51 protein-coding genes and 4 pseudogenes (2 of these 55 running past the window's edge) are annotated in these 57,306 nt (G+C 60.2%); 24 read left to right on the top strand and 31 right to left on the bottom strand.

Translation table 11 applies throughout. From position 1 onward, the window contains the following. The 6 genes and pseudogenes from GFM02_RS27150 to GFM02_RS27170 form a co-directional block, all read left to right on the top strand. A protein-coding gene (locus GFM02_RS27150) for a hypothetical protein (protein WP_168267899.1) crosses the window boundary here: on the top strand, window positions 1–164 show its end. It extends 319 nt beyond the left edge of the window; only the last 164 of its 483 coding nucleotides appear in the window; its start codon lies beyond the left edge, outside the window; its stop codon occupies window positions 162–164. A 206-nt stretch (window positions 165–370) separates the two neighbouring features. Beyond that, window positions 371–595 (top strand): annotated as a pseudogene (locus GFM02_RS35620) (thiamine pyrophosphate-binding protein); the annotation flags it as partial. 42 nt (window positions 596–637) lie between these two features. Then, window positions 638–1,915 (top strand): thiamine pyrophosphate-binding protein, encoded by a 1,278-nt coding sequence (locus tag GFM02_RS27155; RefSeq protein WP_348643997.1) that lies wholly within the window; start codon window positions 638–640, stop codon window positions 1,913–1,915. Beyond that, window positions 1,887–3,044, top strand: a complete 1,158-nt coding sequence (locus tag GFM02_RS27160; RefSeq protein WP_020052533.1) for an OpgC family protein — start codon at window positions 1,887–1,889, stop codon at window positions 3,042–3,044. Before GFM02_RS27155 ends, GFM02_RS27160 begins: the two co-directional genes overlap by 29 nt. Before the next feature lie 9 nt (window positions 3,045–3,053). After that, entirely contained in the window at window positions 3,054–4,265 is a 1,212-nt protein-coding gene (locus GFM02_RS27165; protein WP_168323345.1) for a CaiB/BaiF CoA transferase family protein, read from the top strand. Window positions 4,266–4,544: 279 nt separating this feature from the next. Continuing rightward, the gene (locus GFM02_RS27170) at window positions 4,545–5,186 is read left to right on the top strand and encodes a LysE family translocator (RefSeq protein WP_020052535.1); all 642 of its coding nucleotides are present in this window, start codon (window positions 4,545–4,547) and stop codon (window positions 5,184–5,186) included. 270 nt (window positions 5,187–5,456) lie between these two features. Here GFM02_RS27170 and GFM02_RS27175 read toward each other — a convergent pair whose 3' ends face one another. From GFM02_RS27175 to GFM02_RS27205, 7 genes are all read right to left on the bottom strand, one after another. After that, window positions 5,457–6,887 (bottom strand): pyridoxal phosphate-dependent decarboxylase family protein, encoded by a 1,431-nt coding sequence (locus GFM02_RS27175; protein WP_168323346.1) that lies wholly within the window; start codon window positions 6,885–6,887, stop codon window positions 5,457–5,459. 725 nt (window positions 6,888–7,612) lie between these two features. Next, on the bottom strand, window positions 7,613–8,071 hold the full coding sequence (locus GFM02_RS27180; RefSeq protein WP_168323347.1) for a YHS domain-containing (seleno)protein: 459 nt from the start codon (window positions 8,069–8,071) through the stop codon (window positions 7,613–7,615). Window positions 8,072–8,302: 231 nt separating this feature from the next. Further along, window positions 8,303–9,175: a class I SAM-dependent methyltransferase gene (locus tag GFM02_RS27185; protein WP_246792407.1), complete on the bottom strand. Its 873-nt coding sequence runs from the start codon at window positions 9,173–9,175 to the stop codon at window positions 8,303–8,305. Window positions 9,176–9,442: 267 nt separating this feature from the next. Next, complete coding sequence (locus GFM02_RS27190; RefSeq protein WP_168267888.1) at window positions 9,443–9,898, bottom strand: DoxX family protein; 456 nt, start codon at window positions 9,896–9,898, stop codon at window positions 9,443–9,445. 65 nt (window positions 9,899–9,963) lie between these two features. Next, a complete protein-coding gene (locus GFM02_RS27195; protein WP_168323348.1) occupies window positions 9,964–10,506 on the bottom strand; it encodes a hypothetical protein in 543 nt (180 codons plus the stop codon). Between the two features lie 132 nt (window positions 10,507–10,638). Then, on the bottom strand, window positions 10,639–11,448 hold the full coding sequence (locus GFM02_RS27200) for an alpha/beta hydrolase family esterase (protein WP_168323349.1): 810 nt from the start codon (window positions 11,446–11,448) through the stop codon (window positions 10,639–10,641). Between the two features lie 1,080 nt (window positions 11,449–12,528). Then, window positions 12,529–13,263, bottom strand: coding sequence for an SDR family NAD(P)-dependent oxidoreductase (locus GFM02_RS27205; RefSeq protein ID WP_168306327.1), 735 nt, complete (start codon window positions 13,261–13,263; stop codon window positions 12,529–12,531). Window positions 13,264–13,404: 141 nt separating this feature from the next. Between GFM02_RS27205 and GFM02_RS27210 the strand changes: the two genes are divergently transcribed. Further along, window positions 13,405–13,983: a TetR/AcrR family transcriptional regulator gene (locus GFM02_RS27210; protein WP_168306328.1), complete on the top strand. Its 579-nt coding sequence runs from the start codon at window positions 13,405–13,407 to the stop codon at window positions 13,981–13,983. Between the two features lie 186 nt (window positions 13,984–14,169). On the opposite strand, the gene GFM02_RS27215 is transcribed toward GFM02_RS27210, so the two are convergent. The 3 genes from GFM02_RS27215 to GFM02_RS27225 all read right to left on the bottom strand — a co-directional run bounded on the left by GFM02_RS27215 (window position 14,170) and on the right by GFM02_RS27225 (window position 16,819). Beyond that, on the bottom strand, window positions 14,170–14,850 hold the full coding sequence (locus GFM02_RS27215) for an NAD(P)H-dependent oxidoreductase (RefSeq protein WP_168323350.1): 681 nt from the start codon (window positions 14,848–14,850) through the stop codon (window positions 14,170–14,172). Between the two features lie 3 nt (window positions 14,851–14,853). Then, entirely contained in the window at window positions 14,854–15,825 is a 972-nt protein-coding gene (locus GFM02_RS27220; RefSeq protein ID WP_168323351.1) for an alpha/beta fold hydrolase, read from the bottom strand. Between the two features lie 205 nt (window positions 15,826–16,030). Continuing rightward, window positions 16,031–16,819: an enoyl-CoA hydratase/isomerase family protein gene (locus tag GFM02_RS27225; protein WP_168323352.1), complete on the bottom strand. Its 789-nt coding sequence runs from the start codon at window positions 16,817–16,819 to the stop codon at window positions 16,031–16,033. Between the two features lie 136 nt (window positions 16,820–16,955). Between GFM02_RS27225 and GFM02_RS27230 the strand changes: the two genes are divergently transcribed. Both GFM02_RS27230 and GFM02_RS27235 read left to right on the top strand, forming a co-directional pair. After that, complete coding sequence (locus GFM02_RS27230; RefSeq protein WP_168306332.1) at window positions 16,956–18,188, top strand: TetR/AcrR family transcriptional regulator; 1,233 nt, start codon at window positions 16,956–16,958, stop codon at window positions 18,186–18,188. 216 nt (window positions 18,189–18,404) lie between these two features. Continuing rightward, window positions 18,405–18,682: pseudogene (locus GFM02_RS27235) on the top strand (helix-turn-helix transcriptional regulator). 61 nt (window positions 18,683–18,743) lie between these two features. Here GFM02_RS27235 and guaA read toward each other — a convergent pair. Beyond that, window positions 18,744–20,306, bottom strand: a complete 1,563-nt coding sequence (guaA, locus tag GFM02_RS27240; protein WP_020052549.1) for a glutamine-hydrolyzing GMP synthase — start codon at window positions 20,304–20,306, stop codon at window positions 18,744–18,746. A gap of 284 nt (window positions 20,307–20,590) precedes the next feature. On the opposite strand from guaA, the gene GFM02_RS27245 reads away from it, so the two are divergent. From GFM02_RS27245 to GFM02_RS27255, 3 genes are all read left to right on the top strand, one after another. Then, a complete protein-coding gene (locus tag GFM02_RS27245) occupies window positions 20,591–21,673 on the top strand; it encodes a substrate-binding domain-containing protein (protein ID WP_026265552.1) in 1,083 nt (360 codons plus the stop codon). 116 nt (window positions 21,674–21,789) lie between these two features. Further along, window positions 21,790–24,045, top strand: a complete 2,256-nt coding sequence (locus GFM02_RS27250) for an ABC transporter permease (protein ID WP_168267866.1) — start codon at window positions 21,790–21,792, stop codon at window positions 24,043–24,045. After that, window positions 24,038–24,820 (top strand): ATP-binding cassette domain-containing protein, encoded by a 783-nt coding sequence (locus GFM02_RS27255; RefSeq protein WP_168267864.1) that lies wholly within the window; start codon window positions 24,038–24,040, stop codon window positions 24,818–24,820. Before GFM02_RS27250 ends, GFM02_RS27255 begins: the two co-directional genes overlap by 8 nt. A 334-nt stretch (window positions 24,821–25,154) precedes the next feature. Here the strand turns inward: GFM02_RS27255 and GFM02_RS27260 are convergent, their stop codons facing one another. Beyond that, a complete protein-coding gene (locus tag GFM02_RS27260; protein ID WP_064248221.1) occupies window positions 25,155–25,793 on the bottom strand; it encodes a 5'-methylthioadenosine/S-adenosylhomocysteine nucleosidase in 639 nt (212 codons plus the stop codon). Next, window positions 25,790–26,239, bottom strand: coding sequence for a PaaI family thioesterase (locus tag GFM02_RS27265; protein WP_003544704.1), 450 nt, complete (start codon window positions 26,237–26,239; stop codon window positions 25,790–25,792). The genes GFM02_RS27260 and GFM02_RS27265 overlap by 4 nt, the downstream gene beginning before the upstream one ends. Before the next feature lie 269 nt (window positions 26,240–26,508). On the opposite strand from GFM02_RS27265, the gene GFM02_RS27270 reads away from it, so the two are divergent. Next, window positions 26,509–27,585 carry a DUF2252 family protein gene (locus GFM02_RS27270; protein ID WP_168267862.1) on the top strand — a complete coding sequence of 359 codons (1,077 nt, stop codon included), beginning with the start codon at window positions 26,509–26,511 and terminating at the stop codon, window positions 27,583–27,585. A gap of 56 nt (window positions 27,586–27,641) precedes the next feature. Here GFM02_RS27270 and GFM02_RS27275 read toward each other — a convergent pair whose 3' ends face one another. From GFM02_RS27275 to GFM02_RS27300, 6 genes are all read right to left on the bottom strand, one after another. Beyond that, on the bottom strand, window positions 27,642–28,721 hold the full coding sequence (locus GFM02_RS27275; RefSeq protein ID WP_168267860.1) for a DUF1513 domain-containing protein: 1,080 nt from the start codon (window positions 28,719–28,721) through the stop codon (window positions 27,642–27,644). A 4-nt stretch (window positions 28,722–28,725) separates the two neighbouring features. Next, complete coding sequence (locus GFM02_RS27280) at window positions 28,726–29,826, bottom strand: imelysin family protein (protein WP_168267858.1); 1,101 nt, start codon at window positions 29,824–29,826, stop codon at window positions 28,726–28,728. Further along, window positions 29,826–31,364 carry a di-heme oxidoredictase family protein gene (locus tag GFM02_RS27285; protein ID WP_168323353.1) on the bottom strand — a complete coding sequence of 513 codons (1,539 nt, stop codon included), beginning with the start codon at window positions 31,362–31,364 and terminating at the stop codon, window positions 29,826–29,828. The genes GFM02_RS27280 and GFM02_RS27285 overlap by 1 nt, the downstream gene beginning before the upstream one ends. 47 nt (window positions 31,365–31,411) lie before the next feature. Further along, entirely contained in the window at window positions 31,412–32,689 is a 1,278-nt protein-coding gene (locus tag GFM02_RS27290) for an imelysin family protein (RefSeq protein ID WP_168323354.1), read from the bottom strand. A 181-nt stretch (window positions 32,690–32,870) separates the two neighbouring features. Continuing rightward, entirely contained in the window at window positions 32,871–34,160 is a 1,290-nt protein-coding gene (locus tag GFM02_RS27295; protein ID WP_168323355.1) for an RsmB/NOP family class I SAM-dependent RNA methyltransferase, read from the bottom strand. 142 nt (window positions 34,161–34,302) lie between these two features. After that, entirely contained in the window at window positions 34,303–34,665 is a 363-nt protein-coding gene (locus GFM02_RS27300; protein ID WP_011650128.1) for a septal ring lytic transglycosylase RlpA family protein, read from the bottom strand. Here GFM02_RS27300 and GFM02_RS27305 point away from each other — a divergent pair. Further along, complete coding sequence (locus GFM02_RS27305; RefSeq protein ID WP_168323303.1) at window positions 34,607–34,813, top strand: hypothetical protein; 207 nt, start codon at window positions 34,607–34,609, stop codon at window positions 34,811–34,813. The two genes, GFM02_RS27300 and GFM02_RS27305, sit on opposite strands and share 59 nt — an antisense overlap. Before the next feature lie 261 nt (window positions 34,814–35,074). Here the strand turns inward: GFM02_RS27305 and GFM02_RS27310 are convergent, their stop codons facing one another. Genes GFM02_RS27310 through GFM02_RS27320 form a run of 3 tightly spaced genes read right to left on the bottom strand, consistent with a single transcriptional unit; the run spans window position 35,075 to window position 37,806 of the window. After that, a complete protein-coding gene (locus tag GFM02_RS27310) occupies window positions 35,075–35,944 on the bottom strand; it encodes an SDR family oxidoreductase (RefSeq protein ID WP_168323356.1) in 870 nt (289 codons plus the stop codon). After that, entirely contained in the window at window positions 35,944–37,101 is a 1,158-nt protein-coding gene (gene queG / locus GFM02_RS27315) for a tRNA epoxyqueuosine(34) reductase QueG (protein WP_168323357.1), read from the bottom strand. Before queG ends, GFM02_RS27310 begins: the two co-directional genes overlap by 1 nt. Before the next feature lie 12 nt (window positions 37,102–37,113). Continuing rightward, window positions 37,114–37,806 (bottom strand): glutathione S-transferase family protein, encoded by a 693-nt coding sequence (locus GFM02_RS27320; protein ID WP_020052564.1) that lies wholly within the window; start codon window positions 37,804–37,806, stop codon window positions 37,114–37,116. 230 nt (window positions 37,807–38,036) lie between these two features. Between GFM02_RS27320 and GFM02_RS27325 the strand changes: the two genes are divergently transcribed. Continuing rightward, on the top strand, window positions 38,037–38,834 hold the full coding sequence (locus GFM02_RS27325) for an undecaprenyl-diphosphate phosphatase (RefSeq protein ID WP_020052565.1): 798 nt from the start codon (window positions 38,037–38,039) through the stop codon (window positions 38,832–38,834). 697 nt (window positions 38,835–39,531) lie between these two features. Here the strand turns inward: GFM02_RS27325 and GFM02_RS27330 are convergent. The 7 genes from GFM02_RS27330 to dnaN all read right to left on the bottom strand — a co-directional run bounded on the left by GFM02_RS27330 (window position 39,532) and on the right by dnaN (window position 45,016). Beyond that, a complete protein-coding gene (locus GFM02_RS27330; RefSeq protein WP_168323358.1) occupies window positions 39,532–40,512 on the bottom strand; it encodes a complex I NDUFA9 subunit family protein in 981 nt (326 codons plus the stop codon). Window positions 40,513–40,624: 112 nt separating this feature from the next. Then, window positions 40,625–40,912 (bottom strand): DUF1330 domain-containing protein, encoded by a 288-nt coding sequence (locus tag GFM02_RS27335; RefSeq protein WP_168323359.1) that lies wholly within the window; start codon window positions 40,910–40,912, stop codon window positions 40,625–40,627. A 27-nt stretch (window positions 40,913–40,939) separates the two neighbouring features. Beyond that, on the bottom strand, window positions 40,940–41,647 hold the full coding sequence (pyrF, locus tag GFM02_RS27340) for an orotidine-5'-phosphate decarboxylase (RefSeq protein WP_168323360.1): 708 nt from the start codon (window positions 41,645–41,647) through the stop codon (window positions 40,940–40,942). A 6-nt stretch (window positions 41,648–41,653) separates the two neighbouring features. Then, entirely contained in the window at window positions 41,654–42,235 is a 582-nt protein-coding gene (locus GFM02_RS27345) for a histidine phosphatase family protein (protein WP_131639942.1), read from the bottom strand. 1 nt (window position 42,236) lies between these two features. After that, window positions 42,237–42,836: a phospholipid N-methyltransferase PmtA gene (gene pmtA / locus GFM02_RS27350; protein ID WP_168323361.1), complete on the bottom strand. Its 600-nt coding sequence runs from the start codon at window positions 42,834–42,836 to the stop codon at window positions 42,237–42,239. A 95-nt stretch (window positions 42,837–42,931) separates the two neighbouring features. Further along, the gene (locus GFM02_RS27355) at window positions 42,932–43,843 is read right to left on the bottom strand and encodes a DUF72 domain-containing protein (protein ID WP_168323362.1); all 912 of its coding nucleotides are present in this window, start codon (window positions 43,841–43,843) and stop codon (window positions 42,932–42,934) included. Between the two features lie 54 nt (window positions 43,844–43,897). After that, the gene (gene dnaN / locus GFM02_RS27360; RefSeq protein ID WP_020052572.1) at window positions 43,898–45,016 is read right to left on the bottom strand and encodes a DNA polymerase III subunit beta; all 1,119 of its coding nucleotides are present in this window, start codon (window positions 45,014–45,016) and stop codon (window positions 43,898–43,900) included. 259 nt (window positions 45,017–45,275) lie between these two features. Between dnaN and rsmI the strand changes: the two genes are divergently transcribed. From rsmI to GFM02_RS27385, 5 genes are all read left to right on the top strand, one after another. Next, window positions 45,276–46,193 (top strand): 16S rRNA (cytidine(1402)-2'-O)-methyltransferase, encoded by a 918-nt coding sequence (rsmI, locus tag GFM02_RS27365; RefSeq protein WP_168323363.1) that lies wholly within the window; start codon window positions 45,276–45,278, stop codon window positions 46,191–46,193. Next, window positions 46,183–46,551 (top strand): YraN family protein, encoded by a 369-nt coding sequence (locus GFM02_RS27370; RefSeq protein ID WP_163882326.1) that lies wholly within the window; start codon window positions 46,183–46,185, stop codon window positions 46,549–46,551. The genes rsmI and GFM02_RS27370 overlap by 11 nt, the downstream gene beginning before the upstream one ends. 114 nt (window positions 46,552–46,665) lie before the next feature. Beyond that, entirely contained in the window at window positions 46,666–47,169 is a 504-nt protein-coding gene (locus GFM02_RS27375; RefSeq protein WP_168323364.1) for a cupin domain-containing protein, read from the top strand. An 86-nt stretch (window positions 47,170–47,255) separates the two neighbouring features. After that, window positions 47,256–48,203, top strand: a complete 948-nt coding sequence (gshB, locus tag GFM02_RS27380) for a glutathione synthase (RefSeq protein WP_168323365.1) — start codon at window positions 47,256–47,258, stop codon at window positions 48,201–48,203. 175 nt (window positions 48,204–48,378) lie between these two features. Continuing rightward, complete coding sequence (locus GFM02_RS27385; protein WP_020052577.1) at window positions 48,379–49,911, top strand: YifB family Mg chelatase-like AAA ATPase; 1,533 nt, start codon at window positions 48,379–48,381, stop codon at window positions 49,909–49,911. Window positions 49,912–50,141: 230 nt separating this feature from the next. Here the strand turns inward: GFM02_RS27385 and GFM02_RS27390 are convergent, their stop codons facing one another. After that, a complete protein-coding gene (locus tag GFM02_RS27390; RefSeq protein WP_168267827.1) occupies window positions 50,142–52,538 on the bottom strand; it encodes a patatin-like phospholipase family protein in 2,397 nt (798 codons plus the stop codon). 174 nt (window positions 52,539–52,712) lie between these two features. Then, window positions 52,713–54,659, bottom strand: coding sequence for a glucosaminidase domain-containing protein (locus GFM02_RS27395; protein ID WP_168267826.1), 1,947 nt, complete (start codon window positions 54,657–54,659; stop codon window positions 52,713–52,715). Between the two features lie 415 nt (window positions 54,660–55,074). Between GFM02_RS27395 and GFM02_RS35245 the strand changes: the two are divergent. The 4 genes and pseudogenes from GFM02_RS35245 to GFM02_RS27415 all read left to right on the top strand — a co-directional run. Next, window positions 55,075–55,197 (top strand): annotated as a pseudogene (locus GFM02_RS35245) (magnesium chelatase domain-containing protein); the annotation flags it as partial. A gap of 168 nt (window positions 55,198–55,365) precedes the next feature. Continuing rightward, window positions 55,366–56,232 carry a hypothetical protein gene (locus GFM02_RS27405; RefSeq protein WP_168267824.1) on the top strand — a complete coding sequence of 289 codons (867 nt, stop codon included), beginning with the start codon at window positions 55,366–55,368 and terminating at the stop codon, window positions 56,230–56,232. 55 nt (window positions 56,233–56,287) lie between these two features. After that, window positions 56,288–56,560, top strand: a pseudogene (locus GFM02_RS27410) (hypothetical protein); the annotation flags it as partial. 14 nt (window positions 56,561–56,574) lie between these two features. Beyond that, a protein-coding gene (locus GFM02_RS27415; RefSeq protein WP_168267822.1) for a DUF4037 domain-containing protein crosses the window boundary here: on the top strand, window positions 56,575–57,306 show its 5' portion. 339 nt of this gene lie beyond the right edge of the window; the window shows 732 of its 1,071 coding nt (coding positions 1–732); its start codon is at window positions 56,575–56,577; the stop codon falls past the right edge of the window.

Below are 57,306 nucleotides of genomic sequence, written 5' to 3' on the forward strand. Positions count from 1 at the left end.
GCTTCGGCATCGGTCTTTGGATCTTCGCCCTTTACGTCATGGCACACCTGTTTGGCGGCCAACCGGCATTTCTCGGTTTTGTCACTCTCACCTGGGCATCTCTGATCGGCCACATGCTGTTTGGTACGGTTGTCGCGTTCGTCGTCCGCCGCCTGGAACGCTAGACCCGTTGTGGGACTAGGCCTGCCCGGTCCGTGAGCCACCGGGCAGGTTTTCTAACTGTGCAAGGTTTTTCCAGTGAACGCTGAGCACAGCCCACTTCACCAGATTCGAGAGATTGATCGTGACCACCGAAAGCTTCGTAACGCCGAGAGTTGCCGACATCGTCGCCAGGACGCTTCATGCCCATGGCGTCCGTCATGCTTTCGGCATGCCGGGCGGAGAAGTGGTCACGCTGATAGACGGCCTGGAGGCCTCAGGCATCGCCTTTCACCTTGCACGCCACGAAACCGCGGCAGCGATCATGGCGGCAGGCGCGAGCGCGATGACGCAAAACCCGGAACTTCTCGTGACGACCGTGGGCCCGGGCCTTGCCAATGCGGTCAACGGCATCGCCGATGCTGCCCAGGAGCGCGTCCCCTTGATCGTCATATCCGGCATTGTCGACCGTCCGACCCGCGCGCGTTACACCCATCAGGTGATCGACCATGCGCAGTTGCTGCGACCGCTGGTCAAGGCTTCTTTCGAAATCGAGCCTGAGAGCGCTGCCTCCGCGGTCGCTCGTGCACTCGCGCTTGCCATGACGGAGCCGATGGGTCCCGTCCATCTCGACCTGTCTCCGGCGACGGCTGCCGCGGTCTCGCCAACCTTGAATGTCATTTCGCCTCCGAAGCTTCTGAAACCCTCGGTAACAATGACGGATCCGGCCGTTCATACACTTGCCGAGAGGATTGGCCGGGCGCAACGACCGCTTTTTATCGCTGGTCTTGACGCCGTGCGAGATCATGCCGGTCCGGCACTTCAGCACCTGGTCGAAAAAATTGGCGCACCGGTTATCACAACCTATAAGGCCAAGGGCATCATCCCCGAGAACCACCCTCTGTCGCTTGGCGCCGCCGGATTGTCGCCGCTGGCGGATCAAATTCTTCTGAACCTGGTCCGGGATTCTGATCTGGTCCTGTCAATTGGGTATGACCCAATCGAAATGCGGCTCGGCTGGCTGGATTTCGTCGGAGATCCAGCAAAGCTAGTGGAGATTTTCGATACTGCCCCGGACCACGGCATGCATCATGCCGGAACCAGAATCCAGGCTGCACCTTGCTCGTTTCTACAGGCGCTGGCCGATATTCACGCGGGGCCTAAGACCTGGACGGCTGGCCAACCCGCCGCCGTGAAAAACGAACTTGCCCGTTTATTCGCAAGCAATGGCAGTTGGGGACCGCACGCAATAATCGAGGCCCTCAATGCCGTCGCCGGTCAGGAAGCAATCGTCACCGTCGACAGCGGAGCGCATCGCATTCTCCTGTCGCAGAAATGGGTTGCGCCACGGGCCATGTCATTGCTGCAATCGGCGGGCTTTTGCACCATGAACGCCGCCTTGCCGCTTGCGATCGGCGCCAAGGTCGCCGATCCATCACGTCCGGTTTTCGCCGTGATGGGCGACGGCGGTCTTGAGATGGGAATCGGCGAACTGGCTACGCTACGCGATCTTAATCTGCCTATCACCATCGTGCTTTTTCAGGATCGCAGCCTGGCGTTGATTGCTCTGAAGCAGGCATCCGCCGGTCTGAAACCGGCCGGCGTCACGCTCGGCGAAACTGACTTTGCCGCCGTCGCGCGAGGTTTCGGCGGTTATGGTTTCAATGTGGAGAATTGTGATGACTTCCGTAACGAGCTTGAGGCAGCCCGCGAGCGCGAAGGCTTCACCCTCATCGCCTGCAAATTCGATGCAAGCGCCTACGACGGCGCCTTCTGAGGCCAACCAAGCGACAGGTTCAGCCCCTCAGAAGGTCAAGCGCCCCCGTGATCCGCGGCTCGACTTTTTCCGTGGTGTCGGCATGCTGATTATTCTTTTGGCCCATATCCCAAACAACGGATGGGCGCTGTGGATTCCGGCGCGCTTCGGTTTTTCCGACGCCACGGAAATGTTCGTCTTCCAGTCGGGAATGGCCTCGGCCATCGCCTTCGGCTCGACCTTCGACCGCAGCGGCGCACTTGTCCTCATCGCCCGCGTTGCACAGCGGATCTGGCAGATCTTCTGGGCCCATATTGCTGTCTTTATCGTCGTCGCCGCCATCATGGTTGTTGCCGGAACCCGTTATGACGGCGTCACCTATGTCGACAGCCTGAACCTCGTGCCCTTCATGGAGGACCCCGGCAACCTCCTCGTCGGTTTGCTGACGCTGACTTACGTGCCGAATTATTTCGATATCCTGCCGATGTACATCGTCATCCTGGCGCTGATGCCGATGATGGTCTTCGCGTCGAAAATTCAGCGATTCCTGCCGTTTGCGCTCATGACAGCGTTGTGGCTGGCGACGCAGTTCGGCTTCACGGGGCTGCCCGCCGAGCCCTGGTCGGATCGTCCGTGGTTCTTTAACCCCTTAGGATGGCAGTTGCTGTTTTTCACTGGTTTCTTCCTGATGCGCGGCAGCCTTCCAGCTCCCGGCTTCGATCGCAGGTTGATGGCGCTCGCGATTGCCGTCGTGATCCTGACTGTGCCTTTTGCCTGGGTACGGTTCCACGATGCGCATCCAGCCTTCCAAATGGCCGCTACCACGCTTTTCCCCCTCACCGACAAGACCGATTTCGGCCTGCTGCGCTTCGTTCATTTCATGGCGCTCTGCTACATCGCCGTACATCTCGTCGGTAAGAAAGGCTCCCGGCTGCGCGGCCCTGCCGTGCGCGTTCTGACGGTGGTTGGCCAGCAATCGCTCGCCGTCTTCATCACCGGTATCGTGATTGCCCAGCCGATCGGTATCGCGCTCGATCATGCCGGTCGCACCACTTCTGCAGAGGCAATTGGAAACCTGATTGGCTTCGGCGTGCTTGTAGGAACCGCCTATCTCGTACGCTGGTTCAAGAGTTCCCCCTGGAAATCGTGAGAATCCCGAATGTCCGACCATCAAAAACCCGCCAGTCTCGAAGGTCTGCGTATTCTCGACCTGTCGCGGATTCTCGCTGGACCAACCTGCACGCAGCTGCTCGCCGATCTCGGTGCCGATGTCATCAAGGTCGAGCGGCCTGATATTGGCGACGACACCCGCAGTTGGGGGCCGCCCTTCGTGCCGGATGCCGACGGTGGCGACAGTGATCTCAGCGCGTATTTCCTGTCGGCCAACCGCAACAAGCGATCGATAGCCATCGATCTCGCCAGCGATGAAGGGGTTGCGCTTGTCGAGCGACTGGCGGCTGTCTCGGACGTGGTGATCGAAAACTACAAGCCGGGCGATCTTGACCGCCGCGGACTCGGCTATGAGGATATTCGCAAGATCAAGCCGGATATCGTCTGGTGTGCGATATCCGGTTTCGGCCAGATCGGACCCTATGCCGAGAGAACCGGCTATGATTTTCTCGTCCAGGCGATGGGCGGCATCATGAGCATCACTGGCGAAAGCGATACGGCCGGTGGCCGGCCCCTCAAGGTCGGCCTTGGCATCGCCGACGTGATGTGCGGCATGTATGCGACCGTCGGCATCCTCGCCGCTCTCCGCCATCGCGACCGCACGGGCGAAGGCCAGTATATCGATCTGGCGCTTTATGACAGCCAAGTTGCCTGGCTTATCAATGCCGCGACGAACCATCTGGTTTCGGGAAAGGTGCCAGGGCGGATCGGCAACCGGCATCCCAACATCGCTCCCTACCAGACCTTCGCAACGGCTGCTGGAGACATCGCCATCGCAGTCGGAAACGATCGGCAGTTCGCCCGCTTCTGTACGGCGATCGGCCGTCCTGATCTGGCGGACGACGAGCGGTTTCGCCATAACCGTGATCGCGTTGTAAATATCGATGCACTGGACCCGCTTGTGACCGAGGCCCTAAAAGCCGATACCGCCGAACGCTGGGAGCAGCGGCTTGTCGCTGCCGAAATCCCCGCAGGCCGGGTCGCCACGATCGATCAGGTCGTGGCCAATCCGCATACCTTGGCGCGCGAAATGGTGATGACCATGGAAACCGTAGACGGACAAACCGTCCGCCTCCTCGGCAATCCGCTGAAGATGTCTGCAACTCCGGTTCGCTTTGATCGGGCGCCGCCGCATGTCGATCAGGACAGGGACGATATCCTCCGGGAGCTCACGAGGCTCGAAGCCACGCGCGGAACTTAAATCGTCGTGGGCTCGCCCGTCAGGGTATGCGGTCCCGATACCAAAACGCTGCACCTGGTCTCTATCACCCACCTGCTCTTCGAACGACGAGTACCGCTGTTCAGCCAAATCGACGCCTATCAGCCATCATCGCGTCAAGAAGCGCAAACAGCGGGCACGCCGCAACGATCGATGATCGCTTTAAGAATACGCAGTGATAGTTTTGTGCCAGTCCCATGGCCTATCGTCGTTTTTCCGACGAATGTATTTCTAAAACGGCAAGTTTATCAGAGGATAGATATGACATATACTGAAAATCTTTGGCTTTTCTTTTCACTTCTATTCGGCATTGTCATCGTTCCAGGCGTGGATATGATTTTCGTACTGGCAAACGCGCTGACACATGGTCGATCCGCGGGTCTTTTCGCCACGGCCGGTATCATCGTTGGCAGCCTCGTGCATTCCCTATTTGCGGCTCTGGGCGTCGGCCTCTTTGCCAGCCTCATGCCTGTGCTGTTTCGGCCGCTTCTGATCGTCGGTGCGCTTTATATGGCCTGGATAGGGTTCACTCTGATGCGGAGTTCGATCACCGTCGACCAAGTCCGCGCGACAGATGCCCGCTCGAATGGGGAGGCGTTTCGCCGCGGCATCGTATCCTGCCTGATGAATCCGAAGGCGTATCTGTTCATGCTGGCAGTCTACCCGCAGTTTCTGCGTCCTGATTTCGGCCCGCTTGCGCCACAGGCTGCGGTCATGGCTGCGATGACAGCCGCAACTCTCTTATTCGTCTATGGCGGACTGTCTGTGGCTGCGGGTCGGGCGCGAGAAGTTCTCGTTGGCAACGGTACTGCAACGATCTGGGTCGGGCGGGCCGCAGGCCTGCTTCTGATCCTCGTTTCGCTTGTAACTCTTTGGGAAGGCGTCTCGGGCGGCACCCGATAATGAGACAAGTCATCGGAGTCCGTCACGGCGGGACGGAGCAGCGCAAGATATCCGCAAGACCGGGCCGAAAGTCGAGACAACCGAGCCGAATACATGCGTGCCAAATCCAGAGGAGCTCCCCGTGATGGCGAATTGCTGCTGCTCGGGATCGCCTGATGCGGGCGGTGTGGCTACAAACGGCAGGAGGTTGGCTAACCCCGTCGAAGTTATCATCCGTAAAAAGCTCATTCGTCCCGAGGGTTCCGCCAATGCCACCACCTCTCCGGCCGTTCACGAAAATTCCGGGACGAGTGCGGCAGCCGCTTCCTGTATCGCCTGCCAGACCATTTCTATATCGCTCGCAGCCGTCGTTATTGTGCCGATCGAGACGCGGACCATCCAATGCCCGGCCGCCGTTGCCGGCGTGATATAGGCCTGGCCCGAGGTATTGACCGCGTGCGCCCAGGCGCGAGTGAAATCATCGAGACGGTCGGACGCCACAGACTTCGGCCGATAAACAATACAGACGGTCTGCAGAACGACGGGCACGATAATCTCCCAATCAGGGGTGGCTTCCACCTTCGACCGAAGATCCTGAGCCAGGCTAATGTCTCGCCGCAACCTGGCTTGCAACCCTGATACGCCCTGTTCGCGTATGGCGAACCACAGTTTCAAAGCCCTGAACCTTCGTCCCAAGGGAATACCGGTGTTGCGTAGGTTACGCACTTTTTCGTCGGCACTCGATTGAAGGAAGCTCGGATCGGCAGACATCACCCGAAGCAGATGAGGCTCGTCTCGGACGAAATAGAGCGAGCAATCAAAAGGGACTCCCAGCCACTTGTGCGCGTTTATAACCACGCTGTCTGCGTCCTCGATACCGTCCCACATCCAACGCAACTCCGGCAGGATCATCGCGTTTCCGGCCATGGCTGCATCAACGTGGAGCCACAAGCCGTGTCTGCGTGCGATGTCAGCGACGCTGGATAACGGATCGATGGACACGGTGGCGGTCCCACCGACGGCCGCGACGATCGCACAGGGAGTGGATCCGGAGCGGATATCCGCGGCGATGGCATGCTCGAGCGCCGAAGGATGCATCGCGAAATTGGGGTCGGTATCAACCATGCGGACATTCTCACGACCGAATCCCGCCAGCAGTGCCGCTTTTTCCACCGACGAATGGGCGCTCGCCGACGTGTAGATTGTGAGTGGCCGGTGTTCAGCTTGCAGGCCGCGCCGCGCAAGAGAAAATCTTGTCGTCCTCTCCCGAGCACAAAGCAAAGCGACCAAAGTGCTCGTTGATGCCGTGTCGTTGATAACGCCAAACCACGCCGACGATAGACCAACCATTTGCCTGAACCAGTCGACCGTAACCTCCTCGATCTCAGTCACCGCGGGCGATGACTGCCAGGATAAACCTAGCACCCCCAGGCCACTGCTCACCAGATCGCCCAGAATACCCGAGCCAAGGGAGTTAGAGGGGAAGTAGCCAAAGAACCGTGGGTGTTGCCAATGCGAAATATTCGGAAGAACGACCTTGTCGAGATCAGCGATTATCTGGTCAAAACCCTCAGCTTCTGCCGGCGGTACGGCAGGAAGCATCGCTTTGACATCACCCGGCCGTGTCCCAGGTTGGACCGGATAGTTAGATATCTTCGCATGATAGTCCGCGAGCCAGTCAATGATTTCATGACCTCTCTGCCGGAATTCTTCGGGTGTCATGTAGATCTCCTGCTTGTGCTTAAAAATTCGTGATGTAATTGCGAGCTTTCGAAAATGTATCTCACGCGACTCCGTATGTTCATCGCCTTGGAAGAGCCAGTATCAGTCGTGCCCAGGTGCCTGATCCGCTTGCACTCAAAACAACCATGCGACGATAGAAAACTCGTGAGAGTTGGCACAATGCCTGATCCTGCACAAAACCTGCCTGTTCCTGCTGTAGCGGGGTCTAGCGCGGCCGGGCGTCCTACTACTTACTCCCACGCCCCAAAGCCGTCCGTAGGTCTTCTTGTAGCTCGAGGGTCCAACAAAGCGCATAGGAGATTCCGTAGCGACACAACTAGTCGCGAAATTGAAGCACGGTCTGTCATGATATGCACTTGTCGTTTTGCATTTAATCGCAAGACTCCGCGTGCAATAATTTCAACAAGATAGCGCGGCACCTAGATTGAGATTGGGCACTTAATTTGAGATTCTGGTTTCGATTCCGGCACTTCATGTGAGATTCGCCGCCGTGGAAAAGATGGCCGCCGACGGATAAGCCTCATCAGAAAACGCCAAAAATTAGAAAAGGTTATTTCCGAATTGGTAGGCGTCAAGGCGCCGAAAAAGACCAGAATCTCAAATTAGGCGCCATCACCCGCCGAAACGGGCGCATTCTTACGATTAAATGCCAAACGACACTATCCGCAACGATGCGAATAGGTGATTCATGTCGGCATCGGGACTTACGGATCAGGTTGTACCCTGACCTTACCCCAGTTTGCGTTGGCCTTTTTGATATACCCGCTGACGTCCTGCCTCCACGTCTTGAGGACGCTGTCATTGTAATTGAGATAGAGCTTCTTATCGACCACGGTAAAGGCTTGGGGTTCGGTTGACGCCTTGTGGCCCTGCGCCGTTCCAAAGGCACAGTAGCCGCCATACTGCGGAGCAAAATGCCCGGGGTTGGCGGTGAATGCATCGCGGTGTGCGGCGGATGCAAAGTGGAACGTCGCGCCTTGGTAAGTTGCCGCGTATTTGTTCGACCCTTTCACCGGCTTGTGGTCGGTGAAATAGGCGACGGGATCATAGCCGTTGATGGCCACACCATTGGTCGTAAAAATCTCGGCGGAATAGCCGGCAGAGGCGAAGGAAAGCGTGAGAGCCGCTGCAAGCGGCAGAATGGGACGTAATGAGATCGTCATGGTGTTATCCTTCTGTTGAACGAAAGCGACCTGCCTTCTTCGTCACGGGATGCGTAGACGTTACATTCAGGCTGTTCACACCTTTGTGTGGAGAGGGATGGACCGATTGCACACCCGTCGCCAGTTCGGGACAGACAGCCATGTCATGCAGTTGGTCCAACGGGCCAATTCCTTACGCGCCAGGAGTTCGAAACAGTCTGCGCAACCTTTGCGACGAATTCGAATGAGTGATCACTGTCTCGTTCCCACTGCCAGAACCGCAGTCGAGCGCAGCACAACCCGGTTGTCCGTGGCAATCCGGTCGACCACCGTTAAGATCGCGTCATCCACCCTGCGACGTTCATTGTCATCGAGCGTGACATAAGCGCCCATGTAGCCGTGCAATTCCCGAACGTCGTCAAGATAGGACTGGCCAGCAGGACCTTCCCAGACGACCTCGATCTCTTCGATCTCGAGCGCAGAGAGTCCTGCTCCCTTGAGCTCCGCGCCCAGTCGGCCCGGGTCCGCAAGCGTTGTGAAACCTTCGGGCGGCGCCGGCGGTGCCATATTCGGGTAAACGGCACGAAGCGCTTCCACCATAACAAGGAAGGGGCCACCACCAGGCAGCTTGCGCCACGTCGCGACGCATGCTTTGCCGCCCGTGCGGGTCACGCGAACTTGTTCCGCAAGCCCTCGCCGCCAGTCAGGAAAGATGCTGGCGCCAATCAGCGAGAAAGTCGCGTCAAAGGCTTCGTCCTCCAAGGCGAGCATCTGCCCGTCCATCAGGCGGGCAGTGCTTGCCGGGAACGGAGCGAGACGTTGCGACAGTAGGTTCACCATGCCGGGCGCATTGTCGACGGCGAGCACCGCCGCGCCACGCAGCGCCGCAGGTACGCTCAGCGCTCCCGCCCCGGCTGCAATGTCGAGAACCTGCGTTCCCCATCTAACGTCTCCGACACGGTCCAGCGCGGCAGCGGCGATCTGGCCTGTGTTGCGGTTCGCCGTCATCTCATAGACACGTGCGAAGTCGTCCGTCATGTGGGGATGTTCGACCGTTGGCTCCGCCCGAGGAATCCAGGTTGATTCCGCATCATTTTTTACCGTCGACCTGTCTGAATTCTGCATCTTAAACTCCCTCATGTGGAACAATCAATTCATCGGTTCACGCATTGATCGACGCTGGCTACTCAGTTTGATAACAGTCCGTCGCCAAGGCCATTGGTCTTTCCAGCTCCCGGATTTTGCGGTCCTTCTCGGATACTTCCCTGATCATCTGCTCCATGCGGGCGTCGGCCGTGCGCGATATCTCCCAGAGGGCAGGGCGGCGATGATCAGCCGTGACATGACATGAGCCTGGGAACGTGAAGGGGAGCGTTGACGACCTTCGGGTCCTCAGTCGCGGTCGACGAGGATCTTGCTGGCCAGCGCCGCGTTCTGGTCGCGATGCGCCCAGGCTACCATCACGCTCAGCGCGAAGAGCACGATCGCGGGGACGGGCGAGCCCGGCAGCACGAAGAGATGGGTCAAGGTGGCGCCGACCATGATCGCGGCGAGCAGAAGCGCACCGAGCGAGGCCGCAGCCGGGACGAGTAGCGCGGCCGCGCCGATCAACTCGAGTGTTCCGGTGAAATACCGAAACCACTGCCCGAGCCCGATCTGCTCGAAGTTTTGAACCAACATCGGCAGGCCGTAGAGGTTGGCGCTGCCGGCGGCGATGAAGGTCGCAGCAAGGAGAAGCTTGACGCTCCACAGTCCGATTTGACGCCAGCGCGGTGCGGGCTGCTCTGCCCGGGGGATCCAGGTTGATTCCGCCTCATTCTTTATCGTCGGCCTGTCTGAATTCTGCATGGTAAACTCCCTCATATGGAACAATCAATTCTACGACTGCGTACGCATCTGTCTGAACATCAGGTTCATTGCGAACACATTGAGAGCGCCGCCTTCCCTTCCAGCTCCCGGATTTTGCGATCTTTCTCGGAAGCTTCCCTGATCATTTGCTGCATGCGGGCGTCAGGTGCGCGCGAGATCTCCCAGAAGGCCACGGTGAAAATCACAGGTACGGTGGCGGCATCTTTATCGTCGGTAGCCAGCAAGTGATCTGACCGCTGCGATGCGACGCGTCCCCAAAGCTTGAGAGTGCATTCGGCGCCTGCATCGCAGCGGATGAAGGCTTCCACCGCCGCTTCGCGTCGAACAACGGTTCGGCGAAACGCCGTGCTTTCGACGTGCGCGCGAAACGTGGATCCATCGATGACATGGGGAAGCATCGCAACACTCGAGACGGTCTCGAACACAATCCCAGGGCGTATCCGCGAATAATCGATCGCCAACTCCCGCTGCGCCTGAACCAGATGAGCAATGCTCGGAGTAATCGTCTGCCCCCAGACGGCCGCGCCCTCTCCGAAGTGATGAACGATAGCATGGCCGATATTTGGACATGTGATTGACTGCAGCATGAGGGTGTTCCTTTGTAATCCTCGAACGATCCGTCAGCATCGCGTCGGACCAGGTTTTGCGACCTTGCTGCCTGCTAATTCGTGGGAATGCAGGCGGTTGTTACAAAGGATCTTCTTTTTTTGCAGCCCGGCTCACTTGGGAAAACCCATCGCTGTCAGGCCAGCGTCGAGCATATCGGACCGGGCCTCGTGGCCACCGTTGTGGATGCACATGATACTGTCGCCCCGAATGCAGTCCGGTACATCGTCGCACTCGATGCTATCCAGCGTGACTTTCTTCGCAGCCTTCATTTCGCATTTGGCGCGCTCACGCAGAATGGCCAAGCTCTTGAGAGCATCGCCCTGATGGAATTCGGTGCCAATCGCCCGACCGGCGAGCGGAAATGTCTGATCCGCGGTCCCATGAAAATGTACCATTGGAGGAAGATCGGCAACGCAGTCCTCCGGTTTTGGAAGAGGATTCCAGAACACGCCGGAGAAAGTCACCATCGCCGCGGTTTTCTCCCCCTGCTGGCAGGCGGTGTACCAAGCCATCGATGCGCCGATGGAAAAACCACCGATCACCGTCCGGTCCGGGGTAAAACCGTAGCGTTGCCGCAGGTCATCAAAGACATTCGTGATGAACGCCTTTTCATCGCGACCCTGGTTGGGACCGTGGGCAAAAGACCAACTCCCGTCGATGCCATCGACGGCTACATAGGCCAGATGATGCGCGAGCGTCATCTCGACCAGGGAGCGTTGCTGCATCTGCAACCTGGCGGAACTTTTGAAACCATGGAAATAGACAAAGACGCCGCGAATGTCGCCATCTTGCGGCAGCTCGATCCGATAGTTTCCGTCCTTGACCGTACAAGCAGTCTGCGCTCCGCAGAGCATTGCGGAAGAAACAGTAAGAGGCATGACGGCGATGAGGAGCAGAGCAGCGAGCGGGCATGTGCGCATGAAGGGTATCACCGGTGTTTATAATGAGAAGTCTGCCAGAGTCCTGGTGGGTGGTGAGCAGTTTGCGCAAGGCATATTGCAATAGCGTGCGAGCGCAGCAGACGGGGTCACGTCTGGGAATTTTTTTTGGACGTTGCCGGAAGGGAAATGCGCTCCTTTTTGCATAGGGGAGTAAGGACGCTTCGACCTGTCCTGTGGGCGAGCGCAGCGAGATTGGTGCCCATAAATTGTTCCTTCAAGTTGCGGTGAATTTGCGCACGGCCCAAAAAGGTTCCGGCCCCCCGGTGATCGGGAAGGAGGTAGGAAGACCGAGTCACAGCAGATATTTCGCACTCGGGTCTCTGATTGTTACATCGGACCGTAAAAATAATGAGGACGTTCGGGCGGAATTTTGGTCGATGGGCTGAACGGCGACGCCGCGGCCGTGCGGTATCGTCGCGTTCGCTCGTTCCTATCGATGCTTCATGCGCTGCTCTGACAACCATATCGAAAATCTGGTGCAACCTGCGCTTCTGCCTTGGCGACGTCCTTCGCGATGTTCGCGACGGATGGGTTGTCGCCTGAGCCCAGACGATTCGTGCTTCGCGAAGTTCAGGGCAAACTCAGCCGGCGTTCTGGCTTCCATGAGGAACTTGAGGACAACGTCATCGGCCTTTGCTGCCCCTTCGCCTTCGGGTCCATGAAGACCAACGGCTGGAGGGCGGCCTCAATCAGCGTAAGCGAGCGCACGGCGTGCCGGCGGCGGGCAGCCGCGAGCAACGCGCCAGCTCATAATACTTTCCGATCCGTGTTGATATTGATTCCCCAGCACTCAACGGAGCTGGGGTTATCCGTTTCGCTGCATGGCGATCTTCGCATATACGTCCCGACGTCAACGACTTCCGCGCGGCCGGACTGTGACCGTTCAGCGCGGAAGTCGTCCACCATGGACACGCTAGAGCAGGATGCAATTAAGAGGAATCGGACATCATGCTCTAAGTTTTTGTTTTTAACGCATGATCTTATCCGAAAAGTCTGCAATTTTTCGGGATCATGCTCTAGTTCCCGCCGGTCAGCCGCTTCCGGTGATCCGGCGCGAATTCAGATGGCCGAGAAGCCACCGTCGACAGACAACTCCACCCCATTCACGAAGCTCGAATCGTCTGAAGCAAGAAACAGCGCGACCGCCGCAATTTCCTCGGGACGACCCATCTTTCCGCGCGGGATCAGGGATTCGAACATCTGCTTCGCCTCCTCGGTGAGAACCTGGTCCTGCATTGGCGTGGCGATCGGCCCCGGGTGCAGCACGTTCACCCGGATATTCCTGCCCTTGAGTTCGTTGAGCCATCCGCGTGCGAATGCGTGCAGCGCCGCCTTGCTCGCCGCATACACGCTGTAACCAGGAAAACCCTTGATCGAAGCAACTGACCCGGTCATGAAGATCGATCCGCCATCGTTGAACAGCGGTAACGCCTTCTGAACCGTAAACAGCGTGCCGCGCGTATTCAGGCCGAAGGTCGCATCGAAATGCTGCTCGGTAATCTCGCCCAGTGGGACGCTTTCGCCTGTGCCGGCGCTCGCATACAGGATGTCGATCTTGCCCTTTTCCCGCTTGACCGTGTCGAACAGGCGGTCGAGGTCGTCGAGATTGGACGCGTCGCCGCGCACGCCGGTTACGTTCCGGCCGATCAGCTTGACGGCCTCGTCGAGCGCCTCCTGCCTTCGGCCCGTGATGAAAACATAGGCGCCTTCTTCAACGAACCGCCTGGCGCTCGCCAGCGCCAAGCCGCTCGATCCACCCGTGATGACTGCAACCTTACCTTCAAGCTTTCCCATGACTACTCCTTATCGTCGTGTTGGACAGCGCCTGTTGCCATTTACCTACATGCACTGTATTGCATGGATCACTGATCCGTTTTGGCAATCGGATCGCCGATCCACATATATGGATCACTGATCCGATTATCAAGGCAGTCCATGCGAGCCGACGCAGAAAAAAATCGCAGCCAAATTCTCACGGTCGCGCGTGACGTCGTCACCGACCATGGTACCGACGCGTCGATGCGCGATATTGCCCGCCGCGCCGGCGTCGGCTTGGCCACACTGCTTCGTCATTTCCCGACGCGAGAAGCCCTGTTCGAAGCGTTGCTGTGTACCAATCTGGACGCACTTACGCAGAAGGCAGACGAACTCGGAGCATCGACCTCGGCTGACGAAGCACTTCTCTCCTGGTTTCGAGAATTGGTGGCATTCACCCAAAGCTACAGGGGCGTTGTCGCCATGATGGCGGCCGCCCACGCGAACCCGGACTCCCCTCTTTATGCTTCTTGCGCAGCGGTGCACGCAGCGGGCGCGCGACTACTTCTCCATGCTCAGGGCGAGGGAACGGCGCGCGCCGATATGAGTGGGGACGACCTGTTCGCCCTGATAACGGCTCTCGGCTGGGCGGTCGACCAACCCTCATTCGCGCCGCGGGCAGATCATCTCGTTCACCTCATTACGAGCGCCATCCTGACAAGCCCTTCAAGCAACGATGCCAAGCAGGCAGCGTGTTGAATCAGATCAGCAATCGGATGATCGAAGTTACTTTTCGGAATCATCCCGGATGGGCGTGAAACGTCGCGATGTGGGCACAAGGAGACTCGCGCACTGTTCGCACGCGTTGTTCCGCGATTACCGGTGCGGGCAACGTCGGTGCCCACGCTGATGCTCCGCACCGTGGCATGCGCCTGTCCTTCTTTGTCACGCTTGCCCCGGCTCAGACGCCAGCGGTTTTGTAAGGCGCGTCGCCAGCTGTTCTCCCGCTTGCTTAGCGGCAGCGTGCGCCTGCTTAAGATTAGACGCCGCGAGGTCCCGCAACGAGGCCATAGCGGGATTAACATCAGCGAGGGTCAGCTCGACATCGATGAGTTGAAGGTCCAATCCCCAGTTGTCTTCGAAGATGCGTCTAAGCCAGGGCGTCGCGTGGTCCCAGCCTTCCTTCGGCATGCCAGGGCCGTACGCGCCGCCACGCGCTGAGATCAGATAGGCGGGACGTTTCGAGATCGGCGACGCCACCTTAACGGTGAAACGCCGTTCGGTGACCAGAAGGTCAATCCACGCCTTTGCGTGTTGCGAAACAGCGTAATTGTAGAGCGGAACCGAAAAAATGAAGGCATCTGCTGCCAGCATCTCATCGGCCAATTTGGTTGCCAGCGCTGCCGCCTCCACCTCCTCCGTCGTGCGTTCGCTGAGGGCCTTTGGACCAGCCTGCACGGCACGGGCCCAAGCTGTTGCAGGCAGGGGTGAAAGGCCAACGTCCCGCCTCACGACATCCAGCTCTGCCAGTTGCGTTCGGATAGAGTCCTCGAGCGTTGAAGCTAGAGCGCGGCTTTGAGAGCCGACGGCACGAATGCTTGCATCCAAACGAAAAATCGTCGTCACGGCTCAAGCCTTCTTCTTCTTGAGAAAGGCGACCAGCGCCTCATTCACTGCCTCAGACGCCTCGAGCTGTGGCCAGTGCCCGACGCCCTCAAGTGGTAAGAACCCCTGGAGGTTTGGCACGGCCGGCTTGAGATCTTCCTCGTTCAAAGCTCGCATCTTAACCATGCTGTCTGCTGTGCCATACGCAAAGAAGGCTGGCTGTCGGATCTTCGCCCCGGCAAATGCTTTTGCTTGGTCGAAATAGGGCTGCATGCCGCGATAGATATTCAGTGGGCCGTGGAAGCCATCACGCTGGAAGCCTGCGATCATCGTCTCGGCGTCCTCGCGGTCAGCGAAGGGCGGGATGCCGATCGGGGATGGCCGGTGCATATCTTTGCTTGGGTCCATCGGACCCCATGCTTCGGAAGCATGGGGCAACCCCGACATCCAATAGAGAGCGCCCGGGAAAGTCGTGGCCGCATCCGCCCACTCCTGGTCGGCCTCCGGCTTCATGTGGCGGAACATATAAAAGGCTCCCTCCTTGCCGGCGGCCTTCAACATTTCGAGCATGCTAGGCCCCGCAGCCGGTAGCACCGGAGGGACGCTGAGGCCGAAGACCGCGTCAAACAGATCCGGACGCATCACCGCCGCGTTCCAGCTCACCGTCGCACCGAAGTCGTGGCCGACCAGGCTAGCGCGCTCGATCCCGAGTTCCGTGAGGATGCCGACAAGGTCTCCGACATGGTAGAGAACCGTGTAAAGCGCGGCGTCTTCAGGCTTGGAGCTATCGCCATAGCCACGCGTATCGAACGATATCGCGCGGTAACCCGCGGCCGCGACTGCCGCCATCTGCCGGCGCCAGCCCCGCCATCCGTCAGGAAAGCCGTGGATGAACAGCACAGCCGGGCCCTCGCCTTCCTCGACAACGTTCAGCTTGACGCCATTGGTTCCTACAAAGGTCTGCTTCAGCGATTTATTCCGATCCACGAAAGTCATCTTTCATACTCCATTTGAATTGTGAAATTGACGCACGCGATGCGGCGACCGCTGAGATCGATCTGTGAAGTATACAGCTCGATAATAGTTCGCGTGCGATCGAGATGGTTTTCGGGTTACTTTGAACTCTCTGTCATCCGTCTCGGAGTCAGTCGCAGACTAACCGCTGCCTGACTCCGAGAATTGATGTCAGCACCGGATCGAGTTACTTCCCTGCGAACTGGATCTTCGGGATCGGCTCATGTTTCCTTACAGCCGCGACTGCAATGGCCATTCCCTCCGCGCCGTCCTTGGTGTCGAGGATGCCAGCGCTGAGCTGGGTGGAGATGATGTCGGCAGCCGAAACGCCACCGGTAGCCCAAGTGCGAATAAGCGTACGCGCCTTGCCGTAAGCGAGGGTCGGTCCTGTCGCGAGATGCTGCACGAGTTCGTCGGAGACCCCCTCCAACTCGCCGTCAGGCGCTGAATGGGTTGCGATACCCAGATCGACCGCGACCTTTCCGAAAACCGGTTCCGAAAGCAGAACGAGGCGCGTGGCGTGTGCTTTACCGACGCGATTGGCGAGGCGTTGCGCGCCGCCGGCCATGGGGACACCGCCGACCGACACCTCTGGGAGGGCAAGCATTGCCGACTCTGCGACGACCAGGAAATCGAACGCCAGGAGCAGTTCGAAACCGCCGCCCAAGGCCATCCCTGCTACCGAAGCAACCGTCGGGATGGGCAGTTCCTCGATCAGGCGGACCGAAGCCAGGATGTCGGCCGCAAACGCTTCGAGAAATTTCGAGCCCTTGTCACCGATGGCGCCCAGATCGTCTGCCACGGCGATGTTGCCGGACACGGACGTCAAGTGAAGGACGCGGATGTCGCTTGCATATGCCTGGCGAACGGCGGCCCGCAGCGACGAGGGAAAGTCGGACCCTGGCTCGCTGTCTGCATCAACGAGCAAGATCAGTTTGCCCACCGCACCTTGTTGCTCGAAGCGGAACGAACTCATGTTTTACCTCCTGGTTTGCTGACTATCTAGCCAGGCAGGCCTAACACCTGCTACAAAATGGCCCGTGTCTCACGTCGCGATTGGCGGATGACCAAAGCCTGTTATGTTATGTACGTTACAGAATGGAGTGCTGTCAATGGCCCGCCCCCGCGCGTTCGAAGAAAGCGAAGTGCTAGATCGCGCGGCGGACGTCTTCGGTCGCCGGGGCTACGACGGCTCAACCATGGCGGAACTGACGGCCGCAATGGGCTTGAACTCTCCCAGCATCTACGCGGCTTTCGGAAGCAAGCGCGGGCTTTTCGACGCCGTTCTCGGCCGCTGTAGTGCGCGCGAGGACGAGCACTGGGAGTGGGCGCTCACAGCCCCCACGGCCGAAGAAGTCGTCAAGCGCTTGCTGACGACCTCGCCAGCGCAGGAGTCCAGCCGCATACTCGTTCATGCGGGCTTGGCGATGGGCAGTGAGAATGCCGACATTCCCGCTGCCCTGCTTCATCGCCGCCAATCGGCAGAACTGAAACTGCGAGACCGGTTCGAAGAGGCGAAACGGAGTGGCGAACTCCCTGTGGACGCTGATGCCTCAGGGCTGGCGAGCTATGTGACGTCGGTTCTCGGCGGCCTCGCCATGAAAGCCGCCGGCGGCGCGCCGCACGACGACTTGCGAGAGGGTGCCGAACAGGCGATGGCGGCCTGGCGGGCGATCAGCGACGTTGCGGCCGCCGCGAGCGCTTCAACGAGGGGGGCGGCACCGGCAGGCGAGTTAGGCCGCGACCCGCGAAGGTTCAGCGCCGACACAGCGCTCGATGCTGCCATGAAGGTCTTTTGGACCAAGGGTTTCGCGGGCGCGTCGCTGAATGATCTGACCGAGGCGATGGGAATCACTCGACCCAGTCTCTACGCCGCATTCGGCAACAAAGAAGCATTGTTTTTCAAGGCCCTCGACCTCTATCAGTCACTTCGTAAAGACTACCTAACTGAAGCGCTCCAAGCTCCGACGGCGCGAGGCGTTTTCGAAGCGCTGCTCAGGGGAGCGCTACGCGATCAACAGGCAGAGGGGCAACCGCGTGGCTGCCTCATGGTTCTCAACGCAATGCAAGGCGGTGATGAGGCGCAGCCCATTCGCAACGAAGTCCTCAGGCGTCAGGCCATCGGGCGCGACGTGCTCGCGGCCCGGTTTGAGCGGGCCAAACGCGACGGCGACCTGTTGCCGACCGTCAATGTCGAAGGTCTCGTGCGCTTTGTCCAATCCCTGATGCACGGCATCCTCATGCAGGGAGGGGCCGGCGCAAACCAACGTGAGCTTGAGGCGTTGGTTGAAAGCAGCTTGGCTATGTGGACCGCATCCGCTCAATTACCGGTCAGTAAAGATTAGGCAAAGCTAATCTTCAGAGATCTTTACCGATCGGTATGGCGATCTTCTCTCGGGCGTGCCGTGGTTGGATGTCCTAGACGACGCCTGCCCCTTGAGACCGCCCGTCCGATTTGCACGCTATGATGCGATATTCCCGCACGCAGCGCTGTGGGGCCTTCCATCTTCCTCGACCTATTGCTTTCTATCTCGGGCCCCCCGAGCAGCAGGAGGCAAAGCATGGCCAAGGCAAATGCCGACGATGCACTACGCCGGACTATACGGCGCCATCAGCTGCGCGAGATGATCCCACTCGCTGACATCACCATCTACGAAATGGAGCAGCGTGGTGAATTTCCGCGCCGTTTTGCACTATCGCCTAGATGCATCGTCTGGGACTTAGCTGAAGTTGAGGCCTGGCTGCTCGCGCGCCGCGCCGACGCGCTCAGCAGCCGGACGTTTCAAAGCGTAAAACGCGGCCAGTCAAAGGGCGGGATCAAGCTCCATCAGAGGCATAGCCGGCGGCAAGAGCCCGGGTGTGTGTTTACGTCCCGCCACCCACGCGTCAATGATGTCCGATTATTCCCACTCGATCGTACCGGGCGGTTTCGACGTAACATCGTAGACCACGCGGTTGATGCCGCGCACCTCGTTGATGATGCGGGTGGCGGCGCGGCCGAGGAATTCCATGTCGTAGTGGTAGAAATCGGCCGTCATGCCGTCTACGGAGGTGACGGCGCGCAGTGCGCAGACGAATTCATAGGTGCGCCCGTCGCCCATGACGCCGACGGTCTGGACGGGCAGCAGCACGGCGAAGGCCTGCCAGATGGCGTCGTAGAGGCCGGCCTTGCGGATTTCGTCGAGATAGATCGCATCGGCCTCGCGCAGGATCTCCAGCTTTTCGCGGGTGATGCCGCCGGGGCAGCGGATCGCAAGGCCGGGGCCGGGGAAGGGGTGGCGGCCGATGAAGCTGTCGGGCAGGCCGAGTTCGCGGCCGAGCGCGCGCACCTCGTCCTTGAAGAGCTCGCGCAGCGGCTCGACGAGCTGCATCTTCATGCGCTCCGGCAGACCGCCGACATTGTGGTGCGATTTGATCGTCACCGACGGGCCGCCGGTGAAGGAAACGCTTTCGATCACGTCGGGATAGAGCGTGCCCTGGCCGAGGAAGTCGGCGCCGCCGAGCTTCTTTGCCTCTTCCTCGAAAGTCTCGATGAACAGCCTGCCGATGATCTTGCGCTTGGTTTCCGGGTCGCTGACGCCCTCGAGTTCGCCGATGAAACGATCGGCGGCATCGACGTGCAGCAGATGCAGATTGTAGTGCTCGCGGAACATGGCGACGACGCCGGCCGCCTCGTCCTTCCGCATCAACCCGTGGTCGACGAGGATGCAGGTCAGCTGGTCACCGACGGCCTCGTGGATCAGGAGGGCTGCGACGGAACTGTCGACGCCGCCCGAAAGCGCGCAGATGACGCGTTTGTCGCCCACCTGCGCACGGATCTGCTCGACCGCCTTCTGGCGATAGGCCGACATCGACCAGTCGCCCTTGATGCCGGCAATGTTGTGAATGAAATTGCCAATCAGCTTGGCGCCATCAGGCGTATGCACGACTTCCGGGTGGAACTGCACGCCGTAATATTTGCGCTTCTCGTCAGCGATGAAGGCATAGGGCGCGTTGGAGGAGGTGGCGACCACCTCGAAACCATCCGGCAGCGCGGTGACGCGGTCGCCATGGCTCATCCAGACCTGATGGCGCGAGCCGGAGGACCAGAGGCCCTCGAACAGCTGGCAGTCCCTGTCGACATCGAGGAAGGCGCGGCCGAATTCGCGATGATGGCCGCTCTCGACCTTGCCGCCGAGCTGCATGCACATCGTCTGCTGGCCGTAGCAGATGCCGAACACCGGCAGGCCGCTGTCGAAGATGATCTGAGGCGCTCGCGGCGATCCCTCGTCCACCGTGGAAGCCGGGCTGCCGGACAGGATCACGGCCTTCGGCTGCAGGCGGTGGAAGCCTTCTTCGGCCGATTGGAAGGGGACGATCTCGCAATAGACGCCGGCCTCGCGCACGCGTCGTGCGATGAGCTGGGTCACCTGGCTGCCGAAATCGACGATGAGAACGGAGTCGGGATGTGCTGTCTGGGTCATGGCGAGGCTTTAATGAAAAGCGCTTCGCCTGGCAATCCGGGAAATCGGCGGCATCAGGTTTTTATTGTTCCAATTGTCCCGACCCCACCAACCTGTCACCTGCCATTCAAAAACGGTTATCGGACGCTTCCAAAAGCGAAAAATTCACAAGTAGGATGGGTTTGCGGTTTACTTGAACCAGAATTGCGCGGAATATTAGAGAATGGGAGGATAAGCCTTCGGCCCACTCTCGATACATTGCGCCGGAACGGCTTTCGTCCCTTGGTTTCAAGGGAGGACCAATCATGAGGCGGGTATTGTTCTACGCGGCATCGGCCGCGATACTGTCGCTCGGTGTCTCGCATGCATTTGCGCAGTCGGGCGGCGTCGAGAAAGCGGTTGGCGGCTATAACTTCGAGGAAGCGGCAAAAGAGGCCCCCGGCACGAAGGATTTCCATTCGGCTGACGGTCATTTGACCTTCGCGATCGTGACGCACACGGCAGGCAATGGCTTCTTTGACCCTGTCTATGTCGGCGCGACCGTCGCCGGCAATATGATCGGTGCCAAGATATTGCTGCTCGGTTCGGAATCGCCGGTGGACGATCCCGCCCGCGAGATCGAGATCCTGAACCAGATCGTTCAGGACCCTACGATCGACGGCATCATCATGACGACGCCGCAGGTCGGCGCCTATAACGACATCGTCAAGGCTGCCGAGGCGGCCGGCATCCCGATCGCGACGACCAACTCGTTCGACGGCACCATACTGCACCGGAGCGCGATCAGCCATACCGGCCAGGACGCGTCGGCCGCGGCAATCGGCGGCGAGGCGCTCGCGACTTGCGTGCTTGCCAGTGGCGCGACCAGCGGCTCGATCGTGCTGCCGTCCTCCACCGCGATGGGCAACATCGAGGTGAACAACCGAGTCACCGCCGCCTTCAATGCCATCGTCAAGACGTTGAAGGACGCCGGCAAGCTCGATGCCTTCAAGGTTGACGCCGGTCCGGAGAACGTCGGCATCGACACGAACCCGAACGACCCTGTCAACGCACTTGTTTCGCTCTTCGAGTCCCGTGGAGACGTGGTCGGCGCCTTCACAGCCAACAACGTCTTTACGCCGCCGCTCGTCAAGGCGGTTGCCCAGATGGGGCGGACAGGCAAGTTGTGCGCTTATGGTTTCGATCTCGGCCCGGCGCAGCAGGAAGGCATCGCAGCGGGGAACCTGACCGGCTCGCTCGGCCAGCAGCCCTTCCTGCAGGGCTTCTGGCCCGTCATGCAGCTTTATCTGCAGATCGATCGCGGTATCGCGGCTGCCAATCTCGACACGCGTGCCCAGCTTGTGACGAAGGAAACGGTCGCCAACGTCGGCAAGCGCTTCGAGAACTGACTGCCGTTCGAAACGTCTGAAATCAAGGCGGGAGGGTGCGAGCCATCCCGCCACGCGAAGGCAAGCATCGGTCGGTAGAAACTCATTCGGTAGAAATTCATTTTCGGTAGAAACTGATGGAGCCCGCCACGACGACATCGCTCGGCCGTGCGCCGCCCCAGCTCGTCGGCGGCTGGGAGGCGGGGCTCCTCGTGTTCCTTGCGCTGCTCTATTTCGGCGGGGCAATCGTCAATCCGGCCTTTTTCGGATCGACGGAGGCCCTTCACGCGCTTCTGCGCGATACGTCCCGTGTGGGCATCATCGCGGTCGGGATGACTTTCGTCATCGTCAACAGGGATCTCGATCTTTCGGTCGGTTCGACCTACGGCCTGATCGCGGTGGTCTTCGCCAGGCTTTTTGCCCCGAGCTTTCTCGATTTCGGCGTGATCCAGTCAGCGATCCTCTGCGTGCTGCTGGGCACGGCGATCGGCCTGATCAACGGCGTGCTCGTCACCATCCTGAAAGTGCCGGCCTTCATCGCGACGCTGACGATCCTCTTCATCGGCCGCGGTTTCGTGCTGGCGCTGACGCATGGCCAGGCAATCTATTACTCCGACAAGGCGAAAGACCATCCGCTGTTCTTCCACCTGGGCGAGACGAATATCCTCGGCTTCAACAATCAGATCGCGATCTTCTTCCTCATCGCCATGGTTGGGGCCTATGTGCTTGCCAAGACCCGCTGGGGCTATGAGACTTTCGCCACCGGCGGAAACGAGCAGGCGGCGGCCTATGCCGGCATTCGCACGCGCTGGGTGCGCATTCGCGCCTATCTGCTCTCCTCGCTTTGCGCGACCCTTGCAGCTCTCCTGTCGGCCGCGCAGGACAAGGGCGTCACCCCTCTCTATGGTGTCAGCTGGGAACTCACCGTCATCGCATCGGTCGTCATCGGCGGAGCATCGATCCTTGGCGGGCGCGGGCGCGTCATCGGGTCTTGCCTGGGGGCTGCGGTCGTCGTGCTGATCGACAAGGTGCTGCGCGAGGGATGGCCGATCACGCGCATCGTCGTGATCGACGGTGAAAACGTCTCGGTCGGCGCCAAGTTCACGTTGCCGGCAGGCGCCGTTCTGGTTTTCCTGGGTCTGCTTCTCGTCATCGCCGTGCTGATCGAGCCCTTACTCATTCGGCGCCAGGTCGCGGCCCGGCTATGGGCATGGCTGCGCGGTCGGCCACCCCCGCCGGCCTATGAGATCGGCGGCGTGGCGATCGAAGGTGTGCAGACCAAGGGGGCGATGGCGGCCGACATGGCGCTGTCTGCCACCGGGCTCGGCAAGTTTCTCGCCCGCCGCGACGCACTGGCCATCATCCTGACCGTCGTGTTGTGGCTGACGGGCCTCGTGCTCAGGCCGGACTACTGGTGGAACCTGCCCAACACCTTTGCCATCCTGCTCAATTACACGGAACTGGCCCTCATCGCGGTCGGGCTCACCTATGTCATCGCAGCCGGCGATATCGATCTCTCCGTCGGCGCAGTGCTCGCTCTTGCCGGCAGCACGGCGGCCTATTTCCTGAAAGTGCTCGGCGCCGATCCGCTCACCGCCGTGACGATGGGCCTGTTTGCGGGGATGGCCGCCGGGGCCGTCAACGCCATGGTCGTCGTCGGCTTCAAACTGCCTGCCTTCATCGCCACGCTCGGCATGTTCTACATTGCCCGCGGGCTCGCCGCCTGGTTCGTCGCGGGACAGCAGCTGACCGGCTGGTCAGAGGGCTATAACCTGCTCGGACGCAAGGTGAATGACGTTCTCCTGCATTTCGGCCTTGCATTGCCGCCGGGGATCATTCGCTCGGTGGCCGAGGTCGTTAGCGTCCAGACGATCTGGATGTTTTTCGTTGCCGTGATCGCCGGTATCGTGCTTGCCTATACGCCGTTCGGGCTGAAGGTCTGCGCTGCCGGCGGCAACGTGCGCGCCGCCGCTTATGCCGGCATCAACACCAACCGCGTGCGCTTCATCGCGCTCATGCTGTCGGCGCTCTGCGCCACCATGGCCGGGATCATCAACGTCGCCTATTTTCGCAGCTTCAACCCGGTTGCCGGCCAGTTTCGCGAGCTCGATGCGATCGCTTCTGTCATCATCGGCGGCGGATCGATCTTCGGCGGTTACGGCACGATGATCGGCTCGCTTGCGGGCGCCGCCGTCATCACGCTCGTGCGGGCGCTGCTTCAACTCAACGTTCAGGGGTTCAGCATGCCGCAGCACTGGATCAACGTCTTTATCGGCGTCATCCTCATCGTCGCGGTGCTGATCGATATATGGGTGCGCCAGGCCAATATTTTCGGGCGCCTGCGCACCCGGCTGAGAAGAGGTGCGCCAACAGGGGACAGCAGTCATGGCTGACGCGACACCATCCGCGCCGATCGTGGAAATGCGGGGCATGGAAAAAGCCTTCGGGGCCGTGCAGGCGCTTCGCAAGGTCGATCTGACGCTTTATCCCGGCGAGATTCTCGGCCTGGTCGGCGACAACTCGGCCGGCAAATCGACGCTCATGAAGATCCTGACCGGTGCTTATCAGCGCGACGCGGGTGATATCCTCGTTGCCGGGCAACCGGTGCGGTTCAAGAGCCCGCACGAGAGCCGCGACGTCGGCATCGAGATGATCTACCAGGATTTCGCGCTCTGCGGCAACATGGATGTCGGCCAGAATATCTTCCTTGGCCGCTGGCCGCTCAAAGGCCCTTTCGTTAACAGGCGGAAGATGTATGCGGAAGCCGACAGCGTGCTGAAACGGCTCAAGGTCGACGTGAACTCGGTCTATCAGAAGGTCGAAAGCCTGTCGGGCGGCCGCCAGCAATCCGTCGCGATCGCCCGCGCAATCTCGTTCGAGCCGCGCGTCGTGATCCTCGACGAGCCGACCGCCAACCTTTCCGTGATGGCGACCGAACGGCTGCTCGAAACCATGCTGGAGCTGAAGAAGCAGGGCGTCGCCCAGATCATCATCTCACACCGCCTTATCGATATTTTTGCCGTGGGCGATCGCGTCATGGTCCTCAAACGCGGCGAATATGTCGGCGATCGCTACATCAGGAACACGGACGAGCATGAAGTGCTGGAGATCATCGTTTCCGGCACGCGAGAGAATGCGCTGACAGCCGATGAGGCAAGATCCATTTGAATAGCCACTGTGAATCAGAAACGAAGGTTGACGCCGGTCTGGTGAAACGCATCATGTTGATTGTCAATCGTAATTCGAAGCGCAGGTGGGGTCACGACCGGCGCCGATGGAGCGTCATGTCAGCCCGGAAACGCTCGCGGCCCTGAAGAGGTTCACAGTGCAAACACGTTCCTGAGCAAGCGCCGGTCAGAAACGGTTTGTTTCGGAAAGGCGTGGCTCGCGAACGCCCAGGGTAACATCGCACCGATCTCAAGCCTTCCTACTGGACTGCAGCGCCACGATGACGCGTTCAGTCATTGATGGCCACCTGCCGGGACACGATCCATTCAGGGGCTCAGAACCAGAAAACCCCATCCTCCAGCGCCGTGAACAGGCTGTCGACGCCATAGGAGAGCTTGCGGTCGACGATGTGCAGATATTCGGTCCAGCCGGAAATATGCTGCAGCTCGACGGCGCCGTCGGAAATGCCGCGAAGGCCGATCAGTGGCAGCTTGTAGCCCTGGCAGGCGCGCAGCACCGCATAGGTCTCCATGTCGACCATGTCGGCGTCGATGCCTGTATAGGCGGTGCCCGAGATGATGTTGCCGCCGGTGGAAAGGCTTGCTTCGGCAATGCCGGGAATGCGCAGCGGCAGCTCGAGCGTTGCGGGCAGGTCGAGAAAGGGTGTCTTGCCCTTTTCGAAGCCGAGCGGCGAGGCGTCCATGTCGCGGTAGGAAACCGAGGTCACCTGATAGATTTCGGTCTGCTCCAGTTTCGCCGAGCCGGCCGAGCCGAGGGAGACGACAAGATCGGGCAGGTCGTCGACGGCATCCAGCCGCGCCAATGTCTTGCTCAGCGCGATGGCTGCCTCGACCGGGCCGACGCCGGTCATCAAAGGTTCGATGCGCGAACGCAGGAAGGGACCGTATTCGGCCTCCGCCGCCATGACGAAAAGGATGGATTTCCCCGCGACCGATTTCAGTTCGAACTTCATCCCGTAATGCCCTCTCTACCGCGGATCACCATCATCGTTCCGGTCATGGAGGCGATGAGTTTCGCCGGCCCGTCGCTGATCGCGTAGCCTCGTCCGTCGGCGACGATGATGGTGGAGCCGGGTTTGGTGATTTCCCCGCGAAACAGGAAACGATCGCCACGCCCCGGCGACATGAGATTGACCTTGAACTCGATCGTCAGGATCGAGGCTTCCGGGTCGATGACGCTGTAGGCGGCAAAGCCGCAGGCCGAATCGAGCGCTGCGGAAATGATGCCTGCGTGCAGGATGCCGTGCTGCTGTGTCAGTTTGACGTCGAAGGGCAGCTCGATCTCGACGACGCCGTGTTCGACACGCGTCAGCTCCGCGCCGATCGTCTCCATCGCCGCCTGCCGCGCAAAATTGCGGCGGATTCGCGCGCGGAAATCGCCCCTGTCAGTCTCGCTCATGTCTGCCCCTCTTGCAGCCGAGAAAGTGGCATGGCGCGCCGCATTCGACAAGCTGGACATTGCTGAAATCGGTCCGGGCGCCCCGATGGAAACCCGGGACCGTGTCGCCGCGGCAACCCTTCACCTTTCCGTCGCCGTACAAGCCGGCACAGCTGGCCGGTACCGCTCGCCAGTACCGCTCGATTATGGCGATCCGATGCGAAGACGATTGCAGCTTCGCGCGGTGCGCGTATTCTCCGCATCGGGTCGCGAAATGATGGAGCGCCGGCATGACGACGATATCGCAATCGGTGCGGAATTTCGAGACTTGGCTGGCCGGCGAACTCGGCGGCGATCTCGTCAAGGACGATCTCCGCGAGAAGCATGAGAAGATGCGGAGCGACGATTTCGTCTTCCTGCGCGCCACCTATTGGCGCTGGTGCGAGATCATCCTCGATATCTGCCCGGAACTGACAGGCGCGCCTGAGGTACTGGCGATCGGCGATACGCATCTGGAGAATTTCGGCACCTGGCGCGATATCGAGGGCCGGCTCGTCTGGGGCGTCAATGACTTCGACGACGCGGCGGTGATGCCCTATGCGTTGGATCTCGTTCGCCTTGCGGCAAGCGCTGTCCTCGCCCGTGGCGGTGACGGTCCCTCGGTTCGCATGATCGGCGAATTGATCTTGAGTGGTTATCGCAGGGGCCTTGAAAATCCGCTGCCTGTTATCCTCGAGCGCGACCACAAATGGCTGCGCAAGGCGCTGCTGCTGCCGAATTCCGAACGCCGGGAATTCTGGGGGAAATACGAAATGCTGCAGCCCGGCAAGAAGCCGCCTCCGGCAGCCTATGTCGAGGCGCTCGCAGACGCGCTGCCGTTGGGGGCAGGATCCTTCGTGGCGAAGCCACGCAGCGGCGGCACCGGCAGCCTCGGCCGGCCGCGTTTCGTCGCCTATGCCGAATGGCAGGGTGGGCCGGTGCTGCGCGAGGCAAAGGCGCTGGTGCCGTCCGCCTGGTCGCTTCGCCACAACCCGCGGGATGTGGCGATCCATGCAAGCGAGATCGCCAATGGGCGGGCGCGCTCTGCCGATCCGCATTACCGGATCTCCGGCCGCACCCTCGTGCGCCGGCTCTCGCCGAACAGCTGCAAGATCGAAATCGACCGGCACCCCGAGATCCTGCTTTCGCCGACGATGCTGGAACTGATGGGATTCGAGATCGCCAATTGCCATTCCGACGATGCAGCGGCGGTTGCAGCGATCCTGAAGGATTTGGCGGCGCGGGGAAACGACTGGCTGCACGAGGCAGCAAGGGCCGCGGCATCGAGCGTCAGCGCCGAGCAGAAAGCCTATTCCCGCGCCGGCTAAAGCAATTCCAGCAAAAGTGTGCAGCGGTTTTGCGTCCGGAATTGCGCTTCTCTGATTTAGAGCCGTACGATGTGCTGATCCCAGGCGACGTCGCTGCGGGTCGACAGGAAATCGCCATCATAGGAGGAGACTGCAAAGCCGCTTCTTGCCGGCGCGATGCCTGCCGCATCCGGAACGGAAGTCTCGGCCAGCATCTTGCCCGTCCTAGTGTCGATGGTCACCGAGGCGCCGCCCTTCGGCGAGGTGATGCCGACGAGACCCTCGCTGCGATTGACGGCGATCGCCCCGACGTAATTGGCAAGCCTGCGCGTTGTCTCCTCCGGCAGGTCGATGAAGGTAAGATCCTCCCCCTTGGCGAAATGGCCGACAAGCGGCGGCAAATCCTTGCGGTGGCCTTCATACTGGCAGGCGAACCAGATGCGGCCCGCGCCATCGAGATCGACATGGCGAGTGGAGAGTTCTGCCCATTCCGCGGGCAGCACATGTTTTTCGACCAGCGCACCGGTCGCCGCATCGATCAGCGCCAGCGACGGCTGCATCTCTCCGAGATTGAGCTTGGTGCGGCCGAAATCCGGATGCGTCTCGATGCCGCCATTGGCGACGATGAGCAGGCGTCCGTCGTTGGAAACGGTCATGTCGTGCGGGCCGATGCCGTAGGTCTCGAATTCGCCGATGCGGGTGAAGCGGTCGGTAGCGTCGTAGAGGCCGATCATGCCGCGATTGCCGTCGAAGTCGTTCTCGCTGGCGTAGAGCAAGCGGCCGTCAGGAGAGAAGGCGCCGTGGCCGTAGAAATGGCGGTCCTCCCTGGAGCTGATGACGATCGGCTCGCTTTTGTTCCAGGGATCGAAGATCATCGCATAAGTGCCGGGCCGGCGCGCAAAGGCGACAGTCTTGCCGGTACTGGCGCTGAAGGCCATGCCGTGGGCGCGGGCGGGAAGCGCCACCTGATCGACGATCTCGCCGCGCTCGGTCACGGTCGCAATGGCAAAGGAGCCGTCGACTGCCCGAATGCCCGAGGCGTAGACCGCATCAGTCCGCTCCAGCGCCATCAGCGACCTTGGCGTCAAGGTGGTAAGGAAGCCGAGCCCCGCCGCCTTGACGAAGCTGCGTCGATTGATCGCGGCACTTTGCATCATCGTCTCAATCTCCGTCCGAAAAGGAAAAGCCGGCCGAAAGGCCGATGGCTGAGCCATATTCGTCGCTGATCCGGGTGATCAGGTCGCGGCTTTCGGCAAGCAGCGTATCGAGCTTGGCCTTCTCCGCATCGCTTGTGGCGATGTCGATATCGGGATTGAGCTTCGGCACGCTGTCGAGCAGTGATTTGAAATCCTCGTCGATCGAGGCGGCGATCGGCTGTTTGTCCGGTGGCAGAAGTTCGGCCATGCCGGCCTTCTGCCAGAGCGTGCGCAGGCCCTCCAGATTGGCGGCCATCGATTTCCAGGTGTTCTTGGAGCGCCAGTAGATCGCCATGCGCGGCCGTGGCGCGGTGTCCTTGCCCTTGTAGAATTGCTCCAGCCGCTGGTCGCGAACATTCTCCGCACCATGGACGAGAATGCCGAGCAGCGCGGTCACCGCTTCCTTATTGTCCATGAAATCGTTGCTCTGCGGGCCTGGATGTTTCCAGCTCGCCTGCACGCCGTCGGGCTTTTCCCAGGCGGCGACGACTTCGCCGGCTTCCCGCTGGATATTGCCGGCGACCGCCTCGCCGTAAAGGCAGCGGAAGCCATTTTTCTGCCCGATGAGATCGTTGGAGCCATTGCCGTAGAGCACGTATTCCAGCGCTGTCAGGCCTTGCAGCGCAACACTCTTGCCGGCGATCGCATCGACCGTCGCATCCTTTGGATCGGCCTTGGCGATCAGCGCCTGCACCTGCTTGAGGCCGACGCCCTTGCGGTCGGGATAAAACAGGATGTGCTCGAAGAGATTGTCCTGGATAACAGGCCCGGTCTGGACGATCTCGATGATCGACCAGTAGCGGATTGTATCGTCGAAGGCGGATTTCGCCTTGTCGAGCGTCTGCTGGGTGCCGTCGGCGCAAAGATCCTTCATCGCCGTCGTCAGCCGGGCGGCCGATTGCTGCATGTTGCGATAGCCTGGACGGATCACCTCGTCGACGGCCCGCTGCATGACGGCGGGAACGGCATCCTCGTTCAGCCCTGCCGGGGGAGCTGCGGTCTGGGCGGCCGCGGATGTAGCGAGGCCGATCAGAGTAAGGCAGAGCAGGGGGTGCCAAAGGCGCATCAAAGTGACTCCAGGAATGTAATCAGGGCCACCCTGTCATCTTTCGGCAGGGAGGAGAAAGCGTTGCGGGCCTTTTCAGCTTCGCCGCCATGCCAGAGGATCGCTTCGGTGAGGCTCCGCGCACGGCCGTCATGCAGAAAAAAGCTGTGTCCGCTGACAGTCCGGGTCAGTCCTATACCCCATAGCGGCGGCGTGCGCCATTCACGTCCGCTTGCAAGGCCGACCTGCTGCCCGTCGGCAAGCCCGTCGCCCATGTCGTGCAGAAGAAAGTCGGAATAGGGCCAGATCAGCTGGAACGACTGCGCTTTTTCGGGCGTATCCCGCCGGGTGACGAATTTCGGCACGTGGCAGGAAATGCAGCCGCTTTCGTAGAAGATCTGTTTGCCCTGCAGCGTCTCGGGGAAACTCGCCTTGCGCCGTGCCGGAACGGCGAGATTTCCGGAATAGAAGGTGACGAGGTCGAGAATGGGACCCGGCGCTTCTTCTGCGCCCAGCCGTTTCTGCACGCCAGTCGGCATATCAAGGCATTTCTCTTCCGCCTTGGTGCAATCCCCCTGCGCATCCGGGTGATCGGGCGTCGAGATGCCTATATCATTGGCAAAGGCATCCGCACTCTGGTCGCGCACCGTGGCGTTCTGCGCTTTCCAGCCGAATCGTCCGAGCGCGATCTTGCCGCTGCGGTGGTCGCGCACGATCGCAGCCTTCCCCGAAATGCCGTCGCCGTCGGCAGCATCAGGGTCGGCATGGGCAAGGATGTCGGCCTCGGGAATGGCCTCGATCAGTCCAAGGCCGATCATCGCCGAGGCGACACGCGGCGAAATCGTCGTCGCCGGATCGAGCGGTCCATAACCAAGGTTTGTCACCGCATAACTCGGCCGGCGCAGCGACACGATCTCGCCATCGCCGAGCGTCACCCTCTCTTCGCGGTAGCTGATCGCCATCTTGCCTTCAGCGGCAAGGCCGGGAACGGCGAGGTCCTGCAGCTGATGGCCGTAGACCGGATCGGGAAAATTGACGACATCGGCACGCGCAACCGCTTTTTCTTCCTCCGGCGTCCTGGCCGTACGGGAAAGCCGCAGCAACATCGAGGTGGCGCTCGGACCTCCCTCCGGCGGTCTTCCGCGGCCGTCATTGACATGGCAGCTCATGCAGGAGCGGGCGTTGAAAAGCGGCCCGAGACCATCGGAGGCCTGCGTCGAGGAGGGAGCAGATACCCAGAGCTTGCGGAAGAGCGCATTGCCCAGCTTGAAATTCTGCTCTTCCTCGAAGGGGATATTGGCCGAAATATGCGAGAAGCTGTCTTCGGTGACGGGGTCGATCGAGGTCGTCGCCCCTGCCTGCATCGCTTCGTATTGTTCGGCCCTGGAAAAATCCGCCGTCGGCCGCGTCACATCGGCTACGCGTTTCAGATCTGCCTCGGAGAGGTCGGTGCGTTTTCTCGGCAGGTCGAAACCGGCGGCGATGCTGACGGAAAAACCGGCAAGCGTTGCGCAGAGCGTTGCGCTGGCGAAAAATCGGCGGGCCGGGGCATGCGACATTTCAGGGTCCGGGCCGCTCCGGCTTTCGAAGCGGCCCGCCTTTTTGCTTATTGGAAGACGGCGTTAGGATTATCCAAGCTGTCGGAACCTTCAAGCTGAACCGTGCCGAGATCGAGTGCGGCAATAACGCGCTGCACCGATTTCGTCTGGTCGATCAGCCCGTCGATGGCGGCCTGGACAACGGCGTTGCCGTCCTTGTTGCCTTCGCCGATCATCTGATCGTACTTTTCGACCGTCTCGCCGCGCTTTGCCATGGCATTCATCGCATCGAGCGTCTTGTTGAGCTTGCCTTCCACTTCGGCATCGAGCGCCTTGTCCTTGGCGGCCACCAGATCGTGCAGCGACGGGCCGCTGAGCTTGGTGCCGTCGACGCGGGTATAATTGCCGGTATAGGCGGCAGCAATGCCGATCGCGTCGTTGAGATGCGAGTTGTAGGTATTGTCCGAGAAGCAATCATGCTCTTCTTCCGGATCGTGCAGCAGCAGGCCGAGCTTCATGCGCTCGCCGGCAAGCTCGCCGTAGGAAAGCGAACCCATGCCCGTCAGGATCGCCACAAGGCCTGCCTTCGGATCGGCTTCGACATTCTTCGTCGCAGCGCCATCCGGCTTCCAGTTGTCGGTCATTTCCTGCAGGTCGGAAACGAGCAGGGTGGAGGCGGACTTCAGATATTCGGCGCGGCGGTCGCAATTGCCGTGCGTGCAATTCTTGAGGTCGTAATCGGTTGCGGGACGATCGCCGGCGCCGGGACCCGTGCCGTTCAGATCCTGACCCCAGAGCAGGAACTCGATGGCGTGATAGCCGGTCGCGACATTGGCTTCGATGCCGCCTGCCTCGGCGAGCGTGCCGGAGAGGAATTCTGGCGTCAGCTTGGAGGCGTCGACATCCTTGCCGTCGATCTTGATCGTCTTGTTGGCGATGACATTTGCCACGTAGAGAGAATTTTCATCGCTCTCGGTGCCGTAGGAGGCATCGACATAGTCGATCAGGCCTTCATCGAGCGGCCACGCGTTGACCCTGCCTTCCCAGTCGTCGACGACTGGATTGCCGAAGCGATAGACTTCCGTCTGCTGGTAGGGGACGCGTGCCTTGATCCAGGCGTCCCTGGCGGCCTTGAGCGTCGCGTCGGTCGGCGCCTTCAGGAAGGCGTCGATCGCGGCGTCGAGCGCGTTGGCCGTCGTCAGCGAGTCCTCGTATTTCGCATGCGCCACGTCGGCATAGTGTTTCACTACGCTAGCAGCATCGGTCTCGGCATGCACGGGAAGGGCGAGCAGGGCGGCGGGGGCGATCGCCAGCACGGCTGCGCGGAATTTGCGGTTGAGCTTCATGATCCTCTCCTCTGACGGGATTTTCCGTCTAATCGGGCTTCGTCTCTTCGCGCAAAAGCAAACTGGTGTCAAATTCTCTAGTTTGGAATGATTTTAAGAATAGACAGGCGCGGCTAACCGGTCATTTTTGAACGGCATTTGCTTGAAAACCGGCAGCTGCGTAGGCCTCCGCTAAACCGCGTCAGCCTTTGCGCTGCATACGGCAGAAGAAGAAGCCGTCGGTATCGGTGGAGGCGGGTGTCAAAGTCACCGTCAGGCCGTCGGAAGAATGCGGACGCGGGGCATCCTTGCCGAACAGGGCTTCCCAGGCGGGCAGGGCGCTGACGATCTGAAAATCAGGATTTTCGGCCGTGAAGCGGCGCGCCTGTTCCTCGTTTTCCTGGGGCAGGACCGAGCAGGTCACATAGATCAGATCGCCGCCTGATTTGACGAAGCCGCTCGCCTGCGCCAGCGCGTCCTGCTGCTGGGCGGTGCGTTCGTCGAGGTTCTTTGCCGTCAGCCGCCACTTCGTATCGGGGCGGCGGCGCCATGTGCCGGTGCCGGTGCAGGGCGCGTCTACCAGCACCTTGTCACAGCGTTCGGCAAGGGCGGAGAGCGCCCTGGCGTCGTCATGCACCTGGACATTGCGTGTGCCCGCCCGCTTCAGCCGTTCGATGATCGGCGCCAGCCGCTTGCGGTCGGCGTCGTAGGCGTGAACCTGTCCCTTGTTCTGCATGGCGGCCGCCATGGCGAGCGTCTTGCCGCCGCCGCCGGCGCAATAGTCGAGAACCTGTTCGCCCTCGTGGGCGAGCACCAGGTCGGCGACGATTTGCGATCCCTCGTCCTGAACTTCGAACCAGCCCTTCTGGAACGAAAGCTCGGCTGTCACGTTGGGGAGGCGCGAGGCGCCTTCGCCGGCGGCAATCCGGATGCCGTAGCGGGCGATCTTCGCAGCATGCGCGTTCGCTCTTTCGAGCGCCCTGACGACCTTGTCGCGGGAGGCTTTGAGCAGGTTGGCGCGCAGATCGAGCGTCGGGCGGGCGGCGAGTGCCTGTGCCTCGGCGAGCCAGCCGGCGCCGAAGGCCTGTTCGAAGGAGGGTTGGATCCATTCGGGAATATCGCCGCGAATATGCGGCGGCGCATCGTCGAGCGATCGCCTTTGAAAGGCCGAGACGGCGTCGGCTGAAAGCGGCGCCGGCGCAAACTTGTCGTCCGCCAGCTCAGTGGCAAGACTGTCTGATGTAAAACCCCATTGGCGGAACATGACGGCATGGGCAATGGCCGCAGGACTGTCGTCATCCATCAGCCAGGCATGGGAAAGCCGCATGCGCAGTGCGTCATAGACGATGTTGCCGATCGCCGCACGATCGCCGGAGCCGGCGAAGCGGTGCGCGAGGCCCCAGTCCTTCAGCGCGTCGGCGACGGGCCGCTTGCGGGCATCGATGTCCGCGAGCACAGAAATCGCCCCTTCGAGGCGGCCGCCCAGACGCATTCACATGTCTCCTGTTGCCGTGGCGAGTGAACGATCAGCGCAAACGCGAGTGTCACGCATCGGATTGTTCACAAGTCTCAACCGGGTGGTAACCGCGATTGACGGCAAGAGCAAGCGCCGCTTCCGGCGCAGTCAGTGGGCCTCAGCTGACGACCTGGTAGCAGACCTTCGCAGTGCCGGAGCTCACCATGCCGATATTCTGCGCGGCGGCGCGCGACAGGTCGATCACACGACCACGGATGAACGGACCACGATCGTTGATACGAACGACGACGGTACGGCCATTGTTGCGGTTGGTGACCTTCACCTTGGTGCCGAAAGCAAGCGAACGATGTGCGGCAGTCAAGATGGCAGGGTTCATACGTTCCCCGGAAGCAGTTTTGGAGCGAAGTGCGTACCATGAAGCACCGCCACAACCATTGCCAGCAAAACCTTCCGCCGGAAGCATGGAAGAACAGGCTGCAATAGTTACAGCGGCGATAATAGAACGACGTATGTTCTTCAAAACAGAGTATCCCTCAACTATTGAACTCATGCCCTTGCAGGCGGCGGGGCTTAAATCTGTGAAAAAGTGGCGAAAAAGTGCCGCTGCTGTTCACGGAATATTACAATCGGTAACATTCGTGAGTGTGATGTCGGGATTTCAGCAATGAGCGCCGCGCGCAAACGTGGAAAAAACCTAATAAAATCAGCTAAAATCCGAACGAATTTTCCGAAGGGATAGTTAACGCCATGGCGTTCACGAAAATCGCGAAAATATTTTTCCGATTTCGCCATATTTACTGCCACATTTGGGCAAATTCAAAGGCCGTTAACCATAAGATGCGGCGAAAATTGTCCGGCCAAAGCGGGAAAGTAGGAATTTCCTACTCATTTTGGGTGAGCGTATCCGTCGCAAACAGGACTGAGTTCTACTACCCCCGCCAGCGTCCGTCCCGCCACAATTGCGCAAGCGACATGGGATAGTTCGGGAAGGAAAATGCGAAGCCGGAGGCCTTCAGTTTCGCATTCGAAACCCGTTTGTTCTCGCCGTAGAAAGTGCGCGCCATCGGCGTCAATTCAGCGGTCTCGAACGCCTGCTCCGGCGGCGGTTCGACGCCCATCAGGCGGGCGGCCTCGACGATCACATCCTGCGGCGGGCCGGGCCGGTCGTCGGTGACATTATAGATGCCGCCGAGGCCGCGCTCCGACAGGAAACGTGTCGCCGCACCAATATCCTCGACGCGGATGCGGTTGAACACCTGGTCTTTCTTGATCAGCCGTCGCGCCGTGCCCTTGTCCAGATTGCAGAAGGCGTTGCGGCCCGGCCCATAGATGCCGGAAAGGCGCAACACCGCCGCCGGCACGCCGCGCTCCCGGCCCATCGCCAGCCAGCCCTCTTCCGCCTCGATCCGCTCGGTCGACCGCCCGGAAACGGGCAAGCATGGCGTTTCCTCACTCACCCAGGCGCCCTGGTGATCGCCATAGACGCCGACGGTGGAGAGATAACCGATCCATTCGAGCTTCGGCAGCAGGCGTGCGCCGTCTCTACCGAGCAGCCGCAGCAGCGGGTCGGCCTTTCCAGGCGCGATCGATTGCACCAGATGGGTGACGCCGTCCAAAGCCTGGCGCAGCCCCTCTTCCATGCTCTCGCCGTCGAAAAGGAATGCTTCGATGCCATTCCGGCGGAGCACGTCCATCTTGTCAGGCGAGCGCGTGGTGCCGGAAACCCGCACGCCGTCGCCGGTAAAGGCCTTGGCGATTGCCGTGCCGGAATAACCGCAGCCAAAGATCATCACATGCATCAGCCCACTCCCGCCAATCGCCATTCGTTCAGGACGTCGTCATCTCTCTCGTCTGCCCTCTGTGCGGCAAAGGCCGCAAATTCGCCAGCCTCCATCAGCCGTGAAAGCGCCCAGACCGCCATGCCGCGTACCACGGGCGAGGGATCCTCCGAAAGCCCGCGACATTGCCCAATGAGCGCCTTGTCGCCGGAATTGCCGGCGGCGATCAGCACGTTGCGGATAAAGCGGTCGCGGCCGATCCGCTTCACCGGCGAGCCGCTGAAAAAGGCGCGGAAGGCGGCATCGTCGAGCGTCAGCAGAAAGGCGATCGACGGCTCCTTCAGATCTTCCCGCGCCTTGAGCTTCATCTCGGAGGCGGAGCTTGCGAACTTGTTCCAGGGACAGACGGCAAGACAGTCGTCGCAGCCATAGATGCGATTGCCGATCAGCCCGCGCAAATCGGCATCGATCGGCCCCTTGTGCTCAATGGTGAGATAGGAGATGCAGCGCCGCGCATCGATTTGGTAAGGCGTCGGGAAGGCAGCCGTCGGACAGATGTCGAGGCAGGCGCGGCAGGAGCCGCAATGATCGGTTTCCGCTTCATCGATCACGAGATCCGCGGTGGTGAACATCGTGCCGAGGAACAGCCAGGAGCCATGAACGCGGCTGACGAGATTGGTGTGTTTGCCCTGCCAGCCGAGTCCGGCTGCCTCCGCCAGCGGTTTCTCCATGACCGGCGCCGTATCGACGAAGACCTTCACATCGGCGCCCGCCCGCGCCGCAAAGCGCGTGGCGATCTCCTTCAGCCGGCCCTTGATGACGTCGTGATAATCGCGGTTGCGGGCATAGACCGAAATCGCTGCCTTGTCCGGCTTGCCGAGAATGCCGCGGGGATCTTCTTCCGGCGCGTAATTGAGGCCGAAGACGACGACGGAGCGCACCTCGCTCCAGAGTGTGCGGGGATCGCCGCGCCGGTCGCGCGTCTCCGCCATCCAGTCCATCGTCCCGTGGCGCCCGGCATCGATGAACTGGCCGAGACGCTCCTTCGCTTGCGGGATCGCGTCCGGGCGCGTGATGCGGCAGAGATCGAAGCCCTTGGCGGCAGATTCCGCCCGGACGAACTCGGTCAAATTGTCGCGGCGGCGGCGCTCTTTGTCGTCATTGTCAGGTTCGGGCATGAAGAGCCCTCGTCAGAAATCCAGATCGGCATAGTGTGAAACCGGTGTCAGGCCGCGCACGCGCTCGGTCAGCATCGGCCGGAAGGAGGGCCGCGACTTCAGCCGCTGGTACCAGTCCTTGACGACGGGCGAATCCGCCCACTCGATCTCGCCAAGATAGTCGAGGATCGAAATCGAGGCCGCGGCGGCAAGGTCGGCATAGCTCATCCGCTCACCCGCCAGCCACTGACGCGAGCCGGCAAGCCAGGTGAGATAGCGCATATGCTGGCGGATATTCGCGCGAGCCGTGCGCAAAACCTTCGAATCCGGCGCTCCGCCGCCCTGATCAGCGCTCATCTGCAACTTATAGACACGCTCGCGCGCGAGCGGCTTGGTCACGTCGTTTTCCATCTTCTGCATGAACCATTCGGTCAGCCGGCGGATTTCGGCCCGCTGGAAAGGGTCTTCGGCGAGCAGCCGCCGGTCGCGCTTCAAGACGCCGTGCGTCTCGTCCAGATATTCGGAAATGACGCTCGCGCCACAAAGCGCCCGCATGCTGTCGTCGACATAAACAGGCAGCGTGCCGGCCGGATTGAGCGCCAGGAAATCCCGGCGTTTCTCCCATGTCTGCTCTTCGATCAGATCCGCCTGATAGCCGTATTCCGCCAGGATCAGCCGGACGAAGCGAGATGCGGATGACATGGGATGATGATAAAGCGTGGGCATCGATACTCGGGCTTTGTGATTGCTGTTACAGGACTGTGTGGCAGCTCGATTATAGCGCCCTAGTCATGACTCATTGGTTGAAGCTATAGGAGCTTGGCCCCGCCAATACAAGCGAATCGGATTTTACCCCATCTGACAATGGCGAAACACGGTCTAACGAATGATTGTAAACGGCGGCCTGATCGACCCAAGCGTTCAGGCCCGGCCGAACTTTAAACCGGAGACAATGTATGGATTATATAAGTGCTATCATTCTCGGTATCATAGAGGGGATCACCGAGTTTCTGCCGATCTCGAGCACCGGCCATCTCATCATTGCGGAGCAATGGCTCGGCCACCGGTCGGACATGTTCAACATCGTCATCCAGGCAGGCGCCATCCTCGCCGTCACCATCATCTATTGGCGTCGCCTGGTGGATCTGGTGCTCGGCTGGCGCGACCCGGTCAATCGCGATTATGCCGCCAAGCTGATCGTTGCCTTTCTCATCACCGCCATTCTCGGACTGGTCGTAAAGAAGCTCGGCTTTGAACTGCCGGAAACCGCGACGCCGATCGCCTGGGCGCTGATCATCGGAGGTATCTGGATGATCTTTGCCGAGTGGGCCGCCGCGCGCAGACCGCCGCATAAAGAGATCACCTGGCTTGTCGCCATCCTGGTCGGCATCGCCCAGATCGTTGCCGGCGTCTTTCCGGGAACCTCGCGCTCCGGCGCCACCATCTTCGTCGCCATGCTGGCAGGCACCGGCAACCGCGCTGCGGCGACCGAATTCGCCTTTCTCGTCGGCATACCCACGATGTACGCCGCAAGCGGCTATGAATTGCTGAAGACGTTCCGAGATGGCGGAGCGGCGGGCGAAGACTGGACGGCGCTCGGCATCGCCTTCGTCGTGTCCACGATCGTCGCTTTCATCGCCGTCAAATGGCTGCTGGCCTATATCAGAAGCAACCGGTTTACGCTGTTTGCCATCTACCGCATCATTCTCGGTGTTTTGCTGCTCGGCATGGCCGCGACCGGCTTGATTGCCTGAGACATCCGTCCTGCATTGCATTCGCGCAACTCCCGGCGCGAATGCAAATGCCCCGTCGGACTCCGAACAGACACTCTGTTGCCGGCAGAAGCCGCCAATCTTTCAGATAGGCGATATTGAGAGGATAAGCGCCCGCCGCCGCTTGAAGCAGGCAGGGCTGAGCCTTCATTGTGAACGCGCTATTTCAGGCGTTCCGATGACTGCTTGCTGGGAGCAGGATGCCGGCGCAGGGCCGGCCTTTCGTCAATGGATGATCGAAGCCGTAGAGCAAGGATCGACGCCGTAGGCCGGCGAGCAATCGCCCTTTACCGCCGCGACCGAACCGGGCGCAACGAAAGAGCCTGCAAGGATAACCAGCGCCGCACACGCAAATAGGAGCGCGATTGACTTGCCCATCGAGAAATGCCTTTCACAGTGATTGCCGCACACGACCGCAGGCGTTGAGTCCGTTGGAAGACGCGCGGGTTTGGTAGTCAGTGGAATGACAAATAGCAATAAACGTTCCTGCTAAATTTGGCGTTAATTCCACAAAAATTCCGATGCGTCTTTTATGCAACGCTGCTGAATATGGCGAGCACCAGAACACTTCAAACTTGCGCCGGGCTTTGCAGGACACGGCAAGGCCAAAAGGCCGCCCGCGGCATCCGCAGACGGCCAAGTTTCATCGGCTGGAAAAGCCTCATCGTCTGGAAAAGTCTTAGGCGGCCTTGCCGGTGCCGGTGTACTGGCCGTGCGGACGATAGTGCACGAGGTAGGAGCCGAGCACCGATGCCACCATGGTAGGCGCGATGCCGAGGCCCTTCAGCGTGCGGCCTTCCGCCTCGGCTTCCGGGGAGACGATGTTGTCGCGCTTCAGCAGGCGCACCTGGTCCGGCGTGATCGGCGGCGTTATGAAGGGGACCAGCGAAGCGATGCTGCCGATCATCGAAGCAATGCCGAAGGGCAGCGATACCAGCCGGTTCTTGCGGCACGTCACTTTCAGCATCGTCTCGAGACATTCGCGGAAGCTCAGCACCTCAGGCCCGCCAAGCTCATAGACCTTGCCGCCGGCAACTTTGCCGTCGACGGCGCGGGCGACGGCCTCGGCGACATCCTCGACATAGACAGGCTGGAATTTCGTCTTGCCGCCGCCGACGAGCGGCAGGATCGGCGACATACGCGCCATCTCGGCAAACTTGTTGAAGAAGCTGTCTTCCGGTCCGAAGACGATCGACGGACGGAAGATCACTGCATCGGGCTTGACCGAGAGGATGGCCGTTTCGGCGCGGCCCTTGGTACGGCCATAATCCGAATCGGATTTCGCGTCGGCGCCGATCGCTGAAATATGCGTCAGCGTCGCACCTGCGCCGCGCGCCGCCTCGGCAATCGCACGGCCGCCAAATTCCTGCACCGCGTCGAAGGTGTTGCGGCCGGTCTCATGCAGAATGCCGACGCAGTTGACGACGTGGCTCGCACCGTCGACGGCGCGGTCGATCGAGCTGCGATAGCGCAGGTTCGCCTGCACGAAGGAGATCTGCCCGACATTGCCGAGCGGCTGCAGGAAGCCGGCGAGATCGGGACGGCGCACGGCGACGCGGATGTTATAGCCGCGCTTGGCCAGCGCCCGAACCACGTGCCTGCCCACGAAGCCGGACCCTCCGAATACGGTGACGAGCGGCGGCAGGTTGGCAAGGGTCATGGCAGGCTCCTCGAAAGGCTTTGCGGAATGCTTGATTGGCTTCGTCTTAGCCGAATCCCGGCGCGACGGGAAGGCCCATCACGCCGTCAGTTTTTGAGGATGTGACCGCGCTCTAGACGCCCTCGACGACGACCATTTCCGCATCCGCCGCTTCTTGGCGGATTTTCGCGGCGATCTGGTATTCCGGCGAATTATAGCAGTCGACCGCATGCTGCATCGAGGGGAATTCGATCACCACGTTGCGGACGCGCGCCTTGCCCTCGAGCTCGGTAAAGGCACCGCCGCGCGCCAGAAAATTCGCGCTATATTTTTCGAAGGCCGGCTTGGCCGCCGTCACGTAATCCTTGTAGCGCTCGGCATCGCGAACGTCGACGCGGGCGATCCAGTATCCTTTGGCCATGGTCTTTTCCCTTTACAGTGAACCCTGTCAGCGATTTGCCGGCCAGAGTGCGCTCACCATCTCGCTGAGGATCGCGCGGGCGGCATCTCGGGGATCCGGCGCCTTGACGACAGGCCGGCCGACGACGAGATGCGTCGCTCCCGCCTTCAGCGCGTCGAAAGGCGTCATCACCCGCTTCTGATCGCCCTTGTCGCTACCATCAGGGCGAATGCCGGGGGTGACGATCGCCATGTCGGGTCCGACGATCTCGCGCACCGCAACCGCTTCCTCCGCCGAGCAGACGATACCGCCCATGCCGGCCGCCCGCGCCTGTTCGGCGCGGCGCAGCACCAGGCTGTGCGGATCCTGGCTGTAGCCGGCATCGGCAAGATCATCGGCATCCATCGAGGTCAGCACGGTCACGCCGAGCAGGCAGAGGCCTGAGCCGGCCGCTGCCTCGACCGCCGCCTTCATGGCTTTCGGATAGGCGTGCAGCGTCAGCATCGACATGCCCATCTTGGCGATGTTCTCGACGCCGGAGGCGACAGTGTTGTCGATGTCGAGCAGCTTCATGTCGAGAAAGATCTTCTTGCCGCTGGCGGCAAGATCGCGGGCGAATTCCAGGCCGCCGGCAAAGACCAGCTGATAGCCGATCTTGTAGAAGAGAATGTCGTCGCCGAGCGTGGAAACCAGTCTTTCCGCCTCGCCGATCGTTGGAACATCCAGGCCGACGATCAACCGCTCGCGTGCGTCCATCTGAAGTCACCCCTGCCAGTCTTCGATGGGTGTCCAGTCGCATGATAAGCGGCGATCCGCAAGACCGAAAGCATAGAGATTGCCACCGCCGCCGGGCTGGTCGCGGTCGCGCGCGATCGGGCTGCCCGCCAGATGGCATTTGAGCAGCGTGCCGACGCCGCCATGGCCGACGAAGGCTATCGGCGCCGTCGCATCATGCGTGGCAAGAACGGCGTTAACAGCCTCGACGATGCGGGCCTGCGCGTCGACGGCGCGCTCCCAGCCCTTGAAGCTTTGTTCCGGATGGGCGAAGAACCAGTCGGCCGCCTCTTCGAATTGCGGCGGCGGCAGGAAGCCGGTGGCTGAGCGGTCGTTCTCGTGCATGCCGTGGACGATTTCGACGGTTACGCCGGAAGCTTCCGCCAGGATTTCGGCCGTCTCGATCGCCTTCGTCTCGTCGCTGGAGACGATGCGCTGCAATTGCCTCGCCCAGCCACTCTCTGCCGCTTTGCGGGCGCGCGCCGCGCCGACATCGGAAAGCCCCCATTTCGGCACGGGCACGTTGGCGTCGATCCTGACCTGCGGATGCGTGATATAGATCCCGAACATCTCAGCCGCGCTTATAGATCCAGAGCTGCGCCGGCGGAATATTGCGCATGACGAAGTCGAAATGCTGGATATGGTAGCGGTCGGGATTGGCGGCGATCGGCGAGATCGCACCGTAGGAAATCTGCACCATCGGCCGGCCGGCCGGCAGTCGGTCAAGCAGGCTTTCGAGCAGCGAGATGCGCTTCGCCATCGGGAAATTCAGAAGCGGAATGCCCGAGATGACGGAATCGAAGGTGAGACCGCTGAAACTGCCAAGGGTGGTCTGAAGATCGAAAGCGTCGCCGTTGATGAAGTGCACGCCGGGATAGGTTCGCTGCAGATGTTTATGAAAATCCGTCGAATATTCGATTGCGACGAGATTTTCCGGCTGGACGCCGCGGCCGAGGATGGCCTTGGTGATGGCGCCCGTGCCCGGTCCGAGTTCAAGTACGGGCAACCCGGAATGGATATCGACGACGCTTGCCATGCGTTTGGCCGTGATCGAGGAGGTCGGCACGATCGAGCCCACCGTCTTCGGCCCCTGCATCATGCCCCGGAAGAAGCGGATCTCGTCGTCGAACCTCTTTCCGAACCGTTCCTTCACCTTGACCCGTAAGCTCATTCTCCACCCATCCGCATGTTGATCGAATGCCTTAATATGCCGCTTGTCGCTTAAGGGACAAGGATTTTCGCAACAAGGACATCGACATCAACAGCTCATGCGGCTTTCGGCGCTGAATTCGGCATGAGATCGGCAAGTCTCTCGGCCAAGTGATCGGCGTCCACAGGCGCGCGCAGCTTCACATCGGTATTGTCGAAATAGAGATAGACGTCGCGGCCCTTGGTTCGCGCGGGTACGGGCGCCAGCACCCGCGGCGCATTCTCAGGTTCACCACCCGTGGCCCAGGCGCGGATACGTTCAGCCCATATGTCGAGTGCTTCGTCCTCGTAGCCGCTGACATAGAGCTTTTCGGAGCCATGCAGGCGGCAATAGATGAAATCGGCGGTGATATCCATCAGCAGCGGCCATTGCACCGTATCGGCGCAGACGAGAGCGACCTTATGGCGCCTCAGCATCTCGATAAAGGCGGGTGAGCGGAAGCTCTCATGGCGGATCTCCAGCGCATGCCGGATAGGCTGATGCCCGTCGCATGTAAGCCAGGCCGGTCCCTTGATATGCCAGTCGTGCCGTTTCGCCAGCGCTATTGCCGCGTCGCGGTCGTGCGGGAGCAGCGACAAAAAGCTTTCAAAAAGGGATGGGTCGAAGACCATGTTCGGCGGGAATTGCCAGAGGATCGGCCCAAGCTTGGGGCCAAGCCGCAGCAGGCCGGAAGCGAGGAAATTGGCGAGCGCCGTCTGGATATCCTGCAGCCGCAGCATATGGGTGATGAAGCGCGGTCCCTTGACCGCGAAGACGAAATCATCCGGCGTTTCCCCGCGCCAGCGGCCGAAACTTTCGGGCCGCTGCAATCCGTAGAAGGTGCCGTTGATCTCGATCGAAGGAAAGTGCCGGGCGGCGTAGGAAAGCTCCTGCTTCTGCGGCAGGTCCTTCGGGTAGAATTGGCCGCGCCAGGGCGCATAGGTCCAGCCGGATATGCCGATGCGCACCGCTCCCGTCTTTTTGGTCATGGGATCCTCCGTTTTGACAGGAGGAAAAACGGCAACCAGGCGCCTTCGTTCCGCTCAGACGCGCATCGGCATCAGCACGTAGAGCGCATCGTCGCCCGCCGTGTCGCGGATCAGTGTCGGCGAGCCGGCATCGGCAAGCAGGAAGATCGCTTCCTCGCCGGAAAGCTGGGCGGTGATGTCGAGCAAGTATTTGGCGTTGAAGCCGATTTCCATCGCATCCGTGTCGTAGCCGACGGCGACTTCTTCCGTCGCGCTGCCGGAATCGGGGTTGTTGACGGTCAGCATCAACTGTCCCTCGGAAAGCGCCAGCTTCACGGCGCGTCCGCGCTCGGAAGAGATTGTCGAGACGCGGTCGACGGCCTGTGCGAAGCTCGTGCAGTCGACGCGCATTTCCTTGTCGTTGCCTGTCGGGATGACGCGCTGATAATCCGGGAAGGTGCCGTCGATCAGTTTCGAGGTCATGACGATCGAGCCGATCGTCAGCCGGATCTTGGCGTCGGAGACCTCGACGGTCACCGTCACCTCGGGATTGTCGACCAGCTTCTGCAACTCGCCGACCGTCTTGCGCGGAATGATGATGCCGGGCATGCCCTCGGAGCCGGAGGGCGCGTCGACATCGGCACGCGCCAGCCGGTGGCCGTCGGTCGCAACCGCCCTGAGTTTCAGCTCGCCATTGCTCTCGATCGTGTGGAAGAAAATGCCGTTCAGATAATAACGCGTCTCTTCCGTCGAGATCGCAAACTGCGTGCGGTCGATCAGCATCTTCAGATCGGTCGCCTTCAGCTTGAAGCTATGCGTGAAGGTGCCGGCCGTGAGATCCGGAAAGTCCGATTCCGGCAGGCACTGCAGCGAGAATTTCGAGCGGCCGGATTGCACGGTCATCGAGCCGCCATCGGTGCTGGTGGCAAGCAGCACTTCCGAGCCGTCGGAAAGCTTGCGCACGATATCGTAGAGAAGATGGGCGGGAACGGTGGTGGCGCCGGGCTGCTCGACGTTAGCCGGGGTCGCCTCGGTGATTTCGAGGTCGAGGTCGGTCGCCTTCATGTCGAGGTTCTGGCCGTCGGCCTTGAGCAATACGTTGGACAGGATCGGGATCGTGTTGCGACGTTCGACCACGCGGTGGACGTGGTTCAGCGATTTCAACAGGTTTGACCGCTCAATAGTAATACGCATGGGATGCTACCGCTTTCGACCGTGACTGTCCGGGCGCGTCGAGCACCCGAAGAATGCTGTCCCGGCTTGAGGCCGGGGGAGTGGACGGGCAAAATGGCAGACTTCAGCATTGCTTTGCAAGAGGCATGGACGCCGGCACCCCCGCATTTGCGGTTTTCCAGAGCAATGCTCACAGAAATCCGAACCCTTGCCGAAGCGGTGCGGCTCGCCCATAAGGGTTCGATGCCGGCGACGAGCCGGCGGGACGAAAGCAAATGGCATGATTGAGGAAACCACAGCGGACGCCGCCGGCCGGCGAAGCTTCCGCCTGCACAATATGGCGGTGCCGGCGCGGCCGCTGGAGCCGGCGCTCTATCTCGTCGCCACCCCGATCGGCAATCTCGGCGATATCACCCTGCGGGCGCTGGAAACGCTGGCCGGCGCCGATGTGCTTGCCTGCGAGGATACGCGCGTCACCCGCGTGCTGCTCGACCGCTACGGCATCCAGAACCGCCCTTTCGCCTATCACGAGCACAATGCCGATGAGGCCGGTCCAAGGCTGCTGCAGGCGCTCGAAGCCGGGCGCTCGGTTGCGCTGGTTTCCGATGCCGGCACGCCGCTGGTCTCCGATCCAGGCTATCGGCTGGCGCAGCAGGCGATAACGGCAGGTTACCGCGTCATTCCCATTCCCGGCGCCTCCGCCCCGCTCGCAGCCCTTGTCGGCTCCGGCCTGCCGAACGATGCCTTTCTTTTCGCCGGTTTCCTGCCGGCCAAGGACAAGGCCCGCCGCGACCGTTTGGGTGAACTTGCCGCAGCCCCGGCGACGCTGATCTTCTTTGAATCGCCGCATCGCATCGGCGCAACGCTTCTGGCCGCCGCCGATGTGCTCGGGGCCAATCGGCCCGCCTCCGTCTGCCGCGAGCTGACCAAGACCTTTGAGGAGTTCCGCCGTGGCACGCTTGCCGACCTTGCCGCCCATTATCAGCAGGTGGAAAACGTCAAGGGGGAGATCGTCCTCGTGATCGGTCCGCCGGAGCCGGTCGAGACTGATGAGGCCGATGTCGACGCCATGCTGGCCGACCTGTCGAAGTCGATGCCGACGGCAGGTGCTGCGACCGAGGCGGCGCGCCTGACCGGCCTGCCGCGCAAAGTACTCTATCAGCGGCTGCTGGAGATGAAGAACGCCGATGGGCGATAGTGATCTCACCACGATCAGAAGGAAGGCGCTGCGCCGTGGCCGCATGTCGGAATATGTCGCGGCCGCCTTCCTGATGCTGAAGGGCTATCGCATTCTGGCGCTGCGCCACCGCACCCGGCTCGGCGAGATCGATATCATCGCCCGCAAGGGCGATCTCGCCGTCTTCGTCGAGGTCAAGGCCCGCCATGGCGAGGCCGCGGCGGTCGATGCCGTCTCTGTCGCCGCGCAGAAGCGCATACGGGCGGCAAGCGATCTCTGGCTCGCCCGCCAGAGGGATCAGGCCCGCCTTTCCCAGCGCTATGATATCGTCGCGATCATGCCGGGCCGGCTGCCGCGGCATTTTATTGATGCTTTCTGACCTCCTTTCGACCCATCGGATTTCCGGATCGTTAAAATTTTAGTCCCCACTTGAACCAGGTCCTTACGACTCTCTGCTATCGACTCGGTAGGGATAACAATTGGGGGTTGTTTCATGGCCTGGAAGCTGATGTTCGCAAGTGCGGTCGCCATGGCCGCGCGCTCGGTGCCGTATGCGGTGGCGAAGCCGGCCAGAAAATCCTTCGTCGCACATGCGAGCGATCTGCTGCCGCTGAAATCCACGCCGATCAATCCGGACTGGATTATCAGCGGCAATCCGCAGGCCCGCACCGCCGAACATTCGCGCGGCCATGACGAGGCCTCGCTGACGGCGATCTGGGATTGCACGGCGGGCGAATTCCGCTGGTATTTCGGCTGGGACGAGACGGTGATGATCCTCGAAGGCGAGGTCCATATCACGGCCGAGGACGGCACAGAACGAACCCTGCGTGCCGGCGACGTCGCCTTTTTCGCCGGTGGAACCTGGGCGAGCTGGCGGGTCGACAATTACGTCCGCAAGGTCGCCTTCCTGCGCAAGCCTTTCCCGAAGCCGTTGGCGATCGCCTACCGCCTCCGCAACATGCTGCGCAACAGCGGCACCCAGGGCATCGCTGCCTGAAAAGCGGCGACCGGAAGCCCTTGATTGCCCGTTGCGTTTGATATCTGGCCGACCTACATCTGTCCGGCATTCAGCGAGGGATGGAAATGGTCAAGATCACCAATGTAGCGGTCCAGATGGACCATGTCGAAGGCATCAATATCGCAGGCGATTCCACCTTCGCCATGAGCCTGGAAGCCCAAGTGCGCGGCTACAGGCTCTTCCATTACACCCCCGACCGCCTGAGCTTTCGCGACGGCAAGCTTTATGCCAGCGTCGAGCCGATGGTGCTGCGCGACGTCAAAGGCGATCACTACGAGCTTGGCGCGCCCGAGCGCGTCGATCTTTCGACCATGGATGTCGTGCTGCTGCGCCAGGATCCGCCCTTCGACATGGCCTATATCACCTCGACGCATCTGCTCGAGCGCATCCATCCGAAGACGCTCGTCGTCAACGATCCGGCCTGGGTGCGCAATTCGCCGGAAAAAATCTTCGTCACCGAATTTTCCGACCTGATGCCGAAGACGCTGATCACCAAGGATGCCGCCGAGATCCGTCGCTTCCGCGACGAGATGGGCGATATCATCCTGAAGCCGCTCTACGGCAATGGCGGCGCCGGCGTCTTCCATTCGACCCGCGACGACCGCAACCTCTCCTCGCTGCTGGAAATGTTCGGCCAGCTTTTCCGCGAGCCCTTCATCGCCCAGCAATATCTGCCTGACGTGCGCAAGGGCGACAAACGCATCATCCTCGTCGACGGCGAATTCGCCGGCGCCATCAACCGGGTTCCGGCCGAGCACGACAGCCGCTCCAACATGCATGTCGGCGGCCGCGCCGAGGCGACCGAGCTGACGCCGCGCGAACAGGAAATCTGCGCCCGCATCGGCCCGGCGCTGAGGGAACGCGGCTTCCTCCTCGTCGGCATCGATGTGATCGGCGATTATATGACCGAGATCAACGTCACGTCGCCCACCGGCCTCCGCGAGGTCAAGAAATTCGGCGGCGCCGATATCGCCAGCCTGCTTTGGGACGCGATCGAGCGCAAGCGCGGCTGAGCCAGGCGCCCATGACCGTTCTGGTCCCGCGACCGAGATACAACCGGGGTCACAGCGGATGCCTGACTATGTTCTGTGATTGTTCTTGTTTTATTCAGGCTTCCATGCCAGATTGCAACCGCTGGCCCTGAACGGCCGGGGGCGGTATAAGAGTTTGCGGCAAGGGGATGGGCATATGGTCGCGCGTGTCAGTACGGTGGCATTTCAGGGCATCGAAGGTGTGCCGGTCGAGGTCCAGGTCATGGTCGCGCCCGGCAAGGTCGGCATGCAGATCGTCGGCCTGCCTGACAAGGCGGTGGCCGAAAGCCGCGAGCGCGTGCAGGCAGCCCTCCACGCCTCCGGCCTGGCGCTGCCGGCGAAGCGCGTGACGGTCAATCTGGCGCCTGCTGACCTGCCGAAAGAGGGCTCGCATTTCGATCTGCCGATTGCCCTTGCCCTGATGGCGGCGCTTGGCGCCATCCCCGCCGATGCGCTGTCGGACTTTGTCGTCGTCGGCGAACTCAATCTCGACGGAACGATCGCCGCCATCTCAGGCGCGCTGCCGGCCGCAATCGGCGCCAATGCGCTCGGCAAGGGGCTGATCTGCCCGGCCGAAAGCGGCGCCGAAGCCGCCTGGGCAGGCGCCGAGGTCGATATTCTCGCACCCCGCAGCTTGATCGCCCTTGCCAATCATTTCCGCGGCACGCAGGTCCTCTCCAGGCCGGAGGCATCGATCCGCGCCAATGCCGCAAACCTGCCGGATCTCGCCGAGATCAAGGGCCAGGAAAGCGCCAAGCGGGCGCTCGAGGTCGCAGCCGCCGGCGGCCATAACCTTTTGATGGTCGGTCCTCCCGGCTCCGGCAAGTCGATGCTGGCGGCCAGGCTGCCGTCGATCCTGCCGCCGCTTTCGGCCGCCGAGCTGCTGGAAGTATCGATGGTTCATTCGATCGCCGGCCAACTCTCCGGCGGCAAGCTTTCCGATCGCCGGCCCTTCCGCACCCCGCATCATTCCGCCACCATGGCGGCCCTCGTCGGCGGCGGCCTGCGCGCCCGTCCGGGCGAAGCCTCGCTTGCCCATCACGGCGTGCTCTTTCTCGACGAATTTCCCGAATTCACGCCGCAGGCGCTCGATGCGCTGCGCCAGCCGCTCGAAGGCGGCGAATGCGTCATTGCGCGCGCCAATCACCGCGTCTCCTATCCGGCAAAATTCCAGCTGATCGCCGCGATGAACCCCTGCCGCTGCGGCATGGCGGGAGAGCCCGGCCATACCTGCGCCCGCGGCCCGCGCTGCATGAGCGATTACCAGGCCCGCATCTCCGGCCCGCTGATGGACCGCATCGATATCCGCATCGACGTACCTGCCGTCTCCGCCGCCGATCTGATCCGGCCGATGGCGGCTGAAACCAGCGCCGACGTCGCCCGCCGCGTCGCCCGCGCCCGCGAGATCCAGCAGGAGCGCTTCGAAAGCACCGGCGCAAAAGGCATCGGCACAAATGCCCGCTGCTCCACTGCGATGATCGAAAAATTGGCCGAGCCCGATGCCAGCGGCCTGCAGCTGCTGCGCGACGCCGCCGAAAAGATGAAATTCTCCGCCCGCGGTTACCACCGCGTCCTGAAGGTCGCCCGCACGCTGGCCGATCTCGACGGCAAACCGACGGTCGGCCGCATCCATCTCGCCGAAGCGATCTCCTACCGCATCGCCGGCGAGAGGTTGACGGCGGCGGCGTAAGAGGAAGGGGCGCTGAAGCGGCCTCAGACTGCTGCCAGCCCCTGGGTGCCTAATAAAGCGCCCGTCGGTAGGGATCCGCCTTTGGCGATTTCAATCGCCTCACGTGTCTCTCGAGTAAGTACTACGTATTGCTCAATTGCTGAAGTCTCAAGGAGAAACTCCCACGAGTGCGTGGCGCTCTTATATGTCGAATACAGCGATTTAATAACGTCGGCGCGGTCCTTTTTGGCTTACGAAAGCTCCTCCAAACGCTGGGTAAAAGTGTCGATCATCTCCTTGGGAAGGTTCAGCCGCTTCAGCGCATCGCCCACCGTCTTTGACCAATCGCCTGGGCGCTCATCTGGCTGCGCGACCTCATCAACACCCGTGAAAAATCCTCGTGTCGCGTGAAAGCCCAGTGCTCTGTAGACCTCAAACTGTTCTTCACTGAAAAACTGGTCCAAAGTGGTCTCGTGTGGATAAGTCGGATTCCGCGCCTTGTAATCTATAATGTAGTCATTCTCGTCTCCCGTTATCGAGGACTTGATATAGAAAAGTAGACCAAATTCATTTTGTCCATAATGGATGATGCCGATTGCACCGTGCGGGCCTTTCGCACCCTCACATTCTTCCCGGAGACCAATCACTTTGGATGTCGCCAGGGCTCGCTTTGCTATTTTTTTCCAAGGTAAGTCGATCCTAATCCCCAAGTCGATCCGCGCAATGATCTGCAGTTTTACGAATGAGTCGAACGTCATATTCGGGTCTGCCTCCCCGTCGACGGCTACAATCACCTTGCACCGGCGCCGCAGAAGTTCGTAAATCCCTAAATTCTCTATATGTCCGCCGTCAGTTAGGTAGACGTTGTACCTCGTTTCGTTCATTCGACCGGAAGCCTCGGTGGCAAAATACCAAGTGCCAATGTTGGCCATCAGCCTTGTTTTCCAACTTGCGAATTTTTCGAGCTGGTTCGGATTTGCCAACCAATACCCAAGCCGAACATTGAGCATGGAAAGACTGAATGTCAGGATGGGAATTGTATGGTTGCCCATATTGGCTGACGCAGCCGCGCCCGATGTAGCCATCGCAGTGGCAAGGCTCAAATTTGTTACAGCTTCAACGTCTTTAGTTCTGGCATACCCGGTTGACTGGCTGCCAATGAACAATGGGCTGAAAATGAAATTATCAGCGTTTCTCCCGCGCTTATTTAAATCCTTCGACCCCGCCATGTTGATGGCAGTGTTCACAAGGAGGTACGGCGAGAAAGATGCACCAAACCGCCAATCGACAGGAATGTCGGCTCGGGAAGCACTAGTAGGCTGCTTAAGCGACGAAAACGTCCAGTTTCCTACGTCAACGCCATCGTCGGAGCGTGGATTTGACCTGGTAAACAAGAAGGCCTTGCTCAGCCGATCACGATATAACTGATGAAGCGAATTGGAGTTCGGCCCCAGGAACAGACACACAAAGATCAAGAAGAGAGCTGCCCAGAGATAGGCGGATGCAATCGGCCCAAGACGCTCGATTGTTGGTAGGATTAAGAAGATTTGCAGCTCAGGGACGTGCTTCAGCCAATTCGGGGCATTAGGGTTCGTAGCATAATCATCGGTTCGTACCGCCCAGTAGGCGAGATAGAGGTACGCAATCCATAGAAGCACTGGCACAACCAGTGCTGAGATGTAGAGCCCCAGGAGGCTTGCTCGTTTCTTTAGCTCAGCACTCCAGGTGTCTTCTCCTATTGCGCCTTTCACAACGCTTGCGAGCTTCTCAGCAACGGCGACAAGAATGCCTGCGATCGGGGCAAACACTGCTGCAATTGTGGGTAATATCTGACCAAAGGCTTTTAGCACGCCCCCGACACCAAATGACGGCAGCTCCGAATAACCACCCGCCGAAAACATCCCGGCGATTATGAGCGGCTGCAATTCCGCGAACGCCGAGATGAAGATCGTGGCACCCAGGCCCCCAAGGTAAAGACCAAGACGCATGCGCGTGTCCAGTGTGCTCGTACGGAAGGTTTTCGACGTGATCAGCGCACTGACAAAAGTGATGGCGGTGGCCAGTAAAACCAGATTCGTGGTAAGCGTGAAGCCTTTAAAGGCCGCAACATTAGCGATCGGAAAAGGAAGCTGTTCAAGAGGAAAACCAAAGAAATCGGGCTGCGCCAAGCTTGCTATCGTCGGCGAACACGCAACCGTAAGGACAGCCAGCAACAATATCAAGGGCATCACAATGACCGCATTTACCGTCAGGCCACGCAGCACAAGAGCAAGGCTGGTCAGATAATCGATGAACCCATTCGGCACTAAGAAATTCGAGAAATTACGGAGATGCTTGGTTTCCTCAGTCTCATCCGAATCTAGCTTGCTCGCGAACGGGTAAGTGTAAGGCGCCTGCATCAGGCCGGCCACGATCGAAGTGCCCATATAGCCGCCGCCCGAGACGGTGGAAATGTAATCGAGTGCATCGAAGACCTGATTCTCATTGTCGGGTCTCAATGAATCCAACGCCTGAGTGACACCCAACGAGAAAGCTGCACATCGGTTTCCGCCTCCGGATAAGGTGAGACCGCATAAGTCCGGGACGTCACCATCATCATCAATGGTGTCAGCTGGCAGCAGTTCTAGGAGAGGGGTATCTGGGCTCATCCGACAATCCACGAGCTTCCCCTGCTCGATCATCCTACGACGAAATCGGATTACACTACGCTCGCTTGCAAAAATCTGATGAAAGCTAAATGACATCGTCCCTCCAAGCAAGTTGAGGACTCACCAGTGTGTGAAAAATGCGCGTGCGGGTCGCTTGACCGAAGTCAGCCACCGTCATCTATTGAGATTGCTGCCATCGCGATGTTCCTGCACACGCGCCTGCGATATTTTCGATCCGAAGTAGTGTGCCAACACGCCAATCGCGAGTGAGGCTACCGAGCCACCAAACCCAGGTATGAAACTCGCGGCGATCGAGGCGAGGCCTTGCGCCACCGGTTCAAGATTTGGGCTTCCTTGGAAGATTGGGGTGACCAGATCAAATACGGTCCTCGTAGTTTGGAGAGTGTGAGCAGGCACAACGTCGGAAAGGAGCGGTTGAAGCTGTTGAATCACGGAGGGTAGGTCAGAACCTTTAAACGCCTTAAGCGCGTCCGAAATCGATACGGCATTCTGCCTAAGCTGATCTAATTGAACGGGATTGGTGAGCAATGCGGGATTTGCAAGAAATGACTGCAGGTTGGTCAAAAATGCTTCCAGTCCTGGCGCCACAGTCGAAGTAGAGCCGGCACTGTTCACCACCGCACTGTTGCCGATGCCCATCAGCCCAATCGCCCCTGTAATCCATCCCAGCAGCTTGGTCCGCTTCGCTTCCAAGACGGTAGTCGATCCAAGTTTGCTGAGGTCGTCTTCCGTTGCACTTAGTCGAGCCCGGTCTAGGGGCCTTGGCGGGGCCCTATTGAGACGCGACATCGTCTGATCGTCGGCAATGCCTGTTATCTTGATCCCGTTGTCAGCTTGAAAGGCTGTCACAGCACCTCTGGTAAGGCTTCCAAACCGACCGTCAATATCACCAACGCTGTATCCGGCAGTTTTCAGCATCTGCTGGAGCCCGCGAACGTTCTCCCCTTCGTCTCCAAATTTCATTCCGTACGAGGTCGAGACGCCAGTGCTATCGGGCTGATTGGTCTCAGCATCAACGTCGGGAACCTTGACCGAGGTAGCTGCAACATCATAATCAGTCAGATCGTATTGCCCTATGAGCTTGATGAGTTTTGAACCGTATTTGGGATCAGTTGCGTAGGCGCCGGTCAGCGCGTCCGCGAAAGCAAGCGGATCTTCCCGGACTTCCATCGCCTTCCTGTAATAGGGCGAGGTCGCGAGCAATCGGCCGTGCTGCGAAAACGCTTCGTCGAAATTCGCAAACTTCCGAAAGCGAGCGATTTCCACCCTGTCTTGCCCATTCACATGTTCAACGGTTCGTGCTTTGATGCACGGCTCGTCACCCTTCGCCTTGATGCCGAAAGGATTGTTGGAACCGGGCGGCATCCGCTTTCCAAACCCGCTCTCCAAGATGAACTGAGCGAGTGTCACGGACGCTGGGACGCCCCAAACTCGGTCCGACGCTTGTGCTCCCCCAATGACATCAGCCGTCAAACCCAAATCTGGACGCGCTCGCACGGTTATAAATTTGGGATTAGAGACGCTTCCATACGTTGGACTGTCATCGGTGTTGTCCTCATCAGGCAGCTTCTCAAGAGCCGGTCGCAAAGCTGCCCTAGCGGGGATCGGTGGAGCTTTCTGAACCCCCTCCCAACCCGCAATCGCGGCCGCGACATGCTCCGCCCATTGTTCGTCGCCCCCGGGCGGGTAGTCTCCCGCCTGCAATTGTTCAATCGTTGTGCCCGCATACTGTAAGTGTGGAGACTCCCAACTGAGCGGCTCTAGGCTATGTTGACGACCGATGTCGTGCAACCTCTGCCACATTTTGGCGTACTGCCGCTTATCTTCCCAACTCCACTTCCCGTTGATGAAAAGGACAAAATCTGCGGCAAGTCCGTATTGGTGATAGGATTCCCAAGCTTCAGCGTTCGTGACTTTATCGCCGGGAATCTCCCGACCCTGGCGGTAGAGATATCGCTGCCTCTCAGGTGTTCGAAACGCTTCAAATACCTTGAACGGCAATTTCTCTTGATCGAGCTGCGTGAGGACCAGTCTTACGTTTTCACGAATGATTGGATGCAAGACCGACAGGTCCTGTTGCCTAGATGTATCTGACGACACGCCCACCCCTCCAGATTGCCGAACGCCCACTGATCAATAATAAACACGCCTATAAGTGGCATCATAATATTATTGTGACAATAATCTAGCTGTATTTTTAGAAGGAAAGCGAAACATCGCAGCAGGACAATAAAAATAGCTATCCATTCCATGGAGAAATCTTATTGTCTGCGAACATTTCAATGAACGCAAAGCTCTAAGTTTTATCTAATCTGTATCGAAAGAAATAAATTGATTACATTTGGATAAGCGAAGTTTTTGAACGAAATTTGCAAAGTAGAAATATTGATTGCGGGTGAGGTAGATTCACTCGAACTTTCTGAAATCTTCAGCGAGAAATAAGGTGCATATCGCAGGAAGTTGAGAGGAAAAAAACGCCTGAGCGCTCTGCCAGACTACATTAATCCACCCCATGATCCAGATCGTCGGCCTGCCTGACAAGGCGGTGGCCGAAAGCCGCGAGCGCGTGCAGGCAGCCCTCCACGCCTCCGGCCTGGCGCTGCATGCTAGGCGGTGGGCCATTCGGCTGCTGGCTGCTAGACGAGAACCTATTCGACCGTAGGCGTGCCAGGGGGTACACGGGGCTGCGCGAGGGAGCTACCCTGATCATGCTGTAGAAGAAATTTCCGCCGGAAATATTTTGAACGGGGTTGTATTCGTGCAGTCTCCAACCATTACTTGGTCATGTAGCAAGAAGCGGGGGCTTATGGCTGACTACCTTTCCAATTTGTGGCACATAGTTCCATGGGTCTCGCTGACACCTTTTATCGGCGCCATTGCAACAATTATCGCAGCCACCTTAGCTGCTCTGGTTGTCATTTCGCAGAATGCTAAGCAGGCGAGACGTGCCACCGTACAACTCAGGCATACCGAGGCGCTTAAACTGAAAATGCGCGTGTACGAAGAGATTGTCGGCCTTTGTCGTGAAGCAGGTGATGCGGAAGTGTCCTATTCTTCCTACGCTAGTGGCTTTGTGATCGACCTGACGCTCTATAGGGAGATGACACGAGCGGGTCTAAGTTGGGGCTTGCCGAAGGCCAGGGCACTGAGCTTGTTCGAGAAGCAGGCATATTTCAGTAAGGCGGTGATAGCCTTGATTAGCTTGGCGGAGCGGTGGGGCGTTATTCATCCCGGCCTTGAGATGTACCGCTTGGCGTTCAATGTCGCTCTGCACGATGCGGAAATTGCGTTTGACCCATACCGCAGTCTGGTCATTCGCTTCATGCCAGCAGAGATCCCGAATAGCCCTGAGCAGGGATCGCTCTTTCCTTGGACCATGCCAGACGACGCCACTATTCAAACTCTCAAAGTCGCGACCGACGCGCTCATCAAGGCGATCGATAGCTTCGGTGGTTTCATGTACGACTTTCAAATCGACATGCAGAACCTTCTCGTTGGTGAGTTATTCGAACATCGGATCGCTCCCCGCCAGCCGCTTGACCCTAAGATCGTGGTCGCTCGCCTTGATGATTGGGAAAAGCTGAAAGCCTATTTCGAAAACAGCACGGCGTGGGGGAAGATGAAGAATGCAATCGACGCGCAGGTCCGCAAAGCAAACGAAGTTGCGGGGTAGCTGTAGCCGTCACTTTATGGCAGGACACCTTCGACATTTTCGGTCGGGAAGGTATATTCGCATTGAAGTACCTGCCGTCTCCGCCGCCGATCTGATCCGGCCGATGGCGGCTGAAACCAGCGTCGACGTTGCGCGCCGCGTCGGCCGCATCCATCTCGCCGAAGCCATCTCCCACCGCATCGCCGGCGAAAGGCTGACGGCGGCGGCGCAGGAAGAGGGCGCGCCGAGCGGCCCGATATCCTGTGAAGATAACTGCAGAGTCATCCTTGAGCCCGCCGGTCTTGATGCTGGACTTCGCAGTGTCCGCAAAGGATCATGTGCGGCCTGAACGGAGGAGCGGTCATGCAGGGGATTGAGTTATCGCGTCGCTTCTACGCGGACATTGTCAGGCCCTGGTTAATCAATGTTGCGCCGGAACTCCCACATTCAGCGGCGTTGATTGGATTTGGATCGGAACTGCTTGGTTTAGACGACGAGGTGTCCAGGGATCACAACTGGGGCCCCCGGGTCCACGTCTTCTTGCACACCGATGGATTCAATGACTATGCCCGACGGTTGATCGTTGAGTTCACCAAGGTATCGCCCACCAGCTACCTTGGTGAACCTATTGGGTGGCGCAGCCGCCCGCATCCTCCTGCGAATGGCCCGGAGGCGGCAGGCGCCATTGAGCATGGACTCGAATTCCACACCCTTGAGGCTACGCTGGAACGGCTTCTGGCCGTTCGGTCCGCCGACAACCTTGCTCCCTTGCAGTGGCTGGGCTTCGCCGAACAGCGGCTGCTCGCCTTCACGGGAGGTGCCGTTTTCCACGATGACGACAAACGGCTGACACGCGCCCGAACGGCACTGGCCTATTTCCCTGACGACGTGTGGCTTTACAAAATCGCCTGCCAGTGGCGGCGTATTGCCGAGGAGCAGGCCTTTGTCGGCCGAGCGGGACAGGTTGGCGACGATCTGGGGTCCCGCCTGGTTGCGAGCCGGCTCGTGCGTGACATCATGCGGATGGGTTTCCTCCTCGAGCGCCGCTATGCGCCGTACGCGAAGTGGTTTGGCAGTGCGTTCGGGAAACTGCCG

This window comes from Rhizobium leguminosarum bv. viciae, assembly GCF_012276115.1.
GTDB lineage: Bacteria > Pseudomonadota > Alphaproteobacteria > Rhizobiales > Rhizobiaceae > Rhizobium > Rhizobium leguminosarum_T.

Bases quoted from the DNA above. Each gene is read 5' to 3' on its own strand.
- GFM02_RS27165 (WP_168323345.1), top strand. From the start codon at position 3,054: ATGTCCGACCATCAAAAACCCGCCAGTCTCGAAGGTCTGCGTATTCTC.
- GFM02_RS27275 (WP_168267860.1), bottom strand. From the start codon at position 28,721: ATGATGCAAAGTGCCGCGATCAATCGACGCAGCTTCGTCAAGGCGGCG.
- GFM02_RS27255 (WP_168267864.1), top strand. From the start codon at position 24,038: ATGGCTGACGCGACACCATCCGCGCCGATCGTGGAAATGCGGGGCATG.
- GFM02_RS27310 (WP_168323356.1), bottom strand. From the start codon at position 35,944: ATGCATGTGATGATCTTTGGCTGCGGTTATTCCGGCACGGCAATCGCC.
- pmtA (WP_168323361.1), bottom strand. From the start codon at position 42,836: ATGAGCTTACGGGTCAAGGTGAAGGAACGGTTCGGAAAGAGGTTCGAC.
- GFM02_RS27295 (WP_168323355.1), bottom strand. From the start codon at position 34,160: ATGCGTCTGGGCGGCCGCCTCGAAGGGGCGATTTCTGTGCTCGCGGAC.
- GFM02_RS27335 (WP_168323359.1), bottom strand. From the start codon at position 40,912: ATGGCCAAAGGATACTGGATCGCCCGCGTCGACGTTCGCGATGCCGAG.
- GFM02_RS27355 (WP_168323362.1), bottom strand. From the start codon at position 43,843: ATGACCAAAAAGACGGGAGCGGTGCGCATCGGCATATCCGGCTGGACC.
- GFM02_RS27270 (WP_168267862.1), top strand. From the start codon at position 26,509: ATGACGACGATATCGCAATCGGTGCGGAATTTCGAGACTTGGCTGGCC.
- GFM02_RS27305 (WP_168323303.1), top strand. From the start codon at position 34,607: ATGGAAGAACAGGCTGCAATAGTTACAGCGGCGATAATAGAACGACGT.
- GFM02_RS27230 (WP_168306332.1), top strand. From the start codon at position 16,956: ATGGCCCGCCCCCGCGCGTTCGAAGAAAGCGAAGTGCTAGATCGCGCG.
- GFM02_RS27250 (WP_168267866.1), top strand. From the start codon at position 21,790: ATGGAGCCCGCCACGACGACATCGCTCGGCCGTGCGCCGCCCCAGCTC.
- GFM02_RS27220 (WP_168323351.1), bottom strand. From the start codon at position 15,825: ATGACTTTCGTGGATCGGAATAAATCGCTGAAGCAGACCTTTGTAGGA.
- GFM02_RS27205 (WP_168306327.1), bottom strand. From the start codon at position 13,263: ATGGGAAAGCTTGAAGGTAAGGTTGCAGTCATCACGGGTGGATCGAGC.
- GFM02_RS27245 (WP_026265552.1), top strand. From the start codon at position 20,591: ATGAGGCGGGTATTGTTCTACGCGGCATCGGCCGCGATACTGTCGCTC.
- GFM02_RS27370 (WP_163882326.1), top strand. From the start codon at position 46,183: ATGGGCGATAGTGATCTCACCACGATCAGAAGGAAGGCGCTGCGCCGT.
- GFM02_RS27175 (WP_168323346.1), bottom strand. From the start codon at position 6,887: ATGACACCCGAAGAATTCCGGCAGAGAGGTCATGAAATCATTGACTGG.
- queG (WP_168323357.1), bottom strand. From the start codon at position 37,101: ATGCCCGAACCTGACAATGACGACAAAGAGCGCCGCCGCCGCGACAAT.
- GFM02_RS27330 (WP_168323358.1), bottom strand. From the start codon at position 40,512: ATGACCCTTGCCAACCTGCCGCCGCTCGTCACCGTATTCGGAGGGTCC.
- dnaN (WP_020052572.1), bottom strand. From the start codon at position 45,016: ATGCGTATTACTATTGAGCGGTCAAACCTGTTGAAATCGCTGAACCAC.
- GFM02_RS27190 (WP_168267888.1), bottom strand. From the start codon at position 9,898: ATGCAGAATTCAGACAGGCCGACGATAAAGAATGAGGCGGAATCAACC.
- GFM02_RS27405 (WP_168267824.1), top strand. From the start codon at position 55,366: ATGGCTGACTACCTTTCCAATTTGTGGCACATAGTTCCATGGGTCTCG.
- guaA (WP_020052549.1), bottom strand. From the start codon at position 20,306: ATGACCCAGACAGCACATCCCGACTCCGTTCTCATCGTCGATTTCGGC.
- gshB (WP_168323365.1), top strand. From the start codon at position 47,256: ATGGTCAAGATCACCAATGTAGCGGTCCAGATGGACCATGTCGAAGGC.
- GFM02_RS27180 (WP_168323347.1), bottom strand. From the start codon at position 8,071: ATGACGATCTCATTACGTCCCATTCTGCCGCTTGCAGCGGCTCTCACG.
- GFM02_RS27290 (WP_168323354.1), bottom strand. From the start codon at position 32,689: ATGAAGCTCAACCGCAAATTCCGCGCAGCCGTGCTGGCGATCGCCCCC.
- rsmI (WP_168323363.1), top strand. From the start codon at position 45,276: ATGATTGAGGAAACCACAGCGGACGCCGCCGGCCGGCGAAGCTTCCGC.
- GFM02_RS27170 (WP_020052535.1), top strand. From the start codon at position 4,545: ATGACATATACTGAAAATCTTTGGCTTTTCTTTTCACTTCTATTCGGC.
- GFM02_RS27260 (WP_064248221.1), bottom strand. From the start codon at position 25,793: ATGAAGTTCGAACTGAAATCGGTCGCGGGGAAATCCATCCTTTTCGTC.
- GFM02_RS27185 (WP_246792407.1), bottom strand. From the start codon at position 9,175: ATGCAGAATTCAGACAGGTCGACGGTAAAAAATGATGCGGAATCAACC.
- GFM02_RS27325 (WP_020052565.1), top strand. From the start codon at position 38,037: ATGGATTATATAAGTGCTATCATTCTCGGTATCATAGAGGGGATCACC.
- GFM02_RS27225 (WP_168323352.1), bottom strand. From the start codon at position 16,819: ATGAGTTCGTTCCGCTTCGAGCAACAAGGTGCGGTGGGCAAACTGATC.
- GFM02_RS27385 (WP_020052577.1), top strand. From the start codon at position 48,379: ATGGTCGCGCGTGTCAGTACGGTGGCATTTCAGGGCATCGAAGGTGTG.
- GFM02_RS27345 (WP_131639942.1), bottom strand. From the start codon at position 42,235: ATGTTCGGGATCTATATCACGCATCCGCAGGTCAGGATCGACGCCAAC.
- GFM02_RS27200 (WP_168323349.1), bottom strand. From the start codon at position 11,448: ATGCGCACATGCCCGCTCGCTGCTCTGCTCCTCATCGCCGTCATGCCT.
- pyrF (WP_168323360.1), bottom strand. From the start codon at position 41,647: ATGGACGCACGCGAGCGGTTGATCGTCGGCCTGGATGTTCCAACGATC.
- GFM02_RS27265 (WP_003544704.1), bottom strand. From the start codon at position 26,239: ATGAGCGAGACTGACAGGGGCGATTTCCGCGCGCGAATCCGCCGCAAT.
- GFM02_RS27375 (WP_168323364.1), top strand. From the start codon at position 46,666: ATGGCCTGGAAGCTGATGTTCGCAAGTGCGGTCGCCATGGCCGCGCGC.
- GFM02_RS27210 (WP_168306328.1), top strand. From the start codon at position 13,405: ATGCGAGCCGACGCAGAAAAAAATCGCAGCCAAATTCTCACGGTCGCG.
- GFM02_RS27285 (WP_168323353.1), bottom strand. From the start codon at position 31,364: ATGTCGCATGCCCCGGCCCGCCGATTTTTCGCCAGCGCAACGCTCTGC.
- GFM02_RS27280 (WP_168267858.1), bottom strand. From the start codon at position 29,826: ATGCGCCTTTGGCACCCCCTGCTCTGCCTTACTCTGATCGGCCTCGCT.
- GFM02_RS27160 (WP_020052533.1), top strand. From the start codon at position 1,887: ATGCAAGCGCCTACGACGGCGCCTTCTGAGGCCAACCAAGCGACAGGT.
- GFM02_RS27390 (WP_168267827.1), bottom strand. From the start codon at position 52,538: ATGAGCCCAGATACCCCTCTCCTAGAACTGCTGCCAGCTGACACCATT.
- GFM02_RS27195 (WP_168323348.1), bottom strand. From the start codon at position 10,506: ATGCTGCAGTCAATCACATGTCCAAATATCGGCCATGCTATCGTTCAT.
- GFM02_RS27320 (WP_020052564.1), bottom strand. From the start codon at position 37,806: ATGCCCACGCTTTATCATCATCCCATGTCATCCGCATCTCGCTTCGTC.